This is a genomic window from Kitasatospora sp. NPDC056651, from assembly GCF_042792155.1.
Lineage (GTDB): Bacteria > Actinomycetota > Actinomycetes > Streptomycetales > Streptomycetaceae > Kitasatospora.
In genome coordinates this window covers 1-57,671 of record NZ_JBHTWX010000044.1, presented here as the reverse complement: position 1 = coordinate 57,671, position 57,671 = coordinate 1, and the positions used below count along the sequence as shown (strand labels likewise).

43 protein-coding genes (1 of these 43 running past the window's edge) are annotated in these 57,671 nt (G+C 75.2%); 21 read left to right on the top strand and 22 right to left on the bottom strand.

Going from position 1 to position 57,671, the window contains the following annotated elements:
- On the bottom strand, window positions 1-804 hold the 5' portion of the coding sequence (locus ACFRAR_RS18945) for a DUF6891 domain-containing protein (RefSeq protein WP_380699235.1). 111 nt of this gene lie to the left of the window's left edge; the window shows 804 of its 915 coding nt (coding positions 1-804); the start codon lies at window positions 802-804; its stop codon lies off the left edge, out of view.
- 315 nt (window positions 805-1,119) lie between these two features.
- On the opposite strand from ACFRAR_RS18945, the gene ACFRAR_RS18940 reads away from it, so the two are divergent.
- A complete protein-coding gene (locus tag ACFRAR_RS18940; protein ID WP_380699233.1) occupies window positions 1,120-2,280 on the top strand; it encodes a Cmx/CmrA family chloramphenicol efflux MFS transporter in 1,161 nt (386 codons plus the stop codon).
- 117 nt (window positions 2,281-2,397) lie between these two features.
- On the opposite strand, the gene ACFRAR_RS18935 is transcribed toward ACFRAR_RS18940, so the two are convergent.
- From ACFRAR_RS18935 to ACFRAR_RS18915, 5 genes are all read right to left on the bottom strand, one after another.
- Entirely contained in the window at window positions 2,398-2,862 is a 465-nt protein-coding gene (locus ACFRAR_RS18935) for a hypothetical protein (protein ID WP_380699232.1), read from the bottom strand.
- Between the two features lie 136 nt (window positions 2,863-2,998).
- Window positions 2,999-5,524, bottom strand: a complete 2,526-nt coding sequence (locus tag ACFRAR_RS18930) for an FtsX-like permease family protein (RefSeq protein WP_380699231.1) — start codon at window positions 5,522-5,524, stop codon at window positions 2,999-3,001.
- The gene (locus tag ACFRAR_RS18925; RefSeq protein ID WP_380699230.1) at window positions 5,521-6,381 is read right to left on the bottom strand and encodes an ABC transporter ATP-binding protein; all 861 of its coding nucleotides are present in this window, start codon (window positions 6,379-6,381) and stop codon (window positions 5,521-5,523) included. Before ACFRAR_RS18925 ends, ACFRAR_RS18930 begins: the two co-directional genes overlap by 4 nt.
- A gap of 105 nt (window positions 6,382-6,486) precedes the next feature.
- Entirely contained in the window at window positions 6,487-7,281 is a 795-nt protein-coding gene (locus ACFRAR_RS18920; protein WP_380699229.1) for an aminotransferase class IV, read from the bottom strand.
- Window positions 7,274-8,344 (bottom strand): GNAT family N-acetyltransferase, encoded by a 1,071-nt coding sequence (locus ACFRAR_RS18915; RefSeq protein ID WP_380699228.1) that lies wholly within the window; start codon window positions 8,342-8,344, stop codon window positions 7,274-7,276. Before ACFRAR_RS18915 ends, ACFRAR_RS18920 begins: the two co-directional genes overlap by 8 nt.
- Window positions 8,345-8,537: 193 nt before the next feature.
- Here ACFRAR_RS18915 and ACFRAR_RS18910 point away from each other — a divergent pair, with 193 nt between their 5' ends.
- Both ACFRAR_RS18910 and ACFRAR_RS18905 read left to right on the top strand, forming a co-directional pair.
- Window positions 8,538-9,836 (top strand): hypothetical protein, encoded by a 1,299-nt coding sequence (locus tag ACFRAR_RS18910; RefSeq protein ID WP_380699227.1) that lies wholly within the window; start codon window positions 8,538-8,540, stop codon window positions 9,834-9,836.
- On the top strand, window positions 9,743-10,837 hold the full coding sequence (locus tag ACFRAR_RS18905; protein ID WP_380699226.1) for a glycosyltransferase family 4 protein: 1,095 nt from the start codon (window positions 9,743-9,745) through the stop codon (window positions 10,835-10,837). The genes ACFRAR_RS18910 and ACFRAR_RS18905 overlap by 94 nt, the downstream gene beginning before the upstream one ends.
- On the opposite strand, the gene ACFRAR_RS18900 is transcribed toward ACFRAR_RS18905, so the two are convergent.
- The 4 genes from ACFRAR_RS18900 to ACFRAR_RS18885 are packed head-to-tail and all read right to left on the bottom strand — an operon-like array spanning window position 10,809 to window position 14,088.
- Window positions 10,809-11,171: a hypothetical protein gene (locus ACFRAR_RS18900; protein WP_380699225.1), complete on the bottom strand. Its 363-nt coding sequence runs from the start codon at window positions 11,169-11,171 to the stop codon at window positions 10,809-10,811. The genes ACFRAR_RS18905 and ACFRAR_RS18900 overlap by 29 nt on opposite strands.
- A 52-nt stretch (window positions 11,172-11,223) precedes the next feature.
- Entirely contained in the window at window positions 11,224-11,883 is a 660-nt protein-coding gene (locus ACFRAR_RS18895) for a LuxR C-terminal-related transcriptional regulator (protein ID WP_380699224.1), read from the bottom strand.
- Complete coding sequence (locus tag ACFRAR_RS18890; RefSeq protein WP_380699223.1) at window positions 11,877-13,166, bottom strand: sensor domain-containing protein; 1,290 nt, start codon at window positions 13,164-13,166, stop codon at window positions 11,877-11,879. Before ACFRAR_RS18890 ends, ACFRAR_RS18895 begins: the two co-directional genes overlap by 7 nt.
- 10 nt (window positions 13,167-13,176) lie before the next feature.
- Window positions 13,177-14,088, bottom strand: coding sequence for a DMT family transporter (locus tag ACFRAR_RS18885; protein WP_380699222.1), 912 nt, complete (start codon window positions 14,086-14,088; stop codon window positions 13,177-13,179).
- Window positions 14,089-14,263: 175 nt separating this feature from the next.
- Here ACFRAR_RS18885 and ACFRAR_RS18880 point away from each other — a divergent pair, with 175 nt between their 5' ends.
- A complete protein-coding gene (locus ACFRAR_RS18880; RefSeq protein ID WP_380699221.1) occupies window positions 14,264-15,184 on the top strand; it encodes a LysR family transcriptional regulator in 921 nt (306 codons plus the stop codon).
- 12 nt (window positions 15,185-15,196) lie between these two features.
- Here the strand turns inward: ACFRAR_RS18880 and ACFRAR_RS18875 are convergent, their stop codons facing one another.
- The 5 genes from ACFRAR_RS18875 to ACFRAR_RS18855 all read right to left on the bottom strand — a co-directional run bounded on the left by ACFRAR_RS18875 (window position 15,197) and on the right by ACFRAR_RS18855 (window position 17,879).
- Window positions 15,197-15,400: a S26 family signal peptidase gene (locus ACFRAR_RS18875; RefSeq protein WP_380699220.1), complete on the bottom strand. Its 204-nt coding sequence runs from the start codon at window positions 15,398-15,400 to the stop codon at window positions 15,197-15,199.
- Window positions 15,369-16,376, bottom strand: coding sequence for an ABC transporter transmembrane domain-containing protein (locus tag ACFRAR_RS18870; RefSeq protein WP_380699219.1), 1,008 nt, complete (start codon window positions 16,374-16,376; stop codon window positions 15,369-15,371). Before ACFRAR_RS18870 ends, ACFRAR_RS18875 begins: the two co-directional genes overlap by 32 nt.
- On the bottom strand, window positions 16,373-16,765 hold the full coding sequence (locus ACFRAR_RS18865; protein ID WP_380699218.1) for a TlpA disulfide reductase family protein: 393 nt from the start codon (window positions 16,763-16,765) through the stop codon (window positions 16,373-16,375). The genes ACFRAR_RS18870 and ACFRAR_RS18865 overlap by 4 nt, the downstream gene beginning before the upstream one ends.
- A 297-nt stretch (window positions 16,766-17,062) precedes the next feature.
- Window positions 17,063-17,587: a MauE/DoxX family redox-associated membrane protein gene (locus ACFRAR_RS18860; protein ID WP_380699217.1), complete on the bottom strand. Its 525-nt coding sequence runs from the start codon at window positions 17,585-17,587 to the stop codon at window positions 17,063-17,065.
- A gap of 91 nt (window positions 17,588-17,678) precedes the next feature.
- Complete coding sequence (locus ACFRAR_RS18855; RefSeq protein WP_380699216.1) at window positions 17,679-17,879, bottom strand: hypothetical protein; 201 nt, start codon at window positions 17,877-17,879, stop codon at window positions 17,679-17,681.
- Between the two features lie 333 nt (window positions 17,880-18,212).
- On the opposite strand from ACFRAR_RS18855, the gene ACFRAR_RS18850 reads away from it, so the two are divergent.
- Window positions 18,213-19,529: a chitinase gene (locus tag ACFRAR_RS18850; RefSeq protein ID WP_380699215.1), complete on the top strand. Its 1,317-nt coding sequence runs from the start codon at window positions 18,213-18,215 to the stop codon at window positions 19,527-19,529.
- Between the two features lie 64 nt (window positions 19,530-19,593).
- Here the strand turns inward: ACFRAR_RS18850 and ACFRAR_RS18845 are convergent, their stop codons facing one another.
- The 5 genes from ACFRAR_RS18845 to ACFRAR_RS18825 form a co-directional block, all read right to left on the bottom strand.
- Entirely contained in the window at window positions 19,594-22,590 is a 2,997-nt protein-coding gene (locus ACFRAR_RS18845; protein ID WP_380699214.1) for a hypothetical protein, read from the bottom strand.
- Entirely contained in the window at window positions 22,590-24,479 is a 1,890-nt protein-coding gene (locus ACFRAR_RS18840) for an HSP90 family protein (protein WP_380699213.1), read from the bottom strand. The genes ACFRAR_RS18845 and ACFRAR_RS18840 overlap by 1 nt, the downstream gene beginning before the upstream one ends.
- Window positions 24,480-24,539: 60 nt before the next feature.
- Window positions 24,540-25,580 (bottom strand): hypothetical protein, encoded by a 1,041-nt coding sequence (locus ACFRAR_RS18835; RefSeq protein WP_380699212.1) that lies wholly within the window; start codon window positions 25,578-25,580, stop codon window positions 24,540-24,542.
- Window positions 25,581-25,708: 128 nt separating this feature from the next.
- On the bottom strand, window positions 25,709-26,506 hold the full coding sequence (locus ACFRAR_RS18830) for a hypothetical protein (RefSeq protein WP_380699211.1): 798 nt from the start codon (window positions 26,504-26,506) through the stop codon (window positions 25,709-25,711).
- Window positions 26,507-26,626: 120 nt separating this feature from the next.
- Window positions 26,627-28,069 (bottom strand): glyceraldehyde-3-phosphate dehydrogenase, encoded by a 1,443-nt coding sequence (locus ACFRAR_RS18825; protein ID WP_380699210.1) that lies wholly within the window; start codon window positions 28,067-28,069, stop codon window positions 26,627-26,629.
- 282 nt (window positions 28,070-28,351) lie between these two features.
- Here ACFRAR_RS18825 and ACFRAR_RS18820 point away from each other — a divergent pair, with 282 nt between their 5' ends.
- From ACFRAR_RS18820 to ACFRAR_RS18770, 11 genes are all read left to right on the top strand, one after another.
- On the top strand, window positions 28,352-30,502 hold the full coding sequence (locus ACFRAR_RS18820) for a UvrD-helicase domain-containing protein (protein ID WP_380699209.1): 2,151 nt from the start codon (window positions 28,352-28,354) through the stop codon (window positions 30,500-30,502).
- A 202-nt stretch (window positions 30,503-30,704) separates the two neighbouring features.
- The gene (locus tag ACFRAR_RS18815; protein ID WP_380699208.1) at window positions 30,705-31,184 is read left to right on the top strand and encodes a GreA/GreB family elongation factor; all 480 of its coding nucleotides are present in this window, start codon (window positions 30,705-30,707) and stop codon (window positions 31,182-31,184) included.
- 125 nt (window positions 31,185-31,309) lie between these two features.
- Entirely contained in the window at window positions 31,310-32,233 is a 924-nt protein-coding gene (fdhD, locus tag ACFRAR_RS18810; protein WP_380699244.1) for a formate dehydrogenase accessory sulfurtransferase FdhD, read from the top strand.
- Between the two features lie 121 nt (window positions 32,234-32,354).
- Window positions 32,355-34,688, top strand: a complete 2,334-nt coding sequence (locus ACFRAR_RS18805; RefSeq protein ID WP_380699207.1) for an FdhF/YdeP family oxidoreductase — start codon at window positions 32,355-32,357, stop codon at window positions 34,686-34,688.
- Window positions 34,689-35,237: 549 nt separating this feature from the next.
- Entirely contained in the window at window positions 35,238-36,887 is a 1,650-nt protein-coding gene (locus ACFRAR_RS18800; RefSeq protein ID WP_380699206.1) for an NRAMP family divalent metal transporter, read from the top strand.
- A 129-nt stretch (window positions 36,888-37,016) separates the two neighbouring features.
- Complete coding sequence (locus tag ACFRAR_RS18795; protein ID WP_380699205.1) at window positions 37,017-37,283, top strand: hypothetical protein; 267 nt, start codon at window positions 37,017-37,019, stop codon at window positions 37,281-37,283.
- 114 nt (window positions 37,284-37,397) lie between these two features.
- Window positions 37,398-37,787 (top strand): winged helix-turn-helix domain-containing protein, encoded by a 390-nt coding sequence (locus ACFRAR_RS18790; protein WP_380699204.1) that lies wholly within the window; start codon window positions 37,398-37,400, stop codon window positions 37,785-37,787.
- Window positions 37,788-37,918: 131 nt separating this feature from the next.
- On the top strand, window positions 37,919-38,458 hold the full coding sequence (locus tag ACFRAR_RS18785; protein ID WP_380699203.1) for a hypothetical protein: 540 nt from the start codon (window positions 37,919-37,921) through the stop codon (window positions 38,456-38,458).
- Window positions 38,455-38,847, top strand: coding sequence for a glyoxalase (locus tag ACFRAR_RS18780; RefSeq protein WP_380699202.1), 393 nt, complete (start codon window positions 38,455-38,457; stop codon window positions 38,845-38,847). The genes ACFRAR_RS18785 and ACFRAR_RS18780 overlap by 4 nt, the downstream gene beginning before the upstream one ends.
- A 113-nt stretch (window positions 38,848-38,960) precedes the next feature.
- Window positions 38,961-40,760, top strand: a complete 1,800-nt coding sequence (locus ACFRAR_RS18775) for an ABC transporter permease (RefSeq protein ID WP_380699200.1) — start codon at window positions 38,961-38,963, stop codon at window positions 40,758-40,760.
- A gap of 14 nt (window positions 40,761-40,774) precedes the next feature.
- The gene (locus ACFRAR_RS18770) at window positions 40,775-42,166 is read left to right on the top strand and encodes a nitrate/sulfonate/bicarbonate ABC transporter ATP-binding protein (protein ID WP_380699199.1); all 1,392 of its coding nucleotides are present in this window, start codon (window positions 40,775-40,777) and stop codon (window positions 42,164-42,166) included.
- A 147-nt stretch (window positions 42,167-42,313) separates the two neighbouring features.
- Here the strand turns inward: ACFRAR_RS18770 and ACFRAR_RS18765 are convergent, their stop codons facing one another.
- Window positions 42,314-42,727: an ArsR/SmtB family transcription factor gene (locus ACFRAR_RS18765; protein WP_380699198.1), complete on the bottom strand. Its 414-nt coding sequence runs from the start codon at window positions 42,725-42,727 to the stop codon at window positions 42,314-42,316.
- Between the two features lie 308 nt (window positions 42,728-43,035).
- Between ACFRAR_RS18765 and ACFRAR_RS18760 the strand changes: the two genes are divergently transcribed.
- Entirely contained in the window at window positions 43,036-43,800 is a 765-nt protein-coding gene (locus tag ACFRAR_RS18760; RefSeq protein ID WP_380699197.1) for a hypothetical protein, read from the top strand.
- A gap of 180 nt (window positions 43,801-43,980) precedes the next feature.
- A complete protein-coding gene (locus ACFRAR_RS18755) occupies window positions 43,981-45,312 on the top strand; it encodes a helix-turn-helix domain-containing protein (RefSeq protein ID WP_380699196.1) in 1,332 nt (443 codons plus the stop codon).
- A 30-nt stretch (window positions 45,313-45,342) separates the two neighbouring features.
- Here ACFRAR_RS18755 and ACFRAR_RS18750 read toward each other — a convergent pair whose 3' ends face one another.
- Window positions 45,343-46,326 (bottom strand): LuxR C-terminal-related transcriptional regulator, encoded by a 984-nt coding sequence (locus tag ACFRAR_RS18750; RefSeq protein WP_380699195.1) that lies wholly within the window; start codon window positions 46,324-46,326, stop codon window positions 45,343-45,345.
- A gap of 333 nt (window positions 46,327-46,659) precedes the next feature.
- Here ACFRAR_RS18750 and ACFRAR_RS18745 point away from each other — a divergent pair, with 333 nt between their 5' ends.
- From ACFRAR_RS18745 to ACFRAR_RS18735, 3 genes are all read left to right on the top strand, one after another.
- Complete coding sequence (locus ACFRAR_RS18745; protein ID WP_380699194.1) at window positions 46,660-48,030, top strand: transposase; 1,371 nt, start codon at window positions 46,660-46,662, stop codon at window positions 48,028-48,030.
- A 355-nt stretch (window positions 48,031-48,385) separates the two neighbouring features.
- Window positions 48,386-48,601 carry an MbtH family protein gene (locus ACFRAR_RS18740; RefSeq protein ID WP_380699193.1) on the top strand — a complete coding sequence of 72 codons (216 nt, stop codon included), beginning with the start codon at window positions 48,386-48,388 and terminating at the stop codon, window positions 48,599-48,601.
- A 203-nt stretch (window positions 48,602-48,804) separates the two neighbouring features.
- Window positions 48,805-57,671, top strand: an 8,867-nt coding sequence (locus tag ACFRAR_RS18735) for an amino acid adenylation domain-containing protein (protein WP_380699192.1), incomplete at its 3' end; no start/stop codon positions are given.

Here is a 57,671-nt window from a genome sequence, read left to right as displayed (position 1 = left end):
GCCGACCTCGGCGGTGGTCTCCGGGGAGTCGTCGAAGCCGCCGTACAGCAGACTCAGGCCGCGGCCGACGGCGGCGGCCTCGGTGCACTGGTGATGGAAGTAGACGAAGCCCCTGGCCCCGGGATCGCCGGCGTCCCAGATCTCGCCCTGGCCGCAGGAGCGGCAGCAGGTGAAGTGCTCCCGGGCGGTGATGCCGGCCGTCTCCAGGGCGGTGAAGGCCCGAGTGAGGCGCTCCGGGTCGGTCTCGCCGATCCACCCGCTCTGCTCGCCGACGCGCTCCAGCCAGAGCCGGTCGGCGAGTTGCCAGGACTGGGCGCGGGAGACCGGTCGGCGGTCGCCCGAGACCAGGTGGTCCGCGGCCTCCTCGGCGAGCCGGGCCCGGTCGGTGTAGCCGCAGGCGAGGGTCAGCCGCAGCCGGTCCTCCAACTGCCGCCGCTCGTCCGCGTCCAGCTCCAACGGCGGCACCGGCTCCGGCGCCGGGCCCAGGTCGAGCGGCCGCCAGTCCAGGCCGTCGTCCCAGCCCGCCGCGCCGCGCGCCCAGCCCGTCATCGCCTCGACGACCGGCTCGGGCCCGTCCAGCTCCACCACGAAGTGCCGCGCCGCGGAGCCGTCCCGGTACTCCAGCTCGTAGAACCCGCCCTCCTCGTGCAGCACCTGGACGAACACGTCCGGCAGGTCCGGTGTCCGGGTCACGACGACGATGCGGTCGTCCGGCGCGCCGATGCGCCGGACCATCCCCGCCAGTTCGTCCGCCGTCACCCTCAGGTGCCGGGTCCTGTTCGTCTGCACCGCGATCGCCAACATGGGCGCCACCCTGGCACACCCCACCGACAGCCCCGCGCGTGGGTACCACGGTCCGGTCCTGCCGGGCGTCCGCGCCGCCGGGGGCGGGCGGAAAACCGGGTGCTCCGCGAGCGGGCGGTCGGATAGCCTGCGGGCATGTCGAGCCCCGAGGCATCCAGGGTGGGGACTTTCGGTCACGCGCCGTCAGCCCCCTGAACACCCGGACCACCGAGTACCGAGTTCCGAGCGAGCGCCGAAGCCGCGCCGCCCGGGGGCTGAGCGTGCGGTGACGAGACGTCCCTCCCTCGTTCCCACCGCCCTCCTCGGAGTTCCTCGATGCCCCTCCCCCTCTATCTGCTCGCCCTGGCCGTGTTCGCCATGGGCACCTCGGAGTTCATGCTGGCCGGGCTGCTGCCCGGCCTCGCCGCCGACCTCGGCGTCAGCGTCGGCGCGGCCGGCGCCCTGACCGCCGCCTTCGCGGTCGGGATGGCCGCCGGCGCGCCGCTGATGGCCGCGCTCGCCCGCGGCCGCAGCGGGCGCGGCAGCCTGCTCGGGTTCGTCCTGGCCTTCGCGGCGGCGCACGCCGTCGGGGCCGTCACCACGAGCTTCCCGGTGCTGCTCGCCACCCGGGTGGTGGCCGCGCTCGCCGACGCGGGGTTCCTCGCCGTCGCCCTGACCACCGCCGCCGCGATGGCGCCGGCGGACCGCAAGGGGCGGGCGCTCGCCGTGCTGCTGTCCGGGACGACGATCGCGACGGTGGCCGGCGTCCCGGGCGGGGCGGTGCTGGGCGCGCTGTTCGGGTGGCGCTCGGCGTTCTGGGCCGTCGCACTGCTCTGCCTGCCCGCCGCCGTGGGCATCGTCAAGGGCCTTCCCCACGTTGCCACTTCGACCGGAAAGGACACCCCGGCCCCGGCGCTGCGCGCGGAGCTCGCCGAACTGCGCCGCCCGGGGCTGCTGCGCGCGATGCTGCTCGCCGCGCTGGTGAACGCGGCGACCTTCGGCGGCTTCACCTTCCTCGCCCCCGTGGTGACCGGCCCGGCCGGCCTGGGCGAGCTGTGGGTCCCGGTCGCGCTGGCTCTGTTCGGGGCCGGGTCGTTCGCCGGTGTCACCGTCGCCGGGCGGCTGGCGGACCGCCGCCCCGGCCCGCTCCTCGCCGTGTCCGGCCCGCTGCTGCTGCTCGGCTGGCCCGCGCTGGCCGTGTCGGCGGGCGAACCGGGCGCCCTGTTCCCCCTGGTGTTCCTGCTGGGCGCGCTGTCCTTCGCCGCGGGCGGGACGCTGATCACCCGGGTCCTGTACGAGGCCGCCGGTGCGCCCACGATGGCCGGCGCCTTCGCGACCGCCGCGCTCAACGCGGGTGCCACGACGGGCCCGCTGCTCGCCGCGACCGCCCTCGGCGCCGAGGCCGGGGGCCCCGGCCCGTTCTACGTCGCCGGGCTGCTGGTCGCGGCCGCCCTGTCGGCCGCCGTGGTCCGTCCGCTTCGGGCTCGCGGCCGGTGACCTGCCGCGTCTCCGACGGATGTGCCCTGACCTGCCGCACCGGATGGCCGGGCGCGTCGGCCGCGGCCGACGCTCCGGCGGGCCCCCGGTTCGGCGGTCACCGTTCGGCGGTCACCGCTATCCGCCGGGCGAGGTCGGGCCCGAGGCGAAGAGCAGCAGGACCCAGCCGATGACGGACAGAGCGGCCACCGAGCGGCCGACCACGGCCGCTCGGAGGCCGCGGTGAAGGCCCTCGGCCCGCTGGAAGGCGCCGACCAGCGAGGCGATCGTCGCGACCGGCAGCGCGAGCCCGACCAGGGCCCCGCCCAGGCGGCCGAGCCCCGCTCCGGCCCAGAGGAGGAACAGTGCGGCGAACACCGCCACCGGCACCATCGCCGACCCGGCGGCGACGGTGGCGGCCCGGAAGCCGCCCGGTCCGGGCCACAGGAGTGCCACCACGCACGGGACGAAGCAGGCCGCCACGACGACGTGCACGACCGAGGCGTGGAATCCGTCCCGCACCCCGACGAGCACCAGAGGTAGGGCGAACACCCCCATCGCCAGCGCGACGAGCCCCGGCGCACTCGCAGGAACCGTCCTCATGACTCCCCCCTCCACGGCAGCATTTGAACGCGTTCAACATAGCAGCTCCCGCCGCCGGAGCCCGCCACCACCGACCCGGGAAGGGGTGCCCCCGAGCCGTTCCCGAGGGCACCCCTTCCCGACCTGCCGCGGCCGGCTACTGCCGCACCGCACCCAGTGCCGCCGGCCTGGCCCGCAGCAGCGCGCGGACCGGCAGCCCGGTCGCGCCGAGGCAGAGCAACACCGCGCCGACGGCCAGCGGCAGGGCGAGCATCGGCGGGACGTACGGGGCGGAGTCGGCCACGCCCCGCGCGACCGGCACCAGGGTGATCCCGGCGATCGCCGCGCCGACCCCGAGACCGGTCACGGCCACCAGCAGCGCCTCCCAGCGCATCATGCCGCGCACCTGCCTCCGGGTGGTGCCGGCCAGCCGCAGCAGCGCCACCTCGCGGCGCCGGTCCAGCACCGTCATCACCAGGGTGTTGGCGGCGCTGACGGCGGCGAACCCGCCGAGCACGCCGGCCATCACGGTGTTGGCCCAGCCGCTGAGCTCCAGGTCCTTGTCGGACTGGGCGACGAAGCCGGCCCGGTCGGTCACGGCGGCCCCGGCCAGCTCGCCCAGACCGGCGGCGACCGCCGCGCCGTCGGCGCCGGGGGCGTCGGCGACCAGCACCTGGCTGTCGTACCCGGCGGTGACGTGCCCGGCCACCGCGGCCCGGGGCAGCACCGCCTGGCCGACACCGAGCCCGCGCCCGTACACCGCGACCACGGCGGGCCGGACGGCGGTGCCGTCGCCGAGCCAGAGCGGGACCCGGTCGCCGACCTTCGCGCCGAGGGCGTCGGCCATGGTGGTGCTCAGCGCGACGGTGTCGGGGGCGCGGCCGAGGTCGGCCAGCGAGCCGCTGCGCACGCCCAGGTCGAGCACCTTCGGCAGCCGGGCCGGGTCGCCGTCGACGCCGAGCACGGGCGCGGAGCCGAGCCGGCCCGCGTTCTCGTAGACGACGCCGGTGCGCAGCACCCCGACGGCGGTGTCCACACCGGGCACCCCGGCCGCCCGCCGGGCCGTGCCGGCGGGCAGGCCGGGCCCGGTGGCGCCGACCACGTGGTCGGCGGTGACGCCGGCCCGGACGTTCTCGCCGGTGGTGTGGCGCACGGTGCTCTGGAGGACCAGCAGGGTGCCGCAGAAGGCGGTGACCAGGACGATCGGGGTGATCGCCGAGGCCAGCCGGCGGGCGTTGGCGCGGGTGTTGTCGGCGGCCAGCGAGCCCGCCGCGCCGCCGGCCCGCAGCGGGGCGCCGAGCACCACGGCGGCGGCCCGGGCCAGCCAGGGGCCGAGCAGGGCGACGGCCAGCATGAAGCACATCACCACGCCGAGCGCGGTCTGCGCGGCCGTGGCACCGTCCAGGGCGGTGGCGACGACGGCGGCCACGGTGCCGCCGGCGGTGAAGACCAGCCCGAAGGCGGTGCGCACCCAGCCCGGGCGGGGCGGTTCGACGGCGGCCTCGCCGAGCGCCTGGGCGGCGCGCATCCGGGACGGCCGACGGGCGGCCAGGAAGCCTGCGGTGAGCGCGGCGAGGGTGCAGGCGAGGACGGCGGCGAGCATCGGCAGCGGGCCGACGGCCAGCCGGACGCCCTCGGGGACGGCGCCGCGCTCGACCAGCTGGCCGAACCACCAGCGGGCGAGCGCGAGTCCGGGCAGGATGCCGAGCGCGGCGGCGAGCGGCGCGACCAGCATCGCCTCGGCGGCGATGGTGCGGCGGATCTGGCGCGGGGTGGCGCCGATCGCGCGCAGCAGGGCGAACTCGCGGGCGCGCTGCCCGGTGGCGAGGGCGACGGTGCTCATCACCACGAAGACCGCGGTCATGGTGGCGTAGCCGCCGAAGGTGCCGCCGAGGGCCATCAGCATGGTGCGGGCACCGCCGAGGGCGGGGTGCTCGACGGCGCCCCGGCCGTCCCCGGTGAAGGTCCTGGCCTCGCCGCCGACGGCCTGCCGGACCTGGGCGGCGAGCGCGGCGGTGGGCACGCCCGCGCGGGGCTGCACGGCGATGGCGTCGATCCGGCCCGGGTGGCCGGAGAGCCGGTCGGCGGTGGCGTCGGCGAACCAGGCGGTGGGGCCGGCCTGCTGGGCGGCGGCCAGGCCGGAGACCCGGTAGCTCGCGGTGCCGCCGGGCGCGGTGAGCGTGAGGTTCGCGCCGGGAGCGAGGTGGGCGGCATGCGCCGTGTCGGCGTCCAGCACCACCTCGTTCGCGCCGGGCGCGCGACCCTCGACCAGAGTGTCGGCCGGCCCGGCGATGCCGAGCGCGGCGAAGCCGCGGCCGGTCAGCGCCGGAGTCGGCCCGGTGGCGGGCAGGGGGAAGGCGGTGTCCGGACGGGCGGCGGCGACCCCGGGCAGCGCGGCGATCCGGCCGACCAGCGCGGCGTCGGTGCGGGCCCGCTCCGGCGTGGCCTGCTCGACGGTCTCGGTGTCCTCGCCGACCTTCCGGTGGATCTTCACCGACTGCTCGGCCGCGACCAGCACCGGGGCGGCCGCGTACCGGTCGGTCTCCAGGCTCGCGGTCAGGCCGGTCTGCAGCAGCGTGCCGCAGGCCACCACCACGGCGGCGCCCAGCAGCAGGGCGACCAGGGTGCCCACGAAGGACGCGGGCCGGAAGCGCACCGAGGAGCGCGCGAGTCCGTTGGTCATGCCGCCACTCCCACCGGGCGGGCGGTCAGCGCGACCATCCGGTCCGCGACGGCCTGCGGGCTCGGGTGCGGCAGGTCGTCCACGATGGCGCCGCCGGCCAGGAACAGCACCCGGTCGGCGAAGGAGGCCGCCACCGGGTCGTGGGTCACCATCACCACGGTCGCGCCGAGGGAGTCCACCGCCTGCCGCAGCAGGGTCAGCACCTCGTGCGCGGTCCGGGTGTCCAGCGCGCCGGTCGGCTCGTCGGCGAACAGCACGTCCGGGCGGGTGATCAGCGCGCGGGCGATCGCCACCCGCTGCTGCTGGCCGCCGGAGAGCTGGCCGGGCCGCCGCCGGGCGTGCTCGCCGAGGCCCACCCGCTCCAGCAACTCCCGCGCCCGGGAGCGCTCCTGGCGCTCCCCGGCGAGGCGCTGCGGGAGCAGCACGTTCTGCTCGACGGACAGCGAGGGCAGCAGGTTGAAGGACTGGAAGACGAAGCCGATCCGGCTGCGGCGCAGCTCGGTGAGCCGGTTCTCGCTCAGCGCGGTGATGTCCTCGCCGCCGAGCCGGACCTGCCCGGAGTCCGGGCGGTCCAGGCCCGCCGCGCACTGGAGGAAGGTGGACTTCCCGGAGCCGGAGGGGCCCATCACCGCGGTGAAGCTGCCGTGGGCGAGCGCCAGGTCGAGCCCGCGCAGCGCCTGCACCCTCGCCTCGCCGCGCCCGTAGCCGCGGCACACCCCGCGCAGTTCGATCGCGGGGGCCGTCCGCGCCGCCGACCCGTACGGCACGGACCCGTACGGCGCCGATCCGTACGGGTCGCCGCCGTACGGGCCGGTGCCGTGCTGCTCGGTCCTGCGGCGGTCTTGGCGGCGTGCCATGGAGGGGCCTTCCTTCGGTGCTGCGTCGCTCGTCGTCAACGCGTTCCAACCTAGGAAGGACGGGCGCCGGCGACCATGCGGGCCACCGGCGGACCGGGGGTGGGGTTATCCCCCCACCGGTTCGGCGGGAACCCCCAGGTAGACGGCTCGCAGCTCGGCCAGCGCCGGGTGGGCGGGGTCGAAGGCGGTGCCGTCCACGGCCGCCAGCGGGCGCACCCCGACGCCCGCGTTCACCGCGAAGGCGGCGGTGAAGCGGTCCAGTCCGGCGGCACCCAGCGGCTCGCGGGACTGCGGGCCCGGGTACGCGGCGGACAGCAGCGCCTCGGTGACGCCGGGCAGGCTCGGGCCCTGCGGCCAGACCAGCCTGCCCTCGGCCAGGAAGCCCACGTTCCAGGTCGCGCCCTCGACCACCAGGCCCTCCTCGTCGACCAGCAACACGTCGTCGTACCCGGCCAGTTGGGCCAGCCGCCGGTGGTGGACCAGGCCGAACAGGCCGACGTGCTTCACCTGCGGAAGCTCCCGCCGGTACGCCGTGGTGCGGACCCGCAGCGGGGCGGGCGCGGCGGCCGCGGCCGGACGGGTGGTCACCAGCAGGGCGGGCGCGGCCGGGGCGGCGGGGCGTTCCAGGCCGAGCGCCGGGTCGTACACGGTGACCCGGACGGTCACCGGCGCGCCGCCGGCGGGCAGCACCGCGGCGATCCGCTCGCGCACCGCCGCCCGGTCCAACTCGGCGCCGAACAGCACCCGGCAGTCCCGGACCAGCCGGTCCAGGTGCAGCGAAAGGCCGCGCACCCGGCCCGCCTCGGCGCGCAGGGTGGTGAAGTGCCCGTAGTTGAGCAGGCCCAGCGCGGCCAGTCGCGCCGGGTCGGCGGGGGCGCCGTCGATCTCGATCTCAGCCATCCCCCGAGTCTGCCAGCTGCCGGGACGGCCGCGCGGGCGGCTGCGGGGAGGCGACGGCGCCGGACTCCGGCTGCGGGGAGGGGTCGACGCCGGACTCCGGCTGCGGGGACGGGACGACGCCGGACTCCGGCGGCGCGGAGGAAACCGCCCCGGACTCGGGCCGCACCACCGGGCGGTACGGGCTCGCGAACCGTCGGCCGACCTGCCGGGCGGCCCGCTCGAACCCCTCGATCCGGTGCGCCAGCCCCTCCGGCTCCCCGGCGTCCGACCAGCGCCACGCCTCCGCCCACCACTGCGGGCCGCGCACCAGCGGCCGCCCGGCCAGTGCCAGGCACAGGGCCAGCGTGGAGCGGGCGTACTCGTGCACCCAGCCGTCGCAGCCCCGGTAGTCCGCCGTCTCGTCCAGCCGCAGCCAGCGGCCCTCCTGCCCGGCGGCCAGTATCGGCACCCAGCCGCGCGACCGGTCCGCGACCAGCAGGAGCAGCCGCCCGTCCTCCTCCCGCACCCGGTGCGGCGGGAGTTGGGGCATCCGGGCGAAGGACAGCGCGTGCTTCCAGCCCACCACCCACAGGCCCCGGCGCAGGTAGTAGCGGACGGCCGGCTGCCAGGTCCAGTGCGCCTCCAGCCGGAAGCCGGGCAGGCCCTCGGCGGTGGCCGCCTCGTACACCGCGTCCAGCGCGGCGGCGGCCAGTCCCCGGCCGCGCGCGGGCGGGGTCACGTAGAGGGAGGAGACGGCGAGTTGGCTCGGGCCCTTGGTCCAGTTGTCCACGGCGACGGTGCCCACGACCGCGCCGGCCTCGTCCCGGATCCAGTAGCGACGCCGGTACAGCTCCCCGCCCGGCCACTCCCGCCCGCTCTCCCCCAGGCGCTCCCGCCACCCGCGCTCCGCCTCCGGCGCCAGCCCGTCCGGGTCCACCAGCTCGCCCAGCTCGCCCTCCAGCAGGGACGCCAAGTCCCAGAGCGCGAACCGCCGTTCCTCGCCCGGTCCGACCGCCCGCAACCGCGGCCCCGCCGCCAACCGGTCCTGCGCCCGCTCCACCGCCGCACCCCACGACCTCAGCACACGGCGAGGATAGCGGGCCGCCGGGGACGATCAGTAATCCGTCGGCCACCGAACGTCAGTACGGGTGGGGGTGCCCCGCCCGGCGCCCGCCACCGGGGGCGCCCCGGGGCACCCCCGGTGGTAGGGGAAACCCGACCACAGGACTCGACCTGGCCGTGATGCCCCCGCCGACCTGCGCCGATGCAATGAAGGGGTGACGAAACGGGCGTGGTGGTGGGCCGGCGGATGGCTGGTCGCGGCGGGGTGGGCGGGGGCGTTCCCGGTGCTGTCCGGGCTGGGGCCGCACCGGAGTTGGGGGGTCTGGGCGGCCGGCGGGTACCTGCTCGCGGCGCTCGCCGCGGTGTCGGCGCGGCGGCGCGGGCGTGAGCTGTCGGTGGCGGTCGCGGCCGTCGGCGCGGTGCTGGTGCCGCTGGGCGTCCTCGTCCTGGAGGGGCGGGGGCAGAGCGAGGTCGCGGTGATCGAGCGCGCCGGGTCGCTGCTGCTGCACACCGGCACGCCCTACCTGGCCGACCCGGGCTCCGTCGTGGAGTACACCCCGTACCTCCCCGGGATGGCCCTGCTGGGCCTGCCCCGGGCGCTGCTGGGCAACACCTCCTTGGGCGGTTGGCCGCTGGGCGACGCCCGGCTGTGGTGCGCGGCGGTGTTCCTCGTCTGCGTGCTGCGGACGGTACCCGCCGGGCGCCGGCTCGGCGCCGCCGCGCTCACCGCCTCGCCGCTGGTCGCGCTGCCGCTGTGCGTCAGCGGGGTCGACCTGCCGCTCACCGGCCTCTGCTGGCTCGCCCTGGTCCGCGCCTCCGAACGGCGGCCGGTGGCGGCCGGGTTGGCCCTGGCCACCGCCTGCTCGCTGAAGTGGACGGCCTGGCCCGCGCTCGCCGTGGTGGCGGCCCTGCTGGCGGCCACCGCCGGACGGCGCGCGGCCCTGCGCGGGGCGGCCCTCGCGGTGGGGGCGACGGCGGTGGCGGTGCTGCCGGTGGCGCTGCGCGCGCCGCGGCCGCTGGTGGAGCAGGTGTTCGCCTTTCCGACCGGTCGCGGCCGACTGCCCACCCCGGCCGCCAGCCCGCTGCCCGGGCGGCTGCTCGCCGACCTCGGCCCGCCCGGCTGGTACGCCGCCGTCGGCCTGCTGCTGCTCGCCGGACTCGCCGTCGGGACCTCCCTGTTCACCCACCCGCCCCGCACCGCGACGGCCGCCGCGCGGCGGCTGGCCCTGGGGCTGTCGGCGGCCTTCCTGCTCGCCCCCGCCGGGCGGTTCGGCTACCTCGCACTGCCGCTCCTCCTCGTCCTGCTCCCCCTCTCCTCCTCTCCGCTCCCCGATCCGAAAGGCCTGCCATGGGCACCACCCTCGTCGTCACCAACGACTTCCCGCCGCGCCAGGGCGGCATCGAAACCTTCGTCCGGGCCATGGCCGACCGCCTCCCCGGCCACGACGTCGTGGTCTACACCTCGGCCGAGCCCGGCGCGCGGAGCCATGACGCCGCTCTCCCCTACCCGGTGATCCGCGACCGCTCCCGCACCCTGCTGCCCACCCCGCGGGTCACCCGCCGGGCCGCCGAGATCGCCCGTGCGCACGGCTGCGACCGGGTCTGGTTCGGCGCCGCCGCCCCGCTCGCCACGATGGCCCCCGGGCTGCGGCGGCTGGCGCCCGGCATCCGGCGCACCGTCGCCACCACCCACGGCCACGAGATCTGGTGGGCCCGCACCCCGGGGGCCCGCAGCCTGCTGCGCCGGATCGGCCGCGGCACGGACGTGGTGACCTACCTCGGCGGCTACACCCGCGCCCGGATCGCCCCGGCGCTCGGGCCGGACGCCCGGCTGGCGCGCCTGGTGCCCGGCGTCGACGCCTCGGTCTTCCAGCCGGCCGGCCGACGGAGCCCGGACGGATCGCCGGTGATCCTCTGCGTGGCCCGGCTGGTCCCGCGCAAGGGCCAGGACGTGCTGATCCGCGCCCTGCCCGCGATCCGCCGGGCCGTGCCGGGGACCACCCTGGTGCTGGTCGGCCGGGGCCCGGACGAGGACCGGCTGCGGGGTCTGGCCCTGCGGCTCACCGAGCCGGGCAGCGTGGTGTTCACCGGCGGCCTCGACCACGCCGCGACGGCCGCCCACTACGCCGCGGCGGACGTCTTCGCGATGCCCTGCCGCACCCGCCGGCTGGGCCTGGAGGCCGAGGGCCTCGGCATCGTCTACCTGGAGGCGGCCGCGGCCGGGCTGCCGGTGGTGGCCGGCCGCTCCGGCGGCGCTCCGGACACCGTCCTCGACGGCGTCACCGGCACGGTCGTCGACGGCCGCGCGCCGGCCGAGGTGGCCGCCGCACTGACCCGGATCCTGCTCGCCCCGCCCGCCGAACGCGCCCGGACGGGAGCGGCGGGACGGCGCTGGGCCGAGGAGCACTGGACCTGGGAGGCCTCGGCGCGGCGGCTCACCGAGCTGCTCGACCCGCGGGTGCCGCTGCCCGGTCCGGCCGCGCCCCTCACTCCGGCTGCCCCCGCAGGTGCCTGACCAGCCGGGCGATCGCGGCCGGCCCGCCGCTGGCGCGGACCGCCGCCACCCAGTTCCGGGCCTGGCCCGGCAGGTCCTCCCGGCTCGGGCAGGAGAAGCTGAACAGCCAGACGTGGGCGGCCAGATCACGTTCCCGGACCGACCGCCACTCCTCGCCCCCGGCCTCCGTCAGCGTCTTCTCGCAGGTGGCCAGCGCCAAGTCCCCGTCCCCTGACCATTCCTGACGCAGCCACAGCAGGAAGTTGGTCTGGGCCGTGGTGGTGTCCTCCCTGGTCGCCTCGCCCTTGAGCATGCGGTTGACGATTGCGCTCTGCGGTTCCGGTGTCCTCGCCATGACGCCATCGTTCCGGCACCGCAACCGCCGTGACAAGTGGGTGATGTGTCACTCAGCCGTCCCCCCGCAGGTGCGCCAGCACCGCGAGCACCCGCCGGTTCCCCTCCGTCGGGTCCAGGTCCAGTTTCATGAAGATGTTCCCGCAGTGCTTCACCACCGAGGCCTCGGTGATGCTCAACCGCCCCGCCACCGCCTGATTGTTGAGGCCCTCCGCGATCAGCGCCAGCACCTCGCGCTCGCGCGGGGTCAGCCGGGCCAGCGGGCGGTCGGCCGACTGGCCGCGCAGCAGCACCCGGACCACCTCGGGGTCGATCACCGTCTCCCCGCCGGCGACCCGCCGCAGCGCGTCCAGGAAGTCCGCGACGTCACCGACCCGGTCCTTCAACAGATAGCCGAGACCGGCCGGTTGGGCGCCGGCGGCGGCGAGCAGCCTGGCCGCGTACGGGGTCGCCACGTACTGGGAGAGCACCAGGACGGGCAGGCCCGGGTGGCGCTCGCGCAGGGCGAGGGCCGCGCGCAGGCCCTCGTCGGTGTGGTCGGGGGGCATCCGGACGTCGGTGACCACGATGTCCGGCCGGTCGGCGTCGACGGCCTCGGCCAGCGCCCCGGCGTCGCCGACCGCGGCGGTCACCGAGTGGCCGCCCAGAGCGAGGAGTTCGACCAGCCCGGCGCGCAGCAGCACCGCGTCCTCGGCGAGCACCACCCTCAGCACGGGACCTCCAGCCGCAGCGTCGTCGGGCCGCCCGTCGGGCTCGTCACCATCAGCCGTCCTCTCAGCAGTGCCACCCGGTCGGCGAGTCCCGCCAGTCCGGCCCCGGCGGCCGGGTCCGCCCCACCGCGGCCGTCGTCCGTCACCCGGACGACCAGCCGGCCGCGCGCGACCCTCCCGTGGACGGTGATCGCGCCGGCTCCGCTGTGCTTGGCGGCATTGGTGAGCGCCTCGGTGACGGTGAAGTAGGCGGTGGCCTCCACGAGGGCGGGCAGCCGCTCCGGGAGGACGATGTCGACGGCCACCGGGATCGGGTGGCGCAGCGCGACCTCGGCGACGGCGGCGGCGAGCCCGTGGTCGGTGAGCACCTGCGGGTGGATGCCGCGCACCAGGTCCCGCAGCTGTTCCAGGGCCTGCCGGGCCTCGCCGCGTGCCCGGGTGACGAGTTCGGCCGCGCGGCCCTCCTGGTCGCGCAGCTCGTACTCGGCGAGCCCGAGGGTCATGCTGAGCGCGACCAGCTGCTGCTGCGCCCCGTCGTGCAGGTCACGCTCGATCCGGCGCCGCTCGGCCTCGAAGGCATCGGCCAACCGGGCCCGGGAGCGGGTGAGTTCGACCACCTGACGGCCGAGGTCGTCCTCCCGGGGCGCGAGCAGGAAGCGGGCCAGCGCGACCTCGGCGGAGGTCAGCAGCGCCCCGGCGTACGCGCAGAGCAGCAGGCCGGCCAGCCCGGCGGCGCCGAACGGCAGGGCGGCGAGCGGCCCGGGGACGGCGTGCCCGGGGAGCAGCATCACGGTCTCCGGGGCGAGCGCCCAGACCACCAGCGGGGAGAGCACGTACAGGCCGGAGCCGAGCAGCAGCGCGCCGAAGCCCAGAGAGGCGGCGGCCAGGACGGTCGAGGTGAGCGCGGCGTGGGCGAGTTCGCGCCAGGTGGCCCGCTCGCGCAGCCGGGTGCGGACCCGGGCGCGGCGGCCCGCCCCGGGCAGGCCGCGGTGCGGATCGGGCAGCGGGAGCGGTTCGACCAGGCGCAGCCGCCACCGGGCCACCGCGGCGGCCGGGATGCCCACGAGCGCCAGCGCGAGCAGCACCGGCAGCCCGACGCCGACCACCGACAGGCCCAGGCCGAGCACCAGCAGCACCGCGACGACCACCAGCAGCAGCGGTCCGAGCAGCGCGCCGCCGAGCAGGTACGCCCAGCAGCGCGGCACCCAGCGGGTGAACGGGAAGCGCAGCGGATCCGCCCGCAGTGCCTCGCGTACGGCCCCGGGCCGCTGTTCCCCCTCGCTCACCCTGGCAACCCTAACCGACCGGCTGACGCTCCTTCGGGGCGCGCGCGGGGGCCGGGCGCGGCTTGGTCAGCGCGACGGCGGCGATCACCAGCGCGCCGCCGGCCAGGGCGTTCCAGCCGACCGGCTCGGCGAGGAAGGCCGCGCCGAAGGCCGTCGACCACAGCGGGATCACGTAGGTGACGGCGGAGGCCACCGTCGTCCCGGCGCCGCGCACCAGCCCCAGGTTGAGCAGGTACGCCACACCGGTGCCCAGCGCGCCGAGGGTCAGCAGGGCGACGGCCGCGCCGGCCCCGGGCCAGCGCGGCAGGCCGGCGGCGAGCGGCGCGACCAGCGCCAGCTCGGCCGCGGCGCAGGTGATCTGGAGCACCGAGAGGGTGGTCACCGACTCCGGGCGGCCGGCCAGGAAACGGCGCAGGTAGGCGAAGCCCGCGCCGTAGCAGCAGGCGGCGGCCAGGCAGGCCAGCGCGCCGGCGCTCGCCCCGGTGCCGAGGCCGTGCCAGACCCCGAGCACGACGAGCACGCCGACGAAGCCGAGGCCGAGGCCGGTCAGCCGGCGGGCGCCGGGGCGGCGCTCCTCACGGACGGTCAGCACCGCGAACAGCAGGGTGAACAGCGGGGTGGTCGCGTTCATCACCCCGGCGAGCACCGAGCTGACCCTGGTCTCGCCGAACGAGAACAGGGTGAACGGCACGCTGTTGAGCAGGACCGCGACCACCGCCGAGTGCCCCCACAGCGCCCGGTCACGCGGGACCGGCTCGCCGCGCACCAGCAGCACCGCCCACAGCGCGGCGGCGCCGAGCAGACAGCGCCACAGCGCCACCCACAGCGGCGGCACCCCCGCCTCGACCGCCACCTTGATCAGGGCGAAGCTGGCGCCCCAGATCGCCGACAGTGCCACGAAGCCCGGCAACCAGCGCCGCACCCCGATCACCTCCGTCCTTCCGTCGTGCCTCCTGGACAGCATGTGTGCTGGTCAGGGCTCTCTGGTCAGGGCTCTCCGGGCAGAGCCTTCCGAACAGAGCTTTCTGGACAGAGCGTGGCGCGACGGCACAGCATGAGTCCAACAAGTGACACGGCACCCGCGATGAGGAAGTCTCATGACCTCGGACGTCAATCTCGCCCAGCTCCGCGCGCTGGTCGCGGTCGCCGACACCGGCGGCTTCAGCACGGCCGCCGACGAGCTGGGCATCAGCCAGTCGGCGGTCTCGCACGCCGTCGCCGCGCTGGAGCGCGCCCTCGGCGCGCCGGTGCTACGACGCGCCAGCCCGTGCCGCCCCACCCCGCTGGGCGAGCAGGTCCTGCCGCACGCCCGGACGGCCGTCGCCTCGGCCACCGCCGTCCGCGCGATCGCCACCCGGCACCGCGGCGGCCTGACCGGCACCGTACGGCTGGCGGCGCCGGCCACCGTCTGCCAGGCACTGCTGCCCGGGCTGCTGCGGGAGTGGCGGGCGGCCCACCCGCAGGTGACCGTCCGGGTCTTCGAGGGCGAGGACGACGAACTGCCGGCCTGGCTGGAGGCGGGCACGGTGGACGCCGCCGTCCTGGTGGACGCCGGGCCGCTGCCGCCCGGGGCGGTCGCGCTCGGCGCCGACTCGATGCACGCGCTGCTGCGCCGCGACCATCCGCTGGCCGGCCAGCCGACCGTCCATGTGGCGGAGTTGGAGGACGACGACTTCCTGCTCTCGGAGGGCGGCTGCGAGCGCCACATCCGCGAGGCCTACCGGCGGGCCGGCACCCGCTTCACAGCGCGGCACCGCATCCGCGACCTGAACACGCTGATCGGCATGGTGCACGCGGGCGTCGGGGTCACGGCGATCCCGGCGCTGGCGCTGACCATGCTGCCGGCCGACTGCGTCCTGGTCCCGATCCGGCCCGCCGTCCACCGGACGCTGTCGCTGACCGGTCCGACCGGCCGTCCGTGGTCCCCGGCGGTCAGCGGGCTGCTGGCGGGGGTCGAGGCGGGCGTCACCGCCGGGACGGGCGTCACCGCCGAGGCGGGCGTCACCGCCGGGGCCTGACCGTCCTGCGGGTCAGCCCCGCAGCCGGACGCCGTCGAGCACCACGCCCACCACGTTGCGCGCCGGAACCGCGCCCCACACCCGGGAGTCCGTGCTGAAGTCCGGGTTGTCGCCCAGCAGCACCACGTGCCCGCCCGGCACCGTCCCGCCGGGCAGGACCGCGCGGACGGACGGCGGGACCGGATCACCGGGCAGCGCCGCCAGCCGCTTCACCACCAGCCGTGCCGGGTCCCGCCGGGGCCGGCCGCCACCCCGGCCGCCACCCTGGCCCGCGTCCCGGCCGCCGTCCCGGCCGCCGCCGGGCGGCGAGCTGGCCGACCCCGGTCTGGATGCCGGCCACCGCGGCCAGGCACACCGAGACCTCGCCGAGCGAGAGTTCGCCGTGCCGGGCGGCGCGGACGGCCCAGAGCAGGCCGAGCGCGTAGACGCCGACGCCGAGTACGGAGGCGGGCAGCCGCCGGGCCAGGTTCTGCCGGTCGGTCCGCTCCTCCGCGCCGCAGACCGCCAGGAGTTCCCGCCGGGCGCGCTGCCGCAGGAAGTCCTGGAGGCCGAACAGGCGGATCTCCTTCACCGCGTCGACGTCGGAGACCAGGCTGCCGTAGAAGGCCTGCCGCCGGCTGCGGGACATGGTCTCGCTCAGCACGGAGGCCCGGCGGCGGCCGGCCGCGAGCTGTGCCCGCACCAGGGGCAGTGTCAGCAGCAGGGTGAGGGCGCCGAGGACGGGGTTGACGACGAACACGGTGCCGAGGAAGCCGACGACGGTGACCAGCGCCTGAAGGCTGCCGAAGGCCGCGCCGACCAGGATCTCCGGGGCGGCGCCGCCGGCCTGCTGCGCGAGCCGGAGGCGGTCCTGGAACCGCGGGTCCTCGAAGGAGCGCAGACCGGGCAGCCGGTTGACCGCCTCGAACAGTTCCTCCTGCACCCGCAGCCGGATCGCCCGGCTGGAGCGCGCGCGGGTGTACTCGCTGAGCGTGGGGGCCAGCGCCGTCCCCAGGCTCGCCGCGACCAGCAGGACGCAGGTCCCGGTGGTCGGGCCGGGCGAGGCGCCGCTGAGCGCGTCGAACAGGCGGCTCACCAGCAGGGCGGCGGCGGCGGGCAGCAGACCGGCGATCAGCCCGCAGAGCAGCGAGAGCAGCAGGACGGCCCGGCCGGCGCGCCAGGCCAGCGCGCCGGTGACGGCGGTCGCGCTCATCGCGCGGCGGTCGGGATGACGAGTTCGCCGGCGCTCGGACGGTCGGCGATCCGGCCGTCGGCCCCGATGTCGACGAAACTGGGCCACACGACGATCCCGAACGCCTCGGCCGTGGAGTCGGCGCCGGCTCCGGCGCCCTCCATCGTCACCCGGGCCACCGGCTCCAGCAGCGTGCGCAGTTCGGCGACCACCGGGCCGCTGCCCTTGACGACGGCGAGGACCCGCTCGCGCCCGCCCGGGTAGTCGGCGACGGCCTTGACGAAGTCGGGTGCCTGCTCCAGGCACGGCCCGCAGGTCCCGGAGAAGAAGCCGACCACGGCCGGGGCGCCGAGCAGGTCCGCCCGGGTCACCTCACCGTCCCGTTCGGTGACCGCCCGGAATTCCGGCACGGGAGTACCGTCCGGAAGCCTGTTCGTGGGCATCGAAACGCCGACCTGGACATTTCCGAAGGAGGCCCTGGAACCGCTTCCGTTGATTTTCCGCGCGAGCGCGAGCGTCAGGAGGAGATTGAACAGGGAAAGACCGCCGAAAAGGATGACGAGAAGCATTGTCATAATGAATCCGGGCCTCGTTCCGGGTTTATTCGGGCAGGGAGGGGATCGCGGCGCGGACCGGGGGAAGGACGGCCGCGCCGCCGACGCGGGGCGGTACCGGGCACGGCCCGGCACCGTTCGGTGCGACGCGGCTCAGCGGGCCGCCGAGAACAGCTCGACCAGGGTGTCGGTGGCGATGATCAGCACGCTCGCGAAGCCGGCGGCGAGCAGCGCCACCACCGCTCCGGCCGCGCCGAGGCCACCGGGAGCGGGCAGGGCGCTCGCCACCAGGCCGGTCACGGCGATGGCGATCAGGACCAGGTTGCGCACCACGTGCGCCCCGCCGACCGGTACGCCGGAGGCACCGAAGCAGGAGCAGGAGACGTCGGTGCCCCGTCTCAGCAGAACGACCAGGACTGCGGCGAACAGCGCGACCAGCCCGGCCGTCGCCGCGAACGCCCAGGTGGCAAGGGGTGCGGGCGTCCAGACCAGGAGGGCGAGCGCGACCTCGGCGGCCGGCACGCCGATCACCGCCGCGCCCGTCGTCCCCGGCGGGAGGAGCGCCATCGCCCGCAGCGCGGACGCGAAGTCACGGCGGGCGCGGAGCTTGGCGAGGGCGGATCTCGCGAAGACCACCGCGATCACGGCGCGGCAGCCGAGCAACAGGTATGCGGTCATGACTCCCCCTCCGCCGGTGCCCCCACCCTGCGTCGGCGGGGGCACCGGCGGCCGTGTCAGCCGACCGGTTCAGTCAGCGAACCGGGACGGGTCAGCAGCCACCGAGGATCGCGTAGGTGACGCAGGACGGGGCGACGGCGCAGTTCCAGGAGCAGCACTCCGTGACGTAGAGCGTCGAGCCGGAACAGCGGGTGCTGCTCCCGGCCGGGCAGGCGCAGGTCGCGTCCGCGACCTTCGTGCCACGCCCGCCGGAAACCACGCGGTCGACCATGTCGAGAATCGCCTGAACCATTTTTTCCTCCTCGTGCGAAGGTGGATTGGGAGAGGCTGTGCGTTTGTGCTCACGAGATCTCGCGGTTCGAAAAGCCAACCGACGCTCCAGGCCTTGTCCAGACCAACTTCGAAAGCCGTCAAAGGAAGGTATCCGGAGGGTACGATTCCACTTCTGCCGGCCTCCGAACTCCTCCGCCACCGGGTCTTGACCCGCGCTCGAGGAGAGGTCTATACCAGTGAGAGCCTGCGGCAACCACCCATCGCCCCCGGGCAGTTCGGCCTGCCGCCGCGCCACCCCCACCTCCGGCGCGAACGGGCACTTCCCCCACCGCCGTTTCCTGGAAGGCCTCCAATGGAACGCGCACGTCCACCGCACCCCACCCCGCCGGAACCGCGCCGACACCGCCCCCACCGTCCCCGCCGTCCCCGCCGCGCCGCGCTCGCCGTGGCGACCGCGCTCGGCCTGGTCGCCGGCGGTGCCGCCGCCCTGGCCGGCACCGGCTCCGCCGCCGCGGACACCACCGGTACGACCGCTGCCGCCGGAGGCATCGGCAACAACTGGTACGCCTCGGCGCCCTACCTGATGCCCGAGGACAACAGCCCGCCGGACGCCGCCGCCGTCATGGACGCCACCGGCCAGAAGGCCTTCCAGCTGGCGTTCATCCTGGCCCAGGGCAACAGCTGTTCGCCCGCCTGGGGCGGCACCTCCTCGATCGACACCGACACCACCATGCCGAGCGTCATCCAGACCATCCGCGGCAAGGGCGGGGACGTCTCGGTGTCCGTCGGCGGGTACAACGGCACCAAGCTGGGCCAGGTCTGTGGCACCCCCGAGGCGACCGCCGCCGGCTACCAGAAGGTGATCACCAAGTACGGCCTCAAGGCGGTCGACTTCGACCTGGAGGAACCCGAGTACGAGAACACCGCCGCCATCCACAACGAGATCGGCGCGGCGAAGATCCTCCAGCAGAACAACCCGGGCCTGTACGTCTCGGTCACCACCGCCGGCACCAACGCCGGCACCGGCTGGTTCGGCACCCAGATGCTGAACGAGGCCAAGTCCCAGGGCTTCACGCCGGACAACTTCTCGATCATGCCGTTCGACGGCGGCTTCAACGGCGCGGCGGCGCAGACCGACGCGCTGACGAAGTTCAACCAGATCCTCCAGACCACCTTCGGCTGGAACGAGGCCACCGCGTACGCCCACGAGGGCATCTCGATGATGAACGGCCGCACCGACGCCGCCGAGTACTTCCACCAGGCCGACTTCCAGACGGTGCTGGACTTCGCCACCGCGCACGGCCTCGCCCGGTACACCTACTGGTCGGTCAACCGGGACCGCCAGTGCGCGGGCAACGTCGACCCGGGGCTGTCCGGCTCCTGCTCCAGCGTGGCGCAGAGCGACTGGGACTTCACCAAGTACACGGTGAAGTTCGCCGGGGCGACCCCGCCCAGCACGCCTCCGCCGACCAGCCCGCCGCCGACCTCTCCCCCGCCGACCGGCCCGGGCACCTGCACCGCCCCCGCCTGGAGCGCGAGCACCACGTACAACTCCGGCGCCAAGGTCTCGTACAACCTGCACAACTACCACGCCAAGTGGTGGACGCTGAACGAGGTGCCGAGCGCCGGCGGCCAGTGGGGGGTCTGGGCCGACGACGGCCCCTGCTGACGGACCGGTACGCACCGGCGGGGGCCCGGGGTCGCACGATCCCGGGCCCCTTCCGGCATCCGCGTCACTCGCCGGCGAACCGCTCCCGCAGCTCCGCCAGCACCCCCGCCGCCTCCGGCAGCCCGACCGCCTCGCAACGCGCGATGCCGGCCGTCAGCCGGGCGACCGCCGCCCCGGTGCGGCCGAGGTCGCTGCCCTCGATCAGCGCGGCCAGCCGGACGCACTCCGCCCGCGGCGACTCGGCCCGCTCGCCGCCCGCCTCGTACTCCGGGATCGCCCGCTCGGCCTCGGCCAGCGCCTCCTCGTACCGCTCGGCGACGGCCAGCGAGCGCGCCCGCTCGTAGTGCGAACCACCGCGCAGGTACCAGGAGTCGTACTCCTCGCCGCGCTGCTCGGCGGCGGCGCCGACGGCGTCCGCCTCGGCCAGCAGGGCCAGCGCGGCGGCCAGCCCGTCGGCGCCCCGCTCCCGCGTCGTCAGCCTGGCGAACTCCCGCAGGGTGGCCGCCAGTCGATCGGTCTGCGGGGCCCGGCCGTGCGCCTCGCGGGCCCGGGCCAGCGCCGCCTCGGCGGCGTCCCAGCGGTCCGCCTGGGCGAGCGCCAGGGCGGCCTCGCAGGCGACCATGGTGTGGGTCTCCTGGTCCTCCCAGCCGGCCACCAGGTCGGCCAGCCGCAGGTACTCCTCGGCGGCGTCCCGGTACTCCTCCAGCTCACCCAGGCCCCGGGCCAGGTCCAGCCGGGTCTGGGCGATCATCCGGACGTCCAGCCGAGCCGCCGACGCGTCCCCCAGCACCGACTCCAGCACGGCCACCGCGTCCGCCGGCCGGCCGGTGTCGCGCAGCACGTCGGCCAGTTGCAGACGCACCTGGGCGGCCTCCTCGACCGCCTCGGCGCCCTTGCGGTCGTAGCGCGCGGCCGCCTCCGACAGCGCCCGGACCGCCCCGCCGAGGTCTCCCGACCGCAGACAGGAGTGGCCGAGCATCATGTGCGTCGGCGCGTACGGGTAGGAGTCGTCGCCCCAGCGCACGGCCTCGGCCAGCGCCCGGTGGAACACCTCGACCGCCTGGCCCGGCTCGTCGCCCTGCAGCAGCACCTGGCCGAGCAGGCCGAGCACCCGCGGGGTGTGCCAGGGCAGCTCGGCGGCGTCCAGCTGGGCCAGCACCTCGCGCAGTTCGGCCTCCGCCTCGGGCAGTCGGCCCTGCCGGGCGGCGGCGTCGGCGGTGTACTGCCGGGACGTCGCGGCGCGGCGCGCGGAACCGAGCCGGACGGCGGCCTGCCGGTAGGCCCCGACCACCGCCTCGAAGCGCCCGGCCACCTCGTCGGCGGGCTCGGGCAGCTCCTCGGACAGGTCGTGGTGGGCGGCGTAGGCGCGGGTCTGGAGCACGATCAGGTAGTCGTCGTCGGTCAGTTCGCCGGCGGCGCGCAGCTCCTCGGCCCGGGCCAGCGCCGCGTCGAGCGCCGCCCAGTCGGCCCGCCGGGCGCCGTGCTCGCCGCCCACACGGTCCTCGCCGACCTCACGGCCCTCGCCGACCTCACGGCCCTCGCCTCCGTCGTTCTCCGGGGCCCCGCCGCGCTCGTCCAGGTCGGCGATCAGCGTCCGGGTGCGGACCATCAGCGCCGGCCCGGCCAGCCCCGCCCGCTCGAACAGCTCGGCGGCGGCCAGCAGCCCGGCCTTGCCCTCGGCGTACGCGTCGCGCTGCAGCGCCTCGTGGGCGCGCTGCTCGGCGAGTTCGGCGCGCAGCCGCTCGGGGCCGCCCAGCTCGGCGCTCTCCGGGTGGACGAAGCCGGCCGCCTCGACGCGCTCGGCGACCCGCTTCCACAGCCGGTCGGAGTCCGGGTGGCCGAGCAGCTCCAGCTCGCGGGCCCGGAGCACCAGGGCGGTGAAGTCCTCCGGCTCCGGCTCGACCGCCCGGCGCGGCGCGGGAGCGGCGGCCGGGGCGGCGGACAGCTCGGGCGCGGCGGCGGCCCGCACGCCCAGCGCCAGGGGCTCGGCCAGCAGCGGCTCGACGGCCAGCCGGGTGCGCCGGGCGGCGCCGACGGCCCCGGTGCCGTTGCGGGCGTCGAACCGGGCGGCCAGCGCGTCGGCCTCGGCGCGCGCGTGGGCGAGCAGGGTGTCCACCGTCCAGGCGGTGCCGGCCGGGCCGCTGACCGCGAGCCCGCCGTGGCCGGCCCGGGCGAGCTGGGCGGCCAGCACCTCGACGCCGGTCAGGAAGTCCAGCCGGGAGGCGGGCTCCCCGGTGACCGCGAACAGGTCGCGGTTCTCGGCGAGCAGCTCCAGGCCGCGCGGCTCGTTGCCGGAGAGCGCGCAGAACTCGATGTGCAGGCCGACGGCGTGCAGCATCGAGGCCTTGCCGCGGGCGTACCGGTAGCCGGAGAGGTGGCCGGAGCGGGCCTCGTCCAGCCGGCCCTGGCGCAGCTGCGCGAGCAGCGCGGTGGCCTGGCTGAGGTAGGGCTCCTGCTCGCAGCCGCTGCGGCCGTCCAGCACCGGGGCGAGCGTCTCCAGCGCCCGGGCGTCGTCCCCGGCGGCGAGGAAGTGCCGGGCGCGGGCGCGGGTCTCGCAGGCGTGGCAGTCGCTCAGCTCGGAGCGCGGGCGGGCCGCCCACAGCTCGTAGGCGTCCTGCACGTCGAGGCCGGTGTGCGCGGCCAGGTGGTAGCGCTGGGCGTAGTACGGCTGGAGGTCGTGGCCGGCCGCGCGGTAGCGGTCGCGCAGCTCGGTGTGCCAGCGCCGGATCGCCGCGAGCGGGACGTCCGGGGTGTCCTTGAGCGCGTCGGCGACCCACTTGAAGCGCCAGAGCACCTGCTGCCCGGCCCAGTCGCCGAAGCCGTCCGGGTCGGTGTCCCAGAGCCTGAGGACGCGGGCGAAGACGACCGGGCTCTTGCTGCGCTCACCGTCGTACTCGTAGGCCTCCATCAGCTCCAGCAGGGCCATCGAGCGGACCCCGGTGTCGTCGAACTGCTCGGCGGCGTCGACGAGTTCCTCGGCGGTGACGGTCCTGGTCCGGCCGTACGGGCGGGCGTCGTTGTCGCGCAGCGCGGCCATCACCGCGTCGGGGGTGTCCAGCATCACGCCTCCGTCCCGCCGGTGCCGCCACCCTCGGAGGAGCCGGTGCCGCCGGCGGCCTCGTGGCCGAGCATGGCGTGGTCGAGCAGGCTGATGAAGGAGCGGTTGAGCAGGGCGGACTCGCTGGCCTTGAGCGGGCGGCGGGTCATCAGCACGGCCTGCCCGTACAGCGCCTCGACGGCGGTGACGGCCAGTTCGCGGCTGGTGACGGTGGCGGCGCGGCGCACCAGCGGGTTGAGGTGGTTGAGCACCAGCTGGGCGCGGGGCACCTCGGCGCGCAGCGAGCCCAGGATGTCCGCCCACAGGCCGTCGGCCTCGTCGGCGAGCTGGGCCCGGGTGCGCTCGTGCCGGGCCTCCCTGTTGTCGAGCAGCAGGGCGGGCGCGTTGGTCGGGTGGAAGCTGCGCAGCGCGACGTCGCAGTCGAACCGGCCGACCACCTCGCGGGCGATCGTCAGGAAGGCGTTGGCGGCCAGTTCGGTGGCCGGGTCGACGGAGTCCAGGTGCGCGGTGACGGTGCCCGGGTCGAGGTCGGAGACCGAGACGCCGGGGCGGATCTCGGGCAGCCGGTGCACCAGGTCGCGGTCGTAGGTGTAGCCGCCGTTGACCACGCCGAGCCCGGCCGCGCCGGCGATCGGGGCGACCTGCCGGAACTCCTCGACGGTACGGGCCACCAGCACCACCGGGTGGCTGCGGGCGAACTCGTCCAGGGTGACGTTGCCGTCGGTGGTCTCGAACGGCAGCCAGGGCAGCATCATCCGCAGCAACTCGTCGTCGTAGCGGGCGAGTTCCTTGACGGCGAGGTGGTGGACGGACAGGAAGCGGTGCAGCAGCGCCGGGTCGCTCGCGGACAGGCCGGTCAGCCAGTCGCGGATCCTGGCGCCGAGCGCGTCGCGCACGGCGGCCAGCGTCTCGTCGGCGTACAGGCCCTCGCGGGAGGCGGTGGGGCGCAGCCCGTCGGTGTCGACGACGCAGCGGACGAAGAACGCCCAGTCCGGCAGCAGTTCGTGGGCCTGGTCGGAGAGCAGCATGCCCTTGAGGTGCACCCGGTGGCCGTTGCGGCGCGAGGGCGGGGCGGCGTCGGGCAGGACGTACGCGACGCCGCGCAGGCCGACCAGCGGCAGGTCCAGCTCGATGGTGTCGAGCGGGGCGAAGTCGAAGGCGGCGCGGCAGTACTCGGTGAGGGCGTCGCGCCTGGCGAGCGGGGAGGCGTGCCGCTCGGCCCACGGCGGGGTGCGGTTGACCCGGTGCTCGGTGCCGTTGGCGTCGACCACCGTCACGTCGTGGCGCAGCAGGCCGCCGAAGTCCCGGGCGAGGGTGAGGACCCGGCCGGGGCGGGTCCACTCGGCGGCGGCGGCGCGCGGGGTGAGGGTGACGGTGGTGCCCGGCTCGGGCTTGGCCGAGGCGGGCAGGGCGCGGATGGTGTAGCTGCCGTCGGAGCTGCCGCGCCACTCGATCGCCGGGGCGTCCGGGGTGGCGGCGGAGCGGGTGAGCACGGTGATCTCGTCGGCGACCACGAAGCAGGCGAGCAGGCCGATGCCGAACTGGCCGATGAAGTCGCCGCGGGCGCGGGCCAGCCCGGCGCCGTCGAGCCGGCCGTCGGCGTCGCGCTTGGAGCTGCGGCCGATGGTGGCGAGGAAGGTGTGGACGTCCTGCTCGGTCAGGCCGATGCCGGTGTCGGTGACGGACAGCTCGTCGTCGGCGCGGACGGTGATGGCGGCCGGCGCCCCGGGGTCGAGGGCGCGGCGGGCGGAGATCGCGTCCACCGCGTTCTGCAGCAGCTCGCGCAGGTAGACCCGGGGGCTGGAGTAGAGGTGGTGGGAGAGCAGGTCCACCAGGCCGCGCAGGTCCACCTGGAAGGTGTGCGCACTCGTCGGGTTGTCGGTAGGGGACACCGGAGGCTCTTTCGATCGCGGGGTGGGTGACGGTGGTGGGTGGAGCGGACGGACGACGGCTCAGCGCCAGGAGGCGGCGCAGCGGTCGCGGTGGGCGCGAAAGGCCTTGACCGGCTCGCCCGCCAGGTAGTGCCAGGGCGCGCTGGTCACGCAGCCGTCCAGCGCGTCGAACAGCAGGCGCGCGGTCTTGGGCTGGCCGGCGAGGGAGAAGGCCATCGCGAAGGCGTTGAAGCTCGCCTGCCAGCCGCGCGCGGGTGTGAAGTCCGGGTGCAGGACGGACCGGAAGGCCGCCTCCTGGAGCCCGGACACCACGGCGGGACTGGTCAGGTAGGCGTGGTCCTCGCCGTCCGGGAGGGCCAGCCAGTGCTCCAGGTGCGCGAGGGCCACCAGCTCGCCGAGCGGGCTGCCCTCGGGGGCGGCCAGCATCGTGGCCCTGGCGAACCCGTGCATCTCCTCGTGCGAGCCGCCCCACTTGGCGCTCAGCTGCTGCAACCGCACCCGGTGCGTGCCGACGTGCCCGGGCGCCCGGCGCAGCGCGGCCTCGTAGCGGCAGGCGGCGACGTCCGGGCCGAGCGAGGCCCCGAGGGCGCCGCGCTGGAGGAAGCTCCAGGGGACGTGCCAGGAGGGCTCGCGCTCGGCGACCTCCAGCAGCTGCTCCTCGGCGGTGTCCAGCCGTCGGTGGAACAGTTTCCACCGCTCCTCGGTGACGTCCTTGGCCCAGGCGCCCGTCCGGGCCTCCCAGCCCCAGACGACGTGCCGGGCGCCGGACAGCACCAGCAGCAGGGTGTCGTCCGGCGTTTCGGCCAGCGCCCGGGCCGTCCACTGCTCGACCCGGGGCAGCTCGGACATCGCCCCGACGAGGAAGGAGAGCTCGCCGCCGTCGGCGGCGGCCAGCGCCGGGCGCACCGCGGCCCAGTCCCCGGCGGCGGCCTGCCGGAGCATCAGGCGCACCGCGTCGTCCCCGTACGCCGGGTCCAGCCGGGGCTCGCCGCCGCCGGTCTGCGCGCCCGATCCGGCGCCCCGCCGGCCGAGGCCGAAACCGCGCCACCCGGCCCGGTCCTGCGCGCCCTCCTCGCCGGAGCGGCGTCGGAACAGCGGCATGTGTGGCCCCCTCGAACGTCATCGGTATCCGTCACATGACCGAACGGTGGCCACGCGATAGGTACATATCACGGCCGACTGACATCCGTTTGCCCAGCCCAGCGCCGTGCCCGCGCGAGGACGGGTGCTCAGCCGACGCCGAGCCCGGCGTCCGGCGTCACCCCGGACTGCGCCTGTTCGATCCGCTTCACCAGCATCACCGCGAACCTCCGCGTCGCCGCGACGTCCACCGGCCCGCCCTCGTTGGTCACGCTCGCCACCACGGTGCCCGAGCGCACCACGATGCCGACGCCCTCTCCCTCGGCCAGCATCCCCTGGAAGGCCTGGCTCTCGCTGCCCAGCGCCGGGGTGTCGATCTTCCTGAACGGCCCGGCGGCGTAGGAGGCGTAGTTCTCCTTCAGCCGCTGCGCGGCCGCGTCCCGGCTGGGCAGGGTGTCCACCAGGAAGCGGACGACCACGTCGCCCGAGGAGAAGCGCACCGACCCGCTGAGCGGCTTGCCGGCGCAGGAGGCGGCGGCGGCTCCGGCACAGGTGACGGTGTGGTCGGCGGTGTCGACCTTGCGCTTCTCCTCCTCCCAGCCCGCCATCGACTTGGCGTCCGGCAGCACCTGGCCGACCACCTTGTCGTCCAGCAGCGCCGCTTCCAGGTCCCCGTGCGGCGCCTCCACCGCGGCGGGCGGCGCCGGCACGGGGGCTCCGGTGCCCGTCGCGGCCGGGGCGGTGGGCGTGGCCGCCCCCGCCGTACCCGTCTCCGCCGTACCCGCGGCGCCCGTCGCCGCCGCACCCGTCGCGGCCGCCGGGCCCGACGCCGACGCGGCGGCGGCCGCCCCGTCCGCGCTCTTCGACCCGCCGGAGGAGCACCCCGTCAGCACGCCCGTCAGCACCCCAGCCGCCGCCACCGCGGCGAGTACCCGCCGACCACCCATCCCCATCGCCCTCCCTTGGCCTGTCAGTGACCCCTCAAGATAGCGACCGCCTGCCCGGGGTACGCCGACGGGGCGGCGACCTGTCGGTCACCGCCCCGCGGGCGCAGCGCTACCGGTGGATCAGACCGCCGGAGCCGGGAAGGTCGGGTACTCGACGCCCGAGACGTACTGGACGACCCGGATGACCTGGCACGAGTAGCCGAACTCGTTGTCGTACCACAGGTAGAGGATCGCGTTGTCACCCTCGACCTTGGTCGCGCCGGCGTCCACGATCGAGGCGTGGCGCGAGCCGATGAAGTCGCTGGAGACGGCGTCCGGCGAGTCGGTGAAGTCGATCTGGCGCTTCAGCGGCGAGGTCAGCGAGACGTTCCGCAGGTACTCCAGGACGTCCTCGCGGTTGGCCTCCCGCTTCAGCTGGAGGTTGAGGATCGCGATGGAGACGTCCGGCACGGGGACGCGGATCGAGCTGCCGGTGATCTTCGCCTGGAGGTCCGGCAGGGCCTTGGCGACGGCCGAGGCGGCACCGGTCTCGGTGATCACCATGTTCAGCGGTGCCGAGCGGCCGCGGCGGTCGGCCTTGTGGTAGTTGTCCAGCAGGTTCTGGTCGTTGGTGAACGAGTGGACGGTCTCCACGTGGCCGCGGACCACGCCGTACTCGTCCTCCATCGCCTTCAGCGGCGGGACGATGGCGTTGGTGGTGCAGGAGGCGCAGGACAGGATCTGCTCGTCCGGCTTGATCGTGTCGTGGTTGACGCCGTGCACGATGTTCGGGACGTCGCCCTTGCCCGGCGCGGTCAGCACGACCTTGGCGATACCGGGGCGCAGGTGCTTCGACAGGCCCTCGCGGTCGCGCCAGCGGCCGGTGTTGTCGATCAGGATCGCGTCCTTGATCCCGTACTCCGTGTAGTCGACCTTGGTCGGGTCGTCGGAGTAGATCACCGTGATCTCGTTGCCATTGGCGATGATCTTGTTGTTCGCCTCGTCGACGGTGATCGTGCCCTGGAACTGGCCGTGGATCGAGTCGCGCCGCAGCAGCGAGGCGCGCTTCACCAGGTCGTCGCCACCGCTGTTGCGCACGACGATGGCCTTCAGCCGCAGGCCGTTGCCCGAGGCCTTCTCGACCAGCAGCCGGGCGACCAGGCGCCCGATGCGGCCGAACCCGTACAGCACGACGTCCTGCCCGGACCGGCGCTCCAGCTTGTTCTCACCGGTCGCGCCGGAGACGGCCTGGGCGGTGAACTCCGCCACCGACAGCCCCTGGTCGTCCGCCTTGTACGTCGCGGCGAGCATGCCGAGGTCGATCTGCGAGGGGCCGAGGTCCAGGGTGGTCAGGGCCTCCAGGAACGGCATCGTCTCGGTGACCGAGAGCTCCTCGCCGGCTATCTGCCGGGCGAAGCGGTGCGTCTTGAGGATGCTGACCACCGACTTGTTCACCAGGGACCTGCTGTGGAGCAGAACGGTGACGTCCCGCTCCCGGTGCAGCCGCCCGATGATCGGGATCATCGACTCCGCGATCTCCTCGCGGTTCTTCCAGTCCGTGAACACGTCGTCGTTGACAGTCACAAGTCCATCTTTCGAGCTGAGGGTGTTGCCCACATGGTAGCTTCGCCCGCCCGCGCCCCCGACCCCCGGCCCCTCCCGGCCCCACCCCACCCAAGCCCCCGACCTGCGCTTTCACCCCCACCCCACCCCCGAAGGTGATCACCGCCACCCCTCGGACCAGGGTTCGGCCGGGAGCGGCCCGCCCTGCGTCGCCGGCCGGCGGTGCCCGGTTCCGGCCCGCGCTCCGAGTGATCGCCAGGCCAGTACAGTGAGGCGGACGGACAGGGGCGCGAGGGGGCCGGGGTGGCGACGCTGGGCATGCACCGGGACTTCCTGATGGAGTTCGCGGCGCTGGAGAAGCCGGTGCAACGCCGGGTCTTCGAGACCTTCGAGAAGTTCACCGGGGCCACCCACACCGGCGTGCACCTGGAGAAGCTCACCAACCAGCGGGACCCCCGGATCCGGACGATCAGGATCACCGACTTCTGGCGCGGGGTCGTCCTCAAGGCCGACCAGGGCGACGGCTACCTCCTGCTGAAGGTCCTCCCCCACGACAAGGCCAACGACTGGGCCGTCAAGCACCGGGCCTCGGTCAACGCCGCCACCCAGGGCGTCGAGATCCGCAACGACGTCGCGCTGGAGCGGGCCTCCCGGTCGTTGAAGGCCCTGGCCGCCGACGAACCCCGGCGGCTGTTCGCCGACCGCTCCGACAAGGTCCTGCGCAGCCTGGGAGTCGACGAGGAGATCCTGCCGATCATCCGGCTGCTCCCCGACGAAGCCCATCTGGAAGCGCTCCACCGGGTGCTGCCGGAGCAGCAGTTCGACGTCCTGATCGGCCTGGCCAGCGGGATGGAGCCGGCCGAGATCGACCGGGAGATCGTCCGGGCGTACGCCAGGGCGGCCGCCCCCGTGAGCGTCGAACAGCCCGCGGACGGCCTGGTCTCGGCGATGGCCCGGGCGCGCGGCCGGGTCGCCCTGGTGTCCGGCCCCGACGAGCTGCTGGAGATCCTGGAGCGTCCCTTCGACGCCTGGCGGATCTTCCTGCACCCGGCCCAGTACCGGGTCGCCTACCGGGAGTCCTACAGCGGGCCGGCCCGGGTCACCGGTGGCCCCGGGACGGGGAAGACGGTGGTGGCGCTGCACCGGGCCTACCACCTGGCTCGTCGGCTGCCCGCCGACGCACCTGACGGATCGATTCTGCTGACCACCTTCTCCGGGGACCTCGCCGCGGAGCTGGAACGCTGCCTCGCCCTGCTCGTCACGGACCGGCGGATCCGGGCGAAGGTCCGGGTGGTCACCGTCGACGCGCTGGCCGACGAGGTCCTCCGGCGCTCCCGCGCCGGCGCCCCGTCGAAGGTCCTCTTCGAGCAGCGCGCCGTCCTCGCCCGCTGGGGGCGGGTCACCCGCCGGCTCGGCGCCGGGTTCACCGACCTGTTCCTCGACCAGGAGTGGCGGCAGGTCGTCCTGGCCCAGGCGATCGGGAGCCCGGAGCAGTACCTGAAGGCACCGCGGTCCGGCCGGGGCAGGGCCCTCGGAGCCTCGGAGCGGGCCGAACTATGGCGCGTGGTGGCCGAGTTCGAGGAGGAACTGCGCCAGGCCGGGGAGCTGACCTCGCTCCAGGTCTGCGCACGGGCCGCGCGGGCGCTCGACGACGCGGCCGAGCGTCCGTTCCGGCACGTGGTGATCGACGAGGCGCAGGACCTGCACCCCGTCCAGTGGCGCTTCCTGCGCGCCCTGGTGGCCACCGGGCCGGACGACCTCTTCCTCGCCGGCGATCCGCACCAGCGGATATACGGGAACAAGGTCTCGTTGCGCTCGCTCGGCATCCAGGTGGTCGGCCGCTCCTTCCGGCTGCGGGTCAACTACCGGACGACGCAGGAGATCCTCAGCTGGTCCGCGTCCCTACTGACCGGCGAACGCCCGGACGACATGGACGGCGGGGAGGAGTCGCTGGCCGGCTACCACTCCACCCTGCACGGCGCCCATCCCGAGGTCCACGGCCACCTCGACCAGGCCGAGGAGATCCGGTTCCTCGCCACCCGCGTCCGGGAGTGGACCGCCTCCGGCGTGAGCCCCGAGGACATCGGGGTCGCCGTCCGGACCGTCCGGTTCGGCCGCGACATCGCCGAGGCCCTGGAGCGGAGCGGGACACCGGCCCACGTGCTCGGCAGCACCCCCTCCCCCGGCGTGCGGATCGGCACCATGCACCGGATGAAGGGACTGGAGTTCCGCTGCGTCGCCGTGGCGGGCGTCAGCGCCGGCCTGCTGCCCATGCCCAGCGCGATCACCCCGGAGGACACCGACCCGTTGCAGCACCGCGAGGACCTGGACGGCGAGCTGAGCCTGCTCTTCGTGGCCTGCACCCGGGCCCGCGAAGCCCTCGCCGTCTCCTGGCACGGTGCACCCAGCGTCTTCCTCGAACCGGTCGTGCCGGCGCGGTCGCCCGCACGGTGACCCGCGCCCCGTCGGGCCGCTCCGCACGGTCGGCCGGACCGGACGGCCGGACCGGACGGCCGGCTGGCCGGTCGGTCAGTCGGTCAGTCGGTCGGGCAGTCCGACGGCCGGACGGTCCGGAAGTTGCTGCCGCCCCGGTGGGGTGGGGTAATGGGAGGCGGCCGGTGTTCGAGCGTGTGAAGAGCAGCCCCGGGAGCTTGGGATGAGCCAGCTTGGGATGAACGGTGGGCCGGAACCGATCAGTGCCGAGGGCCTGCGGGCGGTGCGCGAGGAGCTGGCGCAGCTGCGGGCGGAGCGGGAGAAGGTGGCCGCGACGCTGCGGGGGGTGGAGCCGGGAGACCAGGCGGACGCGGCGGACGAGTTGCAGCGGGCGTCGGAGGTGACGCGGCTGGACCGGCGGATCGCCGAGTTGGAGGGGCGGCTGCGCGAGGCCGAGGCGGCCGGGGCGCCGTCCACCCGGGTGGTGGGGGTGGGTTCGACGGTGACCGTGCGGTTCGACGACGGGATGGAGGAGACCGTCGAGATCTCGGAGATGGCGGAGGAACGGGACCTCACCCTGGTGACCTTCGACAGTCCGCTCGGGAAGGCGCTGATCGGGCGGCACCCCGGGGAGACGGTGAACTACGACACCCCGGCCGGGGCGGCCAGCGCGGTCGTGCTGTCGGTGGGACCCGGAGAGTAGGCCGGACGGCCCGGGCCGCCCCCTCGGACGGGCGAGGATGGATCCGTAGAGTCCGTACGGACGCACGGATGTGCGAACGTACGAACGACCGGACCGCCCCCACCCTCACCGAGGAGCCGACGACCATGGGCCGAGTGACCGTCCCCCGCAGAGTGCTGCGCCTGCGCCAGGGCGCGCCCTCGTACCGCCCCGACACCCTGGCCGCCGAGGAGCCGATGGAGATCCGGGTCGGCGGCCGCCCGCTGACGGTGACCATGCGCACCCCCGGCAGCGACTTCGACCTGGCGGCCGGCTTCCTGGTCAGCGAGGGCGTGGTGCACGCCGCCGAGCAGGTGGCCGGCATCCGCTACTGCGCCGGCGCCACCGCCGACGGCGGCAACACCTACAACGTGGTGGACGTCCTGCTCGCCCCCGGTGTGCCCGCCCCCGACGCCTCGCTGGAGCGCAACTTCTACACCACCTCCTCCTGCGGCCTGTGCGGCAAGGCCAGCCTGGACGCGGTGCGGACCACCGCGCCGTGGAGCGTCGCCGGGGACGGGCTGCGCGTCACCCCCGCCCTGCTCTCCGCGCTGCCCGAGCGGCTGCGCGCCGCCCAGAAGGTCTTCGAGAGCACCGGCGGCCTGCACGCGGCCGGGCTGTTCGACGCCGACGGGCGGCTGCTGTGCCTGCGCGAGGACGTGGGCCGGCACAACGCCGTGGACAAGGTGGTCGGCCACGCGCTGCGCGAGGGCCTGCTGCCGGCCCGCGGCACGGTGCTGATGGTCAGCGGCCGGGCGTCCTTCGAGCTGGTGCAGAAGGCCGTGATGGCGGGCGTCCCGGTGCTCGCGGCGGTCTCCGCGCCGTCCTCGCTGGCCGTGGAGCTCGCCGAGGAGACCGGGCTGACCCTGGTCGGCTTCCTGCGCGGCGACTCGATGAACGTCTACACCCGCACCGACCGCGTCGACACCGACCGCGTCCACACCGACCGCGTCCACACCGACCGCGTCGGCTCCGGCCACGTCGACACGGGCCACGTCGACACCACCGCGGATGCCACCGGGACGGAGTAGCGGACGCCCCTCCGCCGTCCCGGCCGCTCGACGAGCGGGCCACGACCCCCCGACGTAGCCTCGACCCCGACGCCGGGTGTCCGACCCCGTGCGCCCTCCCGCGCGACGGAAGGCGACTGCCGTGAGCACCTCCGACGACGACGAAGTGAGCGCCACCCCGCAGGAACGGCGGCGGGAGGAGGAGGTCGGCCCCTCCCCCGCCGGCCCGCCCCACGTCCAGCCGTACCACCACCCGGCCGCCGGCTGGGGCGCCGCCAAGAGCGTCACCCGCTTCCTGGTCCGCGAGGGCGCGTACCTGGACGGGCCGCGGGCGGTGATGCGGATGAACCACGAGAACGGCGGCTTCGACTGCCCCGGCTGCGCCTGGCCCGACGACACCAAGGGCCTGCACCTGGACATCTGCGAGAACGGCATCAAGCACGTCACCTGGGAGATGACCCGCAGGCGGGTCGGCCGGGAGTTCTTCGCCGCCCACTCGGTGACCGAGCTGTCCGGGTGGAGCGACTTCGCCCTGGAGGACCAGGGCCGGCTCACCGAGCCGATGGTCTACGACCCGGCCACCGACCACTACGTCCCGGTCGGCTGGAAGGACGCCTTCGCGCTGGTCGGCCACGCCCTGCGCGAACTGGACGACCCGAACCGGGCCGCCTTCTACACCTCCGGCCGGCTCGGCAACGAAGCGACCTTCCTCTACCAGCTGCTGGCCCGCGAGCTGGGCACCAACAACCTGCCCGACTGCTCCAACATGTGCCACGAGGCGAGCGGCCGGGCCCTCCAGGCCTCGCTCGGCACCGGGAAGGGGACGGTCGACCTCAAGGACTGGGAGGTCACCGACGCGTTGTTCATCCTGGGCGTCAACGCGGCCTCCAACGCCCCCCGGATGCTCACCTCGCTCGCCGAGGCGTACAAGCGCGGCGCGCGGATCGTGCACGTCAACCCGCTGATCGAGGCGGCGGCGACCCGGACGATCATCCCGCACGACTTCACCGACATGGCGCTGAACCGGGCCACCCGCACCAGCACCCTGAACCTCCAGCCGAGGATCGGCGGCGACATGGCGCTGCTGCGCGGCATGGCGAAGGCCGTCCTGGAGCAGTCCGCGACCGACGAACGGGCGCTGGACCGGCTGTTCATCGACCGCCACACCGCCGGCTTCGAGGCCTACCGGGACCTCTGCGCGGCCACGCCCTGGGAGGAGATCGAGCGCCAGAGCGGGCTGGACCGGGCCGACGTCCTCAAGGCGGCGCGGGTCTACCGGGAGGCCGACCGGTCGATCTTCAGCTGGTGCCTGGGCGTCACCCAGCACGAGCACGGGGTCGACACCGTCCGGGAGATCGTCAACCTCCTGCTGCTGCGCGGCAACCTGGGCCGCGAGGGGGCCGGGCCCTCCCCGGTGCGCGGGCACAGCAACGTCCAGGGCAACCGCACCTGCGGCATCGACCACCGGCCCGCCGCCGCGTTCCTGGACCGGCTCGCCGAGGTGTGCGGGATCGAGCCGCCGCGGGAGCACGGGCTGGACACCGTCGGCACGATCGAGGCGATGCGGCGCGGCGACATCACGGTGTTCGTCGGCATGGGCGGCAACTTCGCGCTCGCCGCGCCGGACACCCCGTACACCTTCCGGGCCCTGGAATCCTGCGAGTTGACCGTCCAGGTGAGCACCAAGCTGAACCGCAGCCACCTGGTGCACGGGCGGCGGGCGCTGATCCTGCCGTGCCTGGGCCGGACCGAGAAGGACCACCAGCGGGCCGGGGTGCAGTCCACCTCGGTCGAGGACTCGATGAGCATGGTGCACCTGTCGGTCGGCATGCGGCGCCCCGCCTCGCCGCACCTGCTCTCCGAGCCGGCGATCGTGGCCGGGATCGCCCGCGCGGCGCTGCCGGACAGCCCCACCCCCTGGGAGTGGTACATCGAGGACTACGACCGGATCCGCGACACCATGGCCCGGGTGCTGGACGGCTTCGAGGACTTCAACCGCCGGGTGCGGCTGCCGCTGGGCTTCCGGATCAAGCAGCCGGCCCGCGAGCTGGTCTTCGCGACCCCTTCCGGCCGGGCCGAGTTCTCCACGGCCGCCCTGCCCGACGTCGTTCCCGCGCCCGGCACCCTGGCGCTGGGCACGATGCGCTCGCACGACCAGTGGAACACCACCATCTACTCGGACGACGACCGCTACCGGGGTGTGAAGAACCTGCGAACGCTGGTGTTCATGAACCGGGACGACATGCGCGAGCGCGGCCTGGCCGAGTTCGACCGGGTGGACGTGACCAGCACCGCCCGGGACGGCAGCACCCGCTCGGTGCGCGGTTACCTCGCCGTCCCGTACGACATCCCGCGCGGCTGCGCGGCCGGGTACATGCCGGAGCTGAACGTGCTGTGCGCGATCGGCGACCACAGCACCCAGAGCGACCAGCCGATCATGAAGCACCTGAAGGTGACCGTCACCAAAGCCTCCTAGCCGGGCCCCGGTCCGAGGGCCGAGGGCCGAGGGCCGAGAGCCGAGGCGGTCGGCCCCGGCGGTCGGCCCCGGCGGTCGGGTCGGCCGGCCGGTGTCCAGGAAAGGACCTCCAAAAGGTAAAGGTTCTACCAAGTACGCAAGTATGACCCCCGAGCGGGGATAAGCTCTGACGAGTTGGGGTGAGCCGGCGGTCGCGTTGCGCGGGCCGGTGCACTCCTTGCCGCGTCGATGACACGCACCACGGGGTGCGCCGGCCGGGAGGAGGCGAGAGACATGGATTGCAGTAGTCCGGGCCACAGTTGCCCCTACCCCCGCCTGCCCTCGTACACCTCCGGCACGCGGTAACACACTTCCCTGCGCGATCTCCTGACGGAACGTCACGACACGTCAGGTCCAGCACGCCACGTCCGCACGCGACTTCGCCATGCCCGCACGCCTTCGTCCGGGCCGCACCGCCGCGCGCCGATGCGCCATGCCCGCACCCACGCAGGGAACGCCGCCGCCTGCCTCCGACCCGCCCCGCCTGTCCGGGGCCAGGGAGGAAACGTCATGACCACTCACGCCACCCTCAACTCCACGGTGCCCGAGCCGCGTTCGGCCGTCCTCGACGACGCGCACGTCGGCGACATCAAGGGCGCGCTCGGCACCATCCGGCTCGACGACACCACTCCTCGCCACGGCCTGTCGGCGAGACTGAAGACCCTGCTCGCGATCGTCGGCCCCGGCCTGATCGTGATGGTCGGCGACAACGACGCCGGCGCCTTCTCCACCTACGGGCAGGCCGGGCAGAACTACGGCACCCAGCTGCTGTGGACGCTGCTGATGCTCGTCCCGGTGCTCTACGTCAACCAGGAGATGGTGCTGCGCCTGGGCGCCGTCACCGGGGTCGGGCACGCACGGCTGATCCTGGAGCGGTTCGGCAAGTTCTGGGGCGCGTTCAGCGTGATCGACCTGTTCCTGCTGAACGCGCTGACGCTGGTCACCGAGTTCATCGGGGTCACGCTGGCGGCCGGGTACCTGGGCCTGCCGAAGGTCGCCTCGGTGGTCCTGGCGGCCGGGATCATCATCGCCTCGGCCTTCACCGGCTCCTTCCAGCGCTTCGAGCGCGTCGCCGTCACCCTGTGCATAGGCTCGCTGCTGCTGGTCCCGATCTACTTCATGGTCCACCCGAAGACCTCGCAGATGGCCCACGACTTCGTCGTCCCGAGCATGCCGGGCGGCTCCGGGCAGCTCGCCGCCGTGATGCTGGTGATCATCTCCATCGTCGGCACCACCGTCGCCCCCTGGCAGCTGTTCTTCCAGCAGTCCTACGTCATCGACAAGCGGATCACCCCGCGCTTCATGACGTACGAGAAGGTCGACCTCTGGATCGGCATCGTCGTGGTGATCGTCGGCGCCGCCGCCATGATGGGCTTCACCGCCGCCGCCTTCGCCGGCACCGACGGCTTCGGCCAGTTCTCCGACGCCGCCGCCGTCGCCCGGGGCATCGAGGACAAGGCCGGCCACCTGGCCGGCGTGCTGTTCGCCATCGCGCTGCTGGACGCCTCGATCATCGGCGCCTTCGCGGTGTCCCTGTCCACCGCGTACGCGATCGGTGACGTGTTCGGCATCAAGCACTCGCTGCACCGGGGCGTGAAGGGCGCGAAGGGCTTCTACGGGATCTACGCGGGCCTGGTGGTCGCGGCGGCGGCGATCACGCTGCTCTCCACCGACTACACCCAGGGCCTGATGACCCAGTTCGTCCAGGTGCTGGCCGGGGTGCTGCTGCCCTCCGCGACCGTCTTCCTGCTGCTGCTCTGCAACGACAAGGCCGTCCTCGGCCCCTGGGTCAACGGCCCCAAGACCAACGCCTTCACCTCCGCCGTGGTCGGCGCCCTGGTGATGCTCTCGCTGATCCTCACCGCCGCCGTGGTCTGGCCGGACATCAGCTCCGAGGCGATCCTGTGGATCATGGCCGGCTGCGGCATCGCGGGGGTGCTCGTCGCCGGGTACTTCTTCACCTTCGGGCGCCGGGGCACCAAGGAGGACCCCATCGACCGCACCGGCCGGGAGAACTGGCGGATGCCCCCGCTGGAGACCCTCGACAAGCCGGTGCTCTCCACCGCCCGCAAGATCGGCATGGGCGCGCTGCGCGCCTACCTGCTGATCGCGATGGTCATGGTCATCGTCAAGATCGTCCAGACCGCGCTGAACCACTGATCCCGCCCGGGTGCCCTCGGGCCACCCCGGCCCGCCCGGGCACCCCCTGGGCCCCTCCCGGCCCACCGCGCGCATCCGTGTCCACCGCGCGCATCCCTGTCCGCCGTCCTGTCACGGAGGTGACCTGCCATGACCATCGTCGCCGCTTTCCAGCCCACCCGTCCGACCACCGACCGGGGCCGACTGCGCTCCACCCTCGCCGCCGTCGGCCGACGCCTGGCGGCGAGCCCACTGGACAGCACCGTCCTGAGGGCCGGCCCGGCGGACGGGACCGCGAACGGTACGGCGGACGGCACGGTGGGCAGGGGCGCCGGCGGGCTGCGGGCCCGCTGGCGGACCGTCACCGCGCCGGACGGGACCACCCGGCTGGAAGCCACCTGGCACCCCGGCCGCTGAGCGGCCCGGCCACCGCACGACCGGCCGCCGCACGACCCGCCGGCGCTCCCGCCCGTCCGTGTTCCCGTCCGTCCGCGTTCCCGTCCGACCAGACCCCGAAGGAGTCCTTCCGCCATGGCCCTGCGCTACCCCAGGCTCGACGCCCTCTTCTCGGACCACCCCACACCCGCCCCGGCCCGCCGCCCGGCCCCGCGGACGGCCCCCGCGCCCGGCCTGGTGGTGGACACCGACCAGCGCACCGTCACCGTCGAGGGCCGCCAGGTCACCATGCCGTACCTGGAGTTCGAGCTGCTCGCCCACCTGGTCGGCAACCCGCTGCGGGTGCACTCCCGGCGCCAGCTGATGGAGAACGTCTGGGGCCGCCCGGACACCGGCGACTCCCGCACCATCGCCACCCACATCGCCCGGATCCGGCGCAAGCTCGGCCCCGGGCACCGGGAGGCGATCGCGACCGTCCGCCAGATCGGCTACAAGTACGACCCCCGGCTGGTCCGGGCCTCCTGACCCCTGCCACACGGCCGGACCGGGCACCCACGACCGCCCGAGACGGCACGCCCGTCCCGGAAGGCATGACCACCCCGGAAAAGCACGCCCGTCCCGGAAAGCACGACGACCACCGAAGGAGGACTCCCGCGATGACCCGAACCGTCCTGTTCCCCAGGACCGGCAGAGGGACCGCGCTGTGCGGCGTCCTGCTGCTGATCACCGCCGAGGGCCTCGCCGTCGGCCTCGCGCCCGACCCGCTGCGGCTCTTCCTGTCCGGCACGTTCATCGGCGCCTCGGCCGCCGGGCTGCTGCTCGCCCTGCTGCTGGCCACCAGCCGGCGACGGGCGGGCACGGCCGCGGCACTGGCCGGCGCCGGGCCGCTGGGCGGGGACGCCCAGTGGTTCAGCGCCCGCTCGCTGGACGGCTTCCCGATGGAGCAGGTCCGCCCGCTGCTGCTCTCCCCCGGCGCGCCCGGCCTGAACCGGCTGTACACCGCCTGGGTGTTCGCCACCCACGGGCACGACCCGCAGTGGATCGCCCGGCACCTGGACCTGCCCACCCGGACCGCCCGGCTGCTGGTCACCGCGGCCCGGCGGCACGCCCCGGCCGGACCGTCCGCACCGCCCGGCCGGTCCGCACCGTCCGACCCGTCCGACCCGTCCGACCCGTCCGAGAGGAGGCCTCAGTGATCACGGCCCTCGACCACGTCCAGCTCTCCGCACCACCCGGCAGCGAGGCGCTGCTGCGCGCCTTCTACGGCGACGTCCTCCAGATGGCCGAGATCCCCAAACCCGGGCCGCTGACCGGGCGCGGCGGCTGCTGGTTCGCCGCCGACGGCGGGCGGGTCCGGCTGTACCTGGGCATCGAGGAGCGGTTCCGGCCCAGCACCAAGGCGCATCCCGGGATCGCGGTCCGCGAGATCGACGAGTTCGCGCTGCGGCTGTCCGAACTGGGGGTCCTGGTGGTCTGGGACGACAGCCTGCCGCCCCGGCGCCGCTTCTACACCACCGACCCCGTCGGCAACCTGCTGGAGTTCGTCGAGGCCGCCGACGGCCCGACGGGGCAGCGCACGGGGTAGTACACGGGGGTAGCACACGGGCGGGGCTCCCGTCGGCGTCCCGGGGCGGGACGGGTTTGCGTACGGACGTACCGAGGGAGCAGACTGCCCGGGTTTGCGCCGGAGGTGCCGCCATGACCCTGCCGAAGTCCGCCCCGGCCCTGTCCCGGGGCCCGCTGCCCACCCGGACGGCGAGCCGTCTGGGCGGCCGGGTGTGGGTGGACCTGGTCGTCGCCGCCGCCGTCCTGGTGCTGCTCTACCTCGCCCTGCGCCTCGGCCAGGGCGGCACCCTCCGCTTCGCCACCGCCCGGGACGCGGCCGTCGACACCGACCCCGCCCGGCTGCCGTACGACGCGGTGCGCTCGCTGCTGCGGATGTTCGCCGCGCTCGCCGTCTCGGTGGTCTTCACCTTCTGCTACGCCTACGCCGCCGCCCGCAGCCGCCGGCTGGAGCGGGTGCTGATCCCGGCGCTGGACATCCTCCAGTCGGTGCCGGTGCTCGCCTTCCTGAGCGTCGCCGTCTCCGGCTTCCTCGCCCTGTTCCCCGGCTCGATGCTCGGCCTGGAGTGCGCGGCCGTGTTCGCCATCTTCACCTCCCAGGCCTGGAACATGACCTTCGCCTTCTACCAGGCGCTGGTCTCGCTGCCCCCCGAACTCGACGAGCTGTCGCGCTCGTTCGGGTTCAGCCGGTGGATGCGGTTCTGGAAGGTCGAGCTGCCCTCGGGCATGATCGGCCTGGTCTGGAACGGCATGCTCGGCTTCGGCGGCGGCTGGTTCTTCCTGGTCGCCTCGGAGGCGATCACCGTGGACAACCAGCGGTACGCGCTGCCCGGGGTCGGCTCGTACGCGGGCGCCGCCATCGCCGCCGGGGACCTCGGCCGGGTCGGCTGGGCGATCGCCACCATGGTGGTGCTGGTGATCGGCGTCAACTTCCTGTTCTGGCGGCCGCTCACCGCCTGGGCCGAGCGGTTCAAGAACGAGCAGTCCGAGGCCACCGAGGTCCAGCGCTCGGTCGTGCTGGACCTGCTGCGCCGCTCCCACCTGCCCGCCGCGCTCGGCCGGGCGCTGCGCCCCGCGGGGCGGGCCCTGAACCGGGCCGGACGGGTGTTCGGCACCGCCGGGCGGGTCCACGGCACCGCGGGGCGGGTGTTCGGCACCGCCGACCGCCGGCCGGCCGCCCACCCCGCCCGGCGGCGCGCCGGGGACGTGGCCTTCGCCCTCGTCTCCGGCGGGATCGTGCTCTGGGGCGTCGTCGACCTCGGCCGCTACCTCGTCGACCGCACCGGCCTCGGCGTCTTCGGCGAGCCGCTGCTGCTCGGCCTCGCCACCGCCGCCCGGGTGGTGGTGCTGGTCGCGGTGGCCACCGTCGTCTGGGTGCCGATCGGCGTGAAGATCGGCTTCTCGCCCCGGCTGACCAGGATCGCCCAGCCGGTCGTCCAGGTGCTGGCCGGCTTCCCCGCCAACTTCCTCTTCCCGCTCGCCGTCTGGCTGCTGCTGCGCACCGGGGTGTCGATCGACCTCGGCGGCATCCTGCTGATGGCCCTCGGCTCCCAGTGGTACATCCTGTTCAACGCCATCGCCGGCGCCATGGCCGTCCCCGCCGACCTGCGCGAGGCGATGGACGACCTCGGCGTGCGCGGCCGGCAGCGCTGGCGGCGGCTGATCATCCCGGGCGTCTTCCCGGCGTACGTCACCGGCGGCATCACCGCCTCCGGCGGCGCCTGGAACGCCTCCATCGTCGCCGAGGTGGTCACCTTCGGCGGCACCACGCTGACCGCGACCGGCCTCGGCGCGTACATCGCCCGGGCCGCCGAACACGGCGACCACCCGCACCTGCTCGCCGGGGTCGCGGTGATGAGCCTCTACGTCGTCGCCCTCAACCGCCTGCTCTGGCGCCGGCTGTACCGGCTGGCCGAGCGCCGCTACTCGCTGTAGTCCGGAGTCCGCCGATGCGCTTCCCCTTCCGCTCCCGTGCCGCCCGGCCCGGCCCCGTACCCGCCTCGGCTCCCGACACCGCGGGCGACGACGAGGTCCTGCTGGAGACCGTCGGCCTGACCAAGGCCTACGCCGGCGCCGCCGGGGAGCTGCCGGTGCTCTCCGGCATCGACCTCGCCGTGCGGTCCGGCGAGATCGTCGCGCTGCTCGGGCGTTCCGGCTCCGGCAAGTCCACCCTGCTGCGCTGCCTCGCCGGCCTCATCCCGCCCACCTCCGGCACCGTCCGCTACCGCGGCACCCCGCTCACCGGCGCCAACCCCGGCAGCGCGCTCGTCTTCCAGACCTTCGCACTGCTGCCCTGGCTGACCGTCCGGCAGAACGTCGAGCTCGGCCTGGAGGCCCGCGGGGTGCCGCCCCGGGACCGCGCCCTGGCCGCCGCCCAGGCCATCGACCTGATCGGCCTGGCCGGCTTCGAGTCCGCCTACCCCAAGGAACTCTCCGGCGGCATGCGCCAGCGGGTCGGCTTCGCCCGGGCCCTGGTCGTCGAACCGGACGTGCTGATGATGGACGAGCCGTTCTCCGCGCTCGACGTGCTCACCGCCGAGAACCTGCGCGGCGAGCTGATGGAACTGTGGGAATCCGGCCAGTTCCCCACCCGGGCCGTCGTCCTGGTCACCCACAACATCGAGGAGGCGGTGCTGATGGCCGACCGCATCGTGGTCCTCGGCGCCCGCCCCTACGGGACCATCCGGGAGACCGTCGAGGTCGGCCTGGAACGGCCGCGCGACCGCGACTGCGCCGCCTTCGACGAGCTGGTGGACCAGGTGTACCGGATCATGACCGGCCGCCCCAAGGACACCCGGGGACCCGGCCGCGCCGATCCCGACCCCGGCCCCGAGCGCCGCACCGTCGCCGGCACCCCGCTGCCCACCGCCGGCGTCGACGGGCTCACCGGCCTCGCCGAGACGATCGCCCACCGGGGCGGGCGCTGCGACCTGGCCGGGCTCGCCGACGAACTCGGCCTGGACATCGACGACCTGCTCCCCCAGGTCGACGCCCTCGACCTGCTCGGCTTCGCCGAGGTCCACGGGGACGACCTGCTGCTCACCGAGGCCGGCGCCGCCTACACCGGGGCCGACGGGCAGGACGCCCGGGCCGTCTTCGCCGCGGCGGCCCTGGAGGTCCCGCTGGTCAAGCTGATCGCCAACAGCCTCGGCGGCCGGCCCGGCGCCACCGTGCGCACCGGCTTCCTGCGCGACCTGCTCGGCCGTCACTACACCGCCGGGCAGACCGACCGGCAGCTGGAGACCGCGACCGACTGGGGGCGCTACGCCGGGCTGTTCGCGTACGACGCCGACCGGCAGGAGTACCGGCTGGAGCACCGCCCGGAGGCACCGGGGCGCTGACGGCCCGGGTCGGCCCGTCGCCGGGGCCCTGACGGCTCAGCTCGGGTCGGCCCGTTGCCGGGGCGCTGACGGCTCAGCCCGGGTCGGCCCGTTGCCGGGGCGCTGACGGCCCGGCCCGGGTCGGCCCGTCATAGCCGCGCGAACAGGTCAGCCCGTCGCCGGGCGCCGTCGCACCGCCCGGACCGCCCGGGCGAAGGGCTGCGGCGCGGTCGCACCGGCCGGCGCGGCGCCGTCGTCGTCACCGCCGTCGCGGCGGGCCGGCAGGTCGTGGGCGATCAGCGCGGCCTCGGTGAGCAGCCCGCGCACCTCGGTGGCCCGGTAGAAGATCCGCGTGCCCTCCCGGCGCGCCACCACCAGCCCGGCCGCCCGCAGCTTCGCCAGGTGCTGCGAGGTCGCCGCCACATGCGCGCCCAGCAGCTCGGCCAGCTCGCTCACCGGCAGCTCCCGCCGGGTCAGCGCCCACAACAGGCGGTACCGCGAGGGGTCCGCCACCGCCTTGAGCACCGCCACCGCCCGGTCCGCCGCCTCCGAGTCCCAGGCCTCTTCCTCCGCACCACCCATGCCCCCGATCGTACCGACGCCGGTCGGGCCCGCCCCGCCCGGCGGCGGCTCCGGCCGGACGGAGACCCACGACCGGCGTCCGGGGCGGCGCCGGACGGCTCCCGGCGGCCCGGGAACGTCCCGCGGAGCCGTTCCAGGCGGATGCGGGACCGCAGGTCAGAGGGGGTGGAACCGTTCCAGCGTCCCGCCTTGGCCGGTAAGCCTGGCGGACCGGCCGGTGCGCGGACCAGAGTGCTGCTCAGCGGTCGGCGCCGACGGCCCGCCGCCTGGTCCGGTCCTTCACCCACATCCGTTACGGGGGAACCTCCATGTCCGCTCGCCGCTCCGTGGCCACCCGCCGCGCCCTGTTCGTCCCGGCCGCCCTCGCCCTGGGCGCCGCCCTCACCCTGACGGCCTGCGGGCCCGACAACGGCGAGGCGGCCCAGCCCGCGAAGCCCGCCCAGACCACCGCACCCGCCGCCGGGGCCCCCGCAGCGCCCGGTACCGCCGCACCGGCCGCCCAGCCGTCCGCCGGCGCCCCGGCCACCAAGGCCCCCGCCGCCACCGGCTCCGCCCGCCCCAAGAACCCCGTCGCCCCGGCCACGGGCGGCGGGGGCGCGGCCGGGGGCGATGAGTCGTACGCCTACACCCACTCCTGCAAGGGCGACGTCGTGACGGTCAAGGTCAGCACCCGGGCCGGGGCGCCCGACCAGCGGGTGATCGAGGTGCACAACCCGGGCAGCACCTACTGCGGCCTGAGCTACTACCCGCTCGTCGTCATCGGCAAGGCCGCCGCCGCCGACCGCAGCGACAACGTCGCGCCGCTGGTCCCGGGCGGGCTGGGCGGCCCGCCGGCCTACGCCCTGGCGCCCGGCAAGAGCACCTACGCGGTGATCGACCTCAACCCCGGCAGCGGCGTCTCGCGCGACTGGGACGAGCTGAACGTCCTGGCCGACGACCAGATGCCCAACGCCTACACCCACAACTTCCCGCTCGGTGCCGGCGCGAAGGTGGGCAAGCAGCCCAAGCTCGGCCTGTACCGGGAGACCGTCGAGGGCGCCGCCTCGTCGGTGGAGCAGGCCGGCAAGAGCTGACCCGCTCCCTCGGCTCCCGCTTCCTCCTCCCCTCGCTCCCCTCGCTCCTCCCGCCGCCTCTTCCCCTCGCCCCTCCCGCTCCTTCGCTCCCCCTGTTCCGGGCCCCGCCCGGGTCTGCCGGTACGGTGATCCGCACATCGACGGCGCCCCGGGCCGGCCGGGGCGGGAGAAGGGCAGCACATGAGCGTGGAGACCGAGGAGTTCGCGGCGACGCTGCGCGAACTGAAGGAGCGTTCGGGGCGCAGCTACGGCGCCCTGGCCACCCGGCTGCACGTCAGCACCTCGACCCTGCACCGCTACTGCAACGGCGCGGCGGTGCCGGCCGAGTACGCGCCGGTGGAACGGCTGGCGCGGGCCTGCGGGGCGAGCGCCGAGGAACTGGTCGAGCTGCACCGCCGCTGGATCCTGGCCGACGCGGCCCGCCGCCGGGAGACGTCCTCGGCGAACACCCCGGCCGCCCCGGCCGCCGTCCCGGTCACCGCCCAGGCCACCGCCGAGCCGGCGCCCGGACCGACGCCCGGCCTCGTGCCCGCCCCGCGGTCCACCGGCCCCGTACTGGAAGAGGAGGTGACGACCGTGCACCCCGCGCCCCCGCCCGCCGCACCGCGCCGCCGAACCCGGGTGCTGCTGAGCGCGACCGCCGTGGCCGCGCTGGCCGCCGTGGTCTCGGTCCTCGCCCTGCGCGACGCCGGCGGCGCCGCGAACCCCGGCGCGGCGTCCTCCGCGCCCCCCTTGATCGCCGCCCCCGCCGCTCCGTCCACCACCGCCGGCACCCCGGCTCCGCCCGCCCCCGCCGAACCCCCCGCGGCCCCCTCCGCCGTTTCCTCCACCGCTCCCAGCGCCGCCGACACCTCGTCCGCGACCGCCTCGGCGAGCCCCGAAGATGTCCCCGCCCCCTTCCACGTCACCGTCCTCAACAACAACTGGGACAGCCCCTGCAACCAGTGGTTCCTGTCCGCCCGCGCCCCCTCCCAGGTCCCGCCCCCGCCGTCCTCCGGCCGGGTCGACAGCTGGGCCGCCTCCCAGCGGATGGTCCCGGCCGGGCACCTGCGGATCGAACTGACCGCCCAAGGCGCGAGCGCCGACACCGTCGTGCTGAACGCCATGTACGTGCAGGTGGTCAGCACCCGGCCCGCCCCCAAGTGGAACGCCTACACACCCGGCACCGGCTGCGGCGGCGGCCTCACCCCGGCCTCCTTCGCGGTCGACCTCGACTCACCCGCCCCGCGCGCCGTCCCCGTCCCGGGCAAGGAGGGCGAACGCAAGACCGCTACCACGAACTTCCCGTACAAGATCACCAACAGCGACCCCCAGGTGATCGACGTGGACGCCGCCACCCTCTCCCAGGACGTCAGCTGGTTCCTCGAACTGGTCTGGTCCGACGGCACCCAGAAGGGCACCCTGCGGGTCGACGCCGGCGACCACCAGCCCTTCCGCACCGTCGGCCGCCACGGCGCGCCCAACTACTCCTACGAGGGCACCTCCTGGGCCCCGGCCCACGACGAGGGCTGACCACCCCCTGCCGCCGCCGGGCGGGAGGGGTCAGAGGTCGTCGAGGGGGTCGTCGAGAATGCCCTCGCGGGCGATGATGTAGCCGAGGTGGCCGCGGCTGCGGCTGCCGAGGAGTTCGCTGGCCTTCTGGATGTGGCTGGAGACGGTGCGGGTGCTCATGCCGAGGCGGGTGGCGATGGCCTCGTCGGTGTAGCCGTTGACCATCAGGCGCAGAACGTTCTGGCGGGTGCGGGCGGTCAGCAGGCGGGGGCGGTGGTGGCCGGGCTGGTAGGTGACGGGCTCGGCGCGCTCCCACATCAGCTCGAAGATCTTGAGCAGGTACTCGACCAGCGGCGGGAGTTGGATGAGCATCGCCGCGGCCTCACGGTCGGCACCGGCCGGGATGAAGGCGGTGGAGCGGTCGCAGATGATCACCCGGTCGAAGACCTCGTTCAGGGTGCGCACCTGGGCGCCCTGGGCGGTGACCTGTTCGATGTAGGCCAGCGTCGGGCCGTGCGAGCGCACGGTGTGCTGGTAGAGGGTGCGTTGGCGCACGCCGCGGCCGGCCAGCGCGAGGTCGCGCGGGAGCGCGTCGGCCAGTTGGTCGGGGGCGCGGCCGCCGCCCGGCTGGGCGGTGAGGAGTTCCTCGGTGCAGGCGGCGACGGCCTTCTCCAGCGCGGGACTGATCTCGTCGCCGGCCAGCACCCGGATCGGCAACTTGGCCCGCCGCATGACGTCCCGGTAGGCGTGCTCGGCGGCGTGGAAGGAGCTCTGCAGCCCGGCGAGCCGCTCCTGGTGCGCCAGGACGGCGAGTTCGAGCGGCCGGGTCAGGCCGGTGGCGGCGATGTCGGGCGGGACGGGGGCCAGCCGGTCGGCGGAGCCGGGCAGCGGGCGCAGCAGACCCATCGCCAGCAGGCACTCGGGGGCCTCTCCCCGTGCCTCGCCCTCGGCCAGCGCCGTCCGGTAGAAGTCGATGCCGCGGTCGCAGAGTTGCGGGGCTCCCGTTTCATCACCGTTGTCCTGGCTTGGGCACATCTGGGCATCCTTCCGGCTTCGGCATTGCGGTTTCACGAATGCCCGTACCGGCCACCACCAGGCATCAGAACCGGCAAGATGAGGAGTGACTACCGTGCGAAAGCCGCCCCCCTGGCTCCGGCAGCGGTGAGTGTACGCCCAACGGGAGCGGAAATCATCGGCTGACGGTAGTCAGACGAGCACGGAGGCGGGGGGAGCCGGTGGTCACGGTCGCGGGCCGGCCGTACCCGGCAGCGGTGACCGGGGGGTCGCCGGCGCATCGCCCCTGGCGTCCCGTCGGGAATCCGGAGCGGCTCCCTGCGGATGGCACGGCCTACAGAGAGGCACCCCCAGTTGCGAGCTGATTCCGACCCGGCGTCACCGTCCGACGCCCTCGCCGGCCTGGTGGACCAGCGTCTGGTACGACAGTTGGCGGAGGCCGCCGCCGCCCAGGTCGCTTCCGGCGCGGTACGGCTGCTGGGCGAGGGCGGGCTGCTCCAGGCCTTCGCCAAGCAGCTGATCGAGGGCGCCCTGGAACTCGAACTCCAGGAGCACCTGCGGAACTCCGCTCTCCCACGCGGCTCACACACGGAGACGGAGACGGGCACGGAGACGGAGACGGAGACGGGCAGGGGCACGGGCACGGGCACGGGCACGGGCACCGGCGTCGGAGCCGGAGCCGCCACCGGTGCCAACGGCCGTAACGGCGCCCGGACCAGACGGCTGCTCACCGAAGTCGGCCCGGTCGAGGTGCGGGTGCCCCGGGACCGCGAGGGCAGCTTCTCCCCCAGGGCCGTCCCGCCCCGGGCCCGCCGGCTGCCCGGGCTCGACCGGCTGGTGATCTCGCTGACCGCGCGCGGCCTCAGCTCGGGCGAACTGGTGGCGCACCTGGCCGAGGTGTACGGCGTGGAGCTCAGCCGGGAGACCGTCTCGGCCATCACCGACCAGGTGCTCGACGAGCTCGCCGAGCGGCGCCGGCGGCGGCTCGACCCGGTCTACCCGGTGGTCTTCGTCGACTCGGTGCGCAGCGGCCGCCCGGGCGGGCCGCTGGTGCACCTGGCGCTCGGGGTCTCGGTCGAGGGCCGGCGCGAGGTGCTGGGGCTGTGGCCGGCCGCGGGCGGGGAGCAGTGGCCGCGGGTGCTGGCCGGGCTCGCCGAGCGCGGGGTGCGGGAGGTGTGGGTGCTGGTCGGCGGCACCGGCGCGGTGCTGGCCGAGGCGGCGGCCGGGCAGTGGCCGGGCGCGGTGGTGCACGGTTCGGTGGCCCAGCTGCTGCACACCGCGCTGCGGCACGCGCCCGGCGAGGACTGGGGCGCGCTCTCCCGGGCGCTGCGCGAGACCTGTACGGCGCCCACCGAGGAGGCGGCGCTGGAGCGGCTGTCGCGGGCCGAACGGGAGTGGGGGCCGGGCCACCGGGAGGTGTTCCGGGTCTGGCGGTCGGCCTGGCCGCTGCTGGCCCCCGGCTTCCGCTTCGGCCCCGAGGCGCGGCGCCTGCTGACGGGCGGGGGCGCGCTGGAGCGGCTGCACGCCCGGCTGCGCCGGATCGAGCAGTCGGCGGGCCGGGTGCGGGACGAACGGGCCGCGCTCAAGCGCGCCTATCTGGCGACGCTCGCCCTGGAGTCGCCCGCCGGGGCGGGACAGCCGGGTTTCGCGGACTGGCCAGCCGTCCGGGAGGAGCTTCGGCGGGGCTCGCCGGCTGCCACCGCCGAGCCGGGTTCCCACCACTGATCTGACATCACCGGGTGCGGTTTGGATCATGTCTGTGCGCTTTTGACATGGTCTGACCGGGCTTCCGGTTCACGCATTGCGTGTTCACGATCAGAGCCAGAGCTTCCACCCGTGTTCGGGCCTTCGGCAGGATGCGTCTCAGAGCGAAGAGGGCGGACCGCCCTATCCAGGAAGAGGATCCCGAGATGCCAAGCCCTGCCCTTCACGTCCACAAGACGCTCGGGGTTCACGCCGTTCCGCCGACCGCCGACGCGCCGCCCTTCCTGGACTCCGGCTGGGGCCGGTGACCCGCGCCGCCGGCTGACCACCCCCGCTCCGCCCTTCCCGCACCGCCCCGCACAGAGAGGAACCGACGATGGCGAACCCGTTCGAGGACCCCGAGGCCAGCTACCTCGTCCTGGTGAACGACGAGGGACAGCACTCGCTCTGGCCGGTCTTCAGCCCGGTGCCCGCCGGCTGGCAGCAGGTCTTCGGTGCCGCGGGGCGGCAGGACTGCCTGGACTTCGTCGAGCGGAACTGGCAGGACCTGCGCCCGAAGAGCCTGATCGCGCACCTGGCCTCCGAGCACTGACCGCGGCGCACCGGCCGCCGGGCCACTGAGACCGCCGAGACCGCCTCACCACGCCGCCGCCGCAACCCGTCGCCGCGCGGTCGCACCGTCATGCCGTCGGAGCCGTCCCGGTTCCGGCGTCTACGCGCGTGCATCGAAAGTGCATCGAACCAGCCAGTCGCACCCGCCACCGCGGGAGCCAGCCGCACGAGGGAGAGCGCCACATGTCCGGGGTCCAGCACACGCGCGGAGCCGAGCAGCGGCCGTCCGCCCCGGCCGACGTCCCCACCCCCGCCACGCCGGCCGACGGCGACACGGCCGTGCGGGACACCCGCCCGACCCTCGCCGAGCTGGTCGACGCCCAGGTCGCCCGCACCCCGGACGCCCCCGCGCTGTACGCCGAGGACACCACCCTCAGCTACGCCGAGCTGGACGCCCGCGCCAACCGGCTGGCCCGGCTGCTGGCGGCCCGCGGCCTGGGCACCGAGGACGTCGTCGCGCTGGCCCTGCCGAAGTCCCCCGAGGCGATCGTCGCGATCCTCGCCGTCGCCAAGACCGGCGCCACCTGGCTGCCCGCCGACCCGGCCTACCCGGCCGAGCGGCTGCGCCACATGCTGGCCGACTCCCGCGCCGCCCTGGTGCTCACCACCGCCGAGGCCGCCGGACGGCTGCCCGACACCGACGCCCCCCGGCTGTTGCTGGACTCCGCCGAGCACCTCGCCGCGCTCGCCGCCCGGTCCGGCACCCCGTTCACCGCCGCCGAGCGGGTGCGGCCGCTGAGCGCGCCGAACACCGCGTACGTCATCTACACCTCGGGCTCCACCGGCGTGCCCAAGGGCGTGGCCGTCACCCACACCGGGCTGCCGAGCATGATCGCCACCCAGGTCGCCGCGACCGGGGTCGGCCCCGGCAGCCGGGTGCTCCAGGCCTCCTCGCTCAGCTTCGACGTCTCGGTCTCCGACCTGGCCGCGGCGCTCACCACCGGCGCCGCGCTCGTCCTGCCCCGCGAGCAGAGCGAGCTGGTCGGCGAGGCGCTGGCCGCCCTGATCGACCGGTACGGCGTCACCCACGCCGACCTCGCCCCCGCGATGGCGGCCACCCTCCCGGACGTCCCGCTGCCCTCCCTGCGCACCCTGGTCAGCGGCGGCGAGGCCGTCCCGCGCGAGCTGGCCGCCCGCCTCGGCCGCGACCGGCCGATGTTCAACAGCTACGGGCCGACCGAGGCCACCGTCAGCGTCACCCTGAGCGAGCCGCTCACCGGCACCGAGCAGCCCCCGATCGGCCACCCCTTCCAGGACGTGCGCGTCCACCTGCTGGACGAGCGGCTGCGCCCGGTCGAGCCGGGCACCGTGGGCGAGCTCTACCTCTCCGGCCCGCACCTGGCCCGCGGCTACCTCGGCCGGCCCGCCCTGACCGCCGAACGCTTCGTCGCCTGCCCCTTCGGCGAGCCCGGCGACGGGCCCCTCCAGCCCGACGGAGGGCAAGGAGGGCGGATGTACCGCACCGGCGACCTCGGCCGCCAACGCCCGGACGGGCAGCTGGAGTTCGTCGGCCGGGCCGACGACCAGGTGAAGATCCGCGGCTTCCGGGTCGAGCTCGGCGAGATCGAGCGGACCCTCTGCGCCCACCCCGGGGTGCGCCAGGCCGCGGTGCTGCTGCGCGAGGACCGCCCGGGCGAGCGCCGGCTGGTCGGCTACACGGTCGGCCCCGCCGACCCGGCGGAGCTGCGCGCGCACTGCGCCGAGCGGCTGCCCGACCACATGGTGCCGGTCGTCGTGGTGCTCGACCGGCTGCCGCTCACGCCCAACGACAAGGTGGACCGGCGCGCCCTGCCCGCACCGGTCCTCGGCGCCGCCGACGAAGGCGGCCGGGCCCCCGCCGGGGAGTCGGAGCACGCCCTCGCCCGGCTGTTCGCCGAGGTGCTGGGCCTGCCCCGGGTGGGTGTCACCGACTCCTTCTTCGAGCTCGGCGGCGACTCCATCGTGGCCATCCAGCTGGTGTCCCGGGCCCGGCAGGCCGGGCTGAGACTCACCCCGCGCGAGGTCTTCGACGCCCCGACCGTCGAGGCGCTGGCCCGGATCGCCCGCCCGCTGGAGGGGCCGGCCGCCGCCGAGCCCGCCGGGGCCGGCCTCGGCGAGGTGCCGCCGACGCCGATCGTGCACTGGCTGGCCGCGCAGCAGGGCGCCGTCGAGAGCTTCTACCAGGCCACCCTGCTCACCCTCCCCGCGGGCACCGGCCACCAGCAGCTGACCACCGCCCTCCAGGCCCTGCTGGACCACCACGACGTCCTGCGCGCCCGCACCTCCCCGCTCGCCGGGCGCCCGTGGACGCTGCACGTCCCCGCGCCCGGCGCCGTCCCCGCCGGGAGCGTGCTGAACGCCGTCGCCGGACCGGCCACCGGGGAGGCGCTGCGCGCCGCGACCGAGGCCGCGCGCGACCGACTCTCGCCCGAGGACGGCCGGATGGTCCAGGCCGTCCGCTTCGACGACGGACCGGACCGGCCCACCCGGCTCCTGCTGGTGCTCCACCACCTGGTGGTGGACGGCGTCACCTGGCGCATCGTCGAGGAGGACCTGCTCGCCGCGCTCGCCGCCCTGCGCGAGGGCCGCGCCGTCGGACTCGCGCCGGTGCCCACCTCGTTCCGCCGCTGGGCCGAGCGGCTCACCGCCGAGGCCCGCACCGACCGCCGGGCGGCCGAACTCCCGCTCTGGCAGGCCGCCCTGGCCACCCCGGACCCGTTGCTCGGCGACCGGCCGCTCGACCCGGCGCGGGACACCTACGCCACCCAGGGCGTCCTGCGGCTGGTGCTGCCCGCCGGGACCACCCGGGCGCTGCTGACCGAGGTCACCGCCGCCTACCACGCCCAGGTCAACGACGTGCTGCTGACCGCGCTGTCGCTCGCCCTCGCCCACTGGCGCGGCCGGGAGACCACCGGGCCCGACGGCGCCGTGCTGGTCAGCGTCGAGGGCCACGGCCGCGAGGAGGTCGTCGAGGGCGTCGACCTGCACCGCACCGTCGGCTGGTTCACCTCCGTCCACCCCGTCCGGCTCGCCCCCGGGGCGCTGTCCTGGTCCGAGGTCACCGCCGCCGGACCCGAACTCGGCCGCGCCCTCGGCCGGGTGAAGGAGCAGCTGCGCGCCGTCCCGGACAACGGCATCGGCTACGGCCTGCTGCGCCACCTCAACCCGGCCACCGCCGCCGCGCTCGACGGCCACGCCGAGCCCCAGATCGAGTTCAACTACCTGGGCCGCTTCCAGCCCGAGGGCGTCACCGCGGACGACGTGCTCGCCGGGGCCGAGGCGATGACCGAGGGCGCCGCCGACGGCCTCGCGCTCGCCCGGGTCCTCGGTCTGGACGCCACCACCGTCGACACCCCGCAGGGCCCGCTGCTGGTCGCCCAGTGGTCCTGGGCCGCCGAGCTGCTCGACGAGGAGCGCGTCCGCGGCCTCGCCGAGGCCTGGTTCACCGCGCTGAGCGCGCTCGCCGAGCACGCCGGCCGGCCCGGCGCCGGCGGGCACACCCCCTCCGACTTCCCGCTGGTCGCGATCGACCAGCCCGAGCTGGACCGGCTCGCCGAACTCCACGCCCCCGCCGCCCTGGTGGACGTCTGGCCGACCTCGCCGCTCCAGCAGGGCATGGCCTTCCACTCGGCGTACGACACCGAGGGCGCCGACGTCTACACCGCCGTCTGCACCTTCGACGTCACCGGCCCGGTGGACGCCGGCCGGCTGCGCGCCGCCGCCGAGGCGCTGCTGTCGCGCCACCCGAACCTCAAGGCCGCCTTCCACCAGCGGCTCGACGGCCCGCCCGTCCAGGTCGTCCCGGACACCGTCGAACTCCCCTTCACCGTCGTCGACGTGAGCGACCACGCCGACCCGGAGGCGGAGGCCGCCCGGATCGCCGCCGCCGAGTACGGGCGCCGCTTCGACCTCACCAGGCCGCCGCTGCTGCGCTACACCCTGCTCAGACTCGCCCCCGGGCGCCACCGGCTGATCGCCGCCGCGCACCACATCCTGCTGGACGGCTGGTCCACCCCGCTGTTCGCCGAGGAGCTGTGGGGCCTGTACTTCGAGCGGCCGATGGACCCGGCCGTCCCGTACCGCGAGTACCTGCGCCGGCTCACCCGGTGCGACGACACGGCCGCCCGCGCCGCCTGGGCCCGGGCCCTGGCCGGCGCCGACGAGCCGACCCTGCTCGCCCCCGGCCGCTCCACCGCCGCCCCCCGGCTGCCGCTGCGCCTGCACGGCGGGCTCACCCCGGCGGCCACCGAGGCCCTCGCCCGCACCGCCCGCCGCTACGGCGTCACCCTCAACACCGCGGTCCAGGCGGCCTGGGGGGTGCTGCTGGCCCGGCTCACCGGACGCGAGGACGTGCTCTTCGGCACCACCGTCTCCGGGCGCCCGCACGACCTGCCGGGCGTGGAGCGGATGATCGGCCTGCTCATCAACACCGTGCCGGTGCGGGTGCGCCTGGACCAGACGGAGAGCTGGGGGCAGCTGCTGCTGCGCCTCCAGCACGAGCAGTCCGCGCTGCTGGACCACCAGCACCTCGGCCTCACCGGGATCCAGCGGCTCGCGGGCATGGGAAGCCTGTTCGACACCGTCACGGTGTACGCCAACTACCCGGACCCGGCCGCCCTGGACGGCGCGGACCCGAGCGGCGCCACCCGGGTCACCCTGGTCGAGGACGTCGACAGCGCGCACTACCCGCTGGTGCTGGCACTCACCCCCGGGGACGGCCTCCAGCTGCGCCTGGACCACCAGCCGGACGCCTTCACCGCCGAGGAGGCCCGCGTCCTGCTGGACCGCTTCCTCGCCCTACTGGCGCGGATCACCGCCGACCCGGCCGAACTCGTCGGCACCGTCGAGGTGTTGACCTCCGCCGAGCGCGCCGAGCTGCTCGGCTGGAGCGGCACCCTCGCCCCGGCCCCGGCGGGCTCCCTGCCCGAGCTGTTCGAGGCGCGGGCCTCCGCCGCCCCGCAGGCGCTCGCGCTGACCGCCGAGGACGCCGAGCTGACCTACGCGGAGCTCAACGCCCGTGCCAACGCGCTGGCCCGGCGACTGGCCGAGGCCGGGGTCACCCGGGAGACGCCGGTCGCGCTGATGATCGACCGCTCGGCCGCCCAGGTGGTCGCGATCCTGGCGGTACTGAAGGCCGGCGGCCACTACGTGCCGCTGGACGACGCCCAGCCGGCCGACCGGCTGCGGACCGTCCTCGACGACGCCGGGGCCGCCCTCGTGCTGGCCGACGAGGCACACCGCGAGCACCCCGCGCTGGCCGGGCTGACGGTGCTCGCCCCGCACGCCGGCGATCACCCCGAGAACCTCGGACTGCCGCTGCACGCCGAACAGTTGGCGTACGTGATGCACACCTCCGGCTCGACCGGGGCCCCCAAGGGCATCGCCGTCACCCACCGCTCGGTGGTGGACCTGGCGCTCGGCGGGCAGTTCACCGGCGGCGCCCACGAGCGGCTGCCGGTGCACGCGCCCTCCGCCTTCGACGCCTCCACCTACGAGATCTGGACCCCGCTGCTCTCCGGCGGCCGGCTGGTGATCGCCCCGGCCGGCCGGCTCGGGATCGCCGAACTGGCGGCGGTGATCGGCCACGAGCGGACCACCGCCACCTTCGTCAGCGTCGGCCTGTTCAACGTGCTGGCCGCCGAGGCTCCGGAGACCTTCGCCGGGCTGCGCGAGGTGTGGACGGGCGGCGACATCGCCTCGCCGACCGCCATGCGGCGGGTGCTGGACACCTGCCCCGGGCTGCGGCTGTTCAACGTCTACGGACCGACCGAGACCACCACCTTCGCGACCCGCTTCCCGATGACCTCGGCCGCCGAGGTGCCGGACGTGGTGCCGATCGGCCGGCCGCTGCCCGACAACCTGCTGTACGTGCTGGACGCCGGGCTGCGCCCGGTGCCGGTCGGGGTGGCCGGCGAGCTGTACATCGGCGGCTCCGGCCTGGCCCGCGGCTACGTCGGCCGGCCCGGCCTGACCGCCGAGCGCTTCGTGGCCTGCCCGTTCGGCGGGCCCGGCGCCCGGATGTACCGCACCGGCGACGTGGTGCGGTGGACGGCCGACGGCGAGCTGGAGTTCGTCGGCCGCGCCGACGACCAGGTCAAGCTGCGCGGCTTCCGGATCGAACTCGGCGAGGTGGAGGCCGCGTTCGCCGCCCACCCGGCGGTCGGCCAGGTCTGTGTGGCCGTCCGCCAGGACCAGCCGGGCGACAAGCGCCTGGTCGCGTACGTCACCGGCGGCGCCGGGGCCGACGAACTGCGCGGCTTCGTCGCCGACCGGCTGCCCGGCTACATGCTGCCGGCCGCGATCGTCGTCCTCGACGAGCTGCCGGTGAACCCCAACGGCAAGGTGGACCGCAAGGCCCTGCCCGCCCCCGACTACCGCGGCGCCGACGGCGGGCGCGAGCCGCGCACCGACACCGAGCGCGCGCTCCGCGAACTCTTCGCCGACGTCCTCGGGTTGGACCGGATCGGGATCGACGACAGCTTCTTCGACCTCGGCGGGCACTCGCTGCTCGCCACCCGGCTGGTCAGCCGCGTCCGCGCCGCCCTCGGCGCCGAGCTGCCGATCCGCACCCTCTTCGAGCACCCGACGGTCGCCGCCCTCTCCGCCGCGCTGCCCGGCTCCTCGACCGTCCGTTCGGCCCTGCGGCCCGCCGAGCGGCCCGAGCGCGTCCCGCTCTCCCCCGCCCAGCAACGCCTGTGGTTCATCGAGCAGTTCGAGGGACCGAGCGCGCTCTACAACACCCCCGTCGCGGTCCGGCTGACCGGTGCCGTCGACCTGCCCGCCCTGGAGCGGGCCGTACGGGACGTGGTGGCGCGGCACGAGGTGCTGCGCACCGTCTTCCCGACCGTCGACGGCCGGCCGCACCAACTGGTGACCGACAACGCCGACTTGACGCTTCGGCGAATACCGGTGGCCGACCGGACGGAGCTGCGGACCGCCCTCCTCGCCGCCGGGGCGGAGGTCTTCGACCTCGCCCGCGACCTGCCGCTGCGCGCCACCCTGCTGTCCCTGCCGGACGACGAACACGTCCTGCTGCTGCTGATGCACCACATCGCCGGCGACGGCTGGTCGGTCGCCCCGCTCTTCCGCGACCTCGCCGAGGCCTACCGGGCGCGGCTGGCCGGCACCGGGCCGCGGTGGGAGCCGCTGCCGGTGCAGTACGCCGACTACGCCCTCTGGCAGCGCGGGCTGCTCGGCACCGACGAGCGGCCCAGCGCCCTGCTGACCGGTCAACTCGCCCACTGGCGCGAGGCCCTGGCCGACGCCCCGGAGGAACTGGCACTCCCCTACGACCGCCCGCGCCCGGCCGCGCCGGGTCACCGCGGCGGCCTGGTGGAGGTCGCCGTGGACGCCGGACTGCACGGCGCGCTCACCGAGCTGGCCGCCGAACGGAACGCCAGCCTGTTCATGGCCCTGCAAGCCGCCGTCGCCACCCTCTACACCCGCCTCGGCGCCGGAACCGACCTGCCACTCGGCACCCCCGTCGCCGGCCGCACCGACGAAGCCCTCGACGACCTGGTCGGCTTCTTCGTCAACACCCTCGTCCTGCGCACCGACACCAGCGGCGACCCGAGCTTCCACCAGCTCCTCGACCGAGTCCGCCGCACCGACCTCGACGCCTACGACCACCAGGACATCCCCTTCGAACGCCTGGTCGAGCACCTCAACCCCACCCGCACCCCCGCCCGCCACCCCCTCTTCCAGACCCTGGTGGCCCTGGAGAGCCGGGCGCCGGTCCCCGCCGCCTTCGGCGACCTGGGCTGCGCGGAGCACCCCTTCGAGCTGGACGTGGCCAAGTTCGACCTGTCCTTCCGCTTCACCGAGCAGGGCCCGCGGGCGGGCCTGACGGTGGCGGTCGAGTACGCGGTCGACCTCTTCGACCACGCCACCGCCGTCTCCCTCGCCGAACGGCTGCTGCGCGTCCTGCGCGCCGCCGTGGCCGACCCGGCGGCGCCGATCGGCGACATCGACATCCTCGACCCGGCCGAGCGCGAGCAACTGCTCACCGGCTGGAACGACACCGCCGCGCCCGTCCCGGACGCGACCCTGCCCGAGCTGTTCGAGGCCCAGGCCGCCGCCACCCCCGACGCGCCCGCGGTGGTCTCCGGGGACGGCACCCTCGGCTACGCCGAACTGGACTCCCGGGCCGAGCACCTGGCGGCCCACCTGACCCGCGCCGGAGTCGGTCCGGACACCCCGGTGGTCCTGCTGATGGACCGCTCCGCCGACCTGCTGACGGCGATCCTCGCGGTGGCCAAGGCGGGCGGCTGCTACGTCCCGCTGGACGACCGGCAGCCGGCCGAGCGGCTGCGCGGCATCACCGCCGGGACGGGCGCGGCGCTCGTCCTGGTCGACGCCGCGCACCGGGACCACCCGCTGGCCGCCGACGCCCCCTGCCCCGTCCTGCCGCTCACCGCGGGCTGGTTCGACGGTCCGCGCGAGCGGCGCGCCGAGCGGACCGCGCCCCACCCGGAGCAGCTCGCGTACGTGATGTTCACCTCCGGCTCCACCGGGGCCCCCAAGGGCATCGCGATCACCCACCGGGACGTGGTGCAGCTCGCCACCGACCCGTGCTGGCGCCGCGAGGAGGGTGTGCGGGTGCTGTTCCACGCGCCGCACGCCTTCGACGCCTCGACCTACGAGATCTGGGTGCCGCTGCTCTCCGGCGGCCGGGTGGTCGTGGCGCCGCCGGGCGACCTGGACGCGGCCGCCATCCGCGAGCTGGTGCGGGTCCACGCGCTCACCCACGTGCACGTCACCGCCGGCCTCTTCCGGGTCGTCGCGGAGGAGGACCCGGGCATCTTCGCCGGGGTGCGCGAGGTGCTGACCGGCGGGGACGTGGTCTCCGCCCCGGCCGTGCGCCGGGTGCTGGAGGCCGTCCCGGGCATCGCGGTGCGAGCGCTCTACGGGCCGACCGAGACCACCCTGTGCGCGACCCAGTACCCGATGCCGCTCACCGCGGCGGTGCCGGACACGGTGCCGATCGGGCGCCCGCTGGCCAACACCCGGCTGTACGTGCTGGACGCCGGGCTGCGCCCGGTGCCGGCCGGGGTCGCGGGCGAGCTGTACAT

Excerpts from the sequence above, each read along its gene's own strand:
- ACFRAR_RS18940 (WP_380699233.1), top strand. The coding sequence starts at position 1,120 with ATGCCCCTCCCCCTCTATCTGCTCGCCCTGGCCGTGTTCGCCATGGGC.
- ACFRAR_RS18935 (WP_380699232.1), bottom strand. The coding sequence starts at position 2,862 with ATGAGGACGGTTCCTGCGAGTGCGCCGGGGCTCGTCGCGCTGGCGATG.
- ACFRAR_RS18930 (WP_380699231.1), bottom strand. The coding sequence starts at position 5,524 with ATGACCAACGGACTCGCGCGCTCCTCGGTGCGCTTCCGGCCCGCGTCC.
- ACFRAR_RS18925 (WP_380699230.1), bottom strand. The coding sequence starts at position 6,381 with ATGGCACGCCGCCAAGACCGCCGCAGGACCGAGCAGCACGGCACCGGC.
- ACFRAR_RS18920 (WP_380699229.1), bottom strand. The coding sequence starts at position 7,281 with ATGGCTGAGATCGAGATCGACGGCGCCCCCGCCGACCCGGCGCGACTG.
- ACFRAR_RS18905 (WP_380699226.1), top strand. The coding sequence starts at position 9,743 with ATGGCCGACCGCCTCCCCGGCCACGACGTCGTGGTCTACACCTCGGCC.
- ACFRAR_RS18900 (WP_380699225.1), bottom strand. The coding sequence starts at position 11,171 with ATGGCGAGGACACCGGAACCGCAGAGCGCAATCGTCAACCGCATGCTC.
- ACFRAR_RS18880 (WP_380699221.1), top strand. The coding sequence starts at position 14,264 with ATGACCTCGGACGTCAATCTCGCCCAGCTCCGCGCGCTGGTCGCGGTC.
- ACFRAR_RS18870 (WP_380699219.1), bottom strand. The coding sequence starts at position 16,376 with ATGAGCGCGACCGCCGTCACCGGCGCGCTGGCCTGGCGCGCCGGCCGG.
- ACFRAR_RS18860 (WP_380699217.1), bottom strand. The coding sequence starts at position 17,587 with ATGACCGCATACCTGTTGCTCGGCTGCCGCGCCGTGATCGCGGTGGTC.
- ACFRAR_RS18855 (WP_380699216.1), bottom strand. The coding sequence starts at position 17,879 with ATGGTTCAGGCGATTCTCGACATGGTCGACCGCGTGGTTTCCGGCGGG.
- ACFRAR_RS18850 (WP_380699215.1), top strand. The coding sequence starts at position 18,213 with ATGGAACGCGCACGTCCACCGCACCCCACCCCGCCGGAACCGCGCCGA.
- ACFRAR_RS18845 (WP_380699214.1), bottom strand. The coding sequence starts at position 22,590 with ATGCTGGACACCCCCGACGCGGTGATGGCCGCGCTGCGCGACAACGAC.
- ACFRAR_RS18835 (WP_380699212.1), bottom strand. The coding sequence starts at position 25,580 with ATGCCGCTGTTCCGACGCCGCTCCGGCGAGGAGGGCGCGCAGGACCGG.
- ACFRAR_RS18830 (WP_380699211.1), bottom strand. The coding sequence starts at position 26,506 with ATGGGTGGTCGGCGGGTACTCGCCGCGGTGGCGGCGGCTGGGGTGCTG.
- ACFRAR_RS18815 (WP_380699208.1), top strand. The coding sequence starts at position 30,705 with ATGAGCCAGCTTGGGATGAACGGTGGGCCGGAACCGATCAGTGCCGAG.
- fdhD (WP_380699244.1), top strand. The coding sequence starts at position 31,310 with ATGGGCCGAGTGACCGTCCCCCGCAGAGTGCTGCGCCTGCGCCAGGGC.
- ACFRAR_RS18800 (WP_380699206.1), top strand. The coding sequence starts at position 35,238 with ATGACCACTCACGCCACCCTCAACTCCACGGTGCCCGAGCCGCGTTCG.
- ACFRAR_RS18795 (WP_380699205.1), top strand. The coding sequence starts at position 37,017 with ATGACCATCGTCGCCGCTTTCCAGCCCACCCGTCCGACCACCGACCGG.
- ACFRAR_RS18790 (WP_380699204.1), top strand. The coding sequence starts at position 37,398 with ATGGCCCTGCGCTACCCCAGGCTCGACGCCCTCTTCTCGGACCACCCC.
- ACFRAR_RS18785 (WP_380699203.1), top strand. The coding sequence starts at position 37,919 with ATGACCCGAACCGTCCTGTTCCCCAGGACCGGCAGAGGGACCGCGCTG.
- ACFRAR_RS18775 (WP_380699200.1), top strand. The coding sequence starts at position 38,961 with ATGACCCTGCCGAAGTCCGCCCCGGCCCTGTCCCGGGGCCCGCTGCCC.
- ACFRAR_RS18770 (WP_380699199.1), top strand. The coding sequence starts at position 40,775 with ATGCGCTTCCCCTTCCGCTCCCGTGCCGCCCGGCCCGGCCCCGTACCC.
- ACFRAR_RS18765 (WP_380699198.1), bottom strand. The coding sequence starts at position 42,727 with ATGGGTGGTGCGGAGGAAGAGGCCTGGGACTCGGAGGCGGCGGACCGG.
- ACFRAR_RS18760 (WP_380699197.1), top strand. The coding sequence starts at position 43,036 with ATGTCCGCTCGCCGCTCCGTGGCCACCCGCCGCGCCCTGTTCGTCCCG.
- ACFRAR_RS18755 (WP_380699196.1), top strand. The coding sequence starts at position 43,981 with ATGAGCGTGGAGACCGAGGAGTTCGCGGCGACGCTGCGCGAACTGAAG.
- ACFRAR_RS18750 (WP_380699195.1), bottom strand. The coding sequence starts at position 46,326 with ATGTGCCCAAGCCAGGACAACGGTGATGAAACGGGAGCCCCGCAACTC.
- ACFRAR_RS18740 (WP_380699193.1), top strand. The coding sequence starts at position 48,386 with ATGGCGAACCCGTTCGAGGACCCCGAGGCCAGCTACCTCGTCCTGGTG.